Source organism: Paenibacillus sp. JJ-223, from assembly GCF_927798175.1.
GTDB classification, from domain to species: domain Bacteria; phylum Bacillota; class Bacilli; order Paenibacillales; family Paenibacillaceae; genus Paenibacillus; species Paenibacillus hubeiensis.
This window is the reverse complement of the sequence record NZ_CAKMMP010000008.1, coordinates 1-57,671: the sequence shown is the minus strand read 5'-3', so window position 1 is coordinate 57,671 and position 57,671 is coordinate 1. Positions and strand designations below refer to the sequence as shown.

The window sequence follows — 57,671 nt, the reverse complement described above, 5'->3', positions numbered from 1 at the left end:
TCCTTCGTCTTGCCGAGTTGTTCATGAATGACCGCCAGGCTGTTTTTGTATTTGTTGTAACGCTTGAAGTAACGCTGGGCATTGTCCGACGGCGTCAGCAGCGGGTCCAGCGGAATGGTGACGGTCGCCTGGTCCTCGTCATAGAAGTTCACGAGCTCGGCCTGGGTGTCGCCTTTGTTGATCTGGTGCAAGGAGGCAAACAGCAGCTCGCCCCATATCCTGTATTTGTCCGCGTCGTCGGCTTCAAGCAAATCCTTGTGCAGGTTGTCGAGTTTTTTGACGTTTTTGCTCCGCTCGTTCTGAATAAAACGCAACAGGTCGCTGACCTTTTGCTTGACGCTGTCCCGTTCGGCTTTGTCGCCGTAAAAATCTTCCATGCATTGGCTGATGGTGTCATAGGTTTTGACGGAATCTTGAATCCCTTGCAGCGAGATGGCGGAGAAGACAAATTTTCCTTTGGCATTGGCCCCCGTCATCGGCGTGTATCGGTTTTCCTGCACATCGTCCATGACGGAACGAAATGCATTCCATAATTGCTCCGTATCTTTCGTTCCATTCGACGTCTCCCCGTCTGTCCCGAATGCGCGATATGTGATTTCTCCGGCGACGAGGGGACTAAGTCCACTGAACGAACCGACGAACCAGCGGGCGGCTTCCTCTTCGGAAGACTGCAAGCTGAACGCAAATTGTTCCCGTGTGGCTTCAAGCGGGTTCAGTTTGTGCTGCTCCGGCGGCGCAGTGTAGGAAAATCCGGGCATGATGACCCGGTAGCTGCTGATGGAAGGGGTAACATGATGAATGCCGTCCAGAATCGTTCCGGTAGCCGGATCGAGCAGCACAATATTGCTATGGCGTCCCATCAGTTCGATGACGATGCGTTTGCTCGAGACATCTCCGAGTTCGTCGCGCTGACGCACGTCGATGTGAATGATGCGTTCCATGCCGACTTGACGAATGTCCTCGATAATGCCGCCTTCGCAGTGTTTCCGCAGCAACATGCAGAACATCGGTGCTTCGGCGGGGTTGATAAACGTTTTTTCGGTAAAATGCACGCGCGGGTACGTCGGGCTTGCCGAGACAAGCAGCCTGCTGTTTCCTCGCTGCGCGCGCAAGGTCAGGACCACGTCATGATCGTTCGGCTGATGGATTTTGCTGATGCGGCCGCCTTTGCAGCCCTGGAGTTCATGTACGATGGCGCGTGTAACGATGCCGTCCAATGCCATGTTTTTCAACTTCCTCTCTATGCAAGCATTTCGTGAAATGCTCTGTCGGTAATCTGTGGATCGTTCCTTGAACACGTTGCATTTGCGGATATGTAAAAAGTGTTCAATCTGCTTTGCCCGGACGGCCTGGTGGCAAAACGGAATCACGGCAACCGTCACGGGTTTTTCCTCAGACTTTTATTTTAGCTTATTCCGAGCATCAGGGAAAGGATTCGCCTTCCGGGTGATAATTGGAGTCCTGTCCGAATAGATATAGAGCAGGCAGTTTGTCCGGCAGGGCGTACAACCTGTACGTCATGTGTCGGCGGAGCATGACCGAACGTCTCGCACGGGAAAACAGATTGGGAGGGAATCTGGAAGCATGGAACAGACCAATTGGCATCAACTGAGGGTTGAGGAGCTCCAGCAAATGCTTGGCGTCAGTCCGGAGGTTGGTTTAACGGATGAAGCCGCGGCGGAGAAAAGGAAAACAGCAGGTTCTAACGAGCTGAGCGAAGGAAGACGCATATCACCGATCACGCTGCTGCTGAACCAGTTCAAGGATTTCATGGTACTGGTGCTGATGGGGGCAACGCTGGTATCCGGGTTGCTGGGAGAGTATTTGGATGCGATCACGATCGTGGCCATCATTGTGCTTAACGCCATTCTGGGCTTCGTACAGGAATTTCGGGCCGAACGTTCGCTGCGGGCCTTGAAACAGCTGTCCGCTCCTGCGGCCAAGGTATGGCGATCGGGAAAAGAGGTTCATCTGGCAGCCAAGCTGTTGGTGCCGGGCGATATCGTGCTTGTGGAAAGCGGTGATCGCGTCCCGGCCGACGTGCGTTGGTTCGAAACGAACAGCCTGGACGTCGAGGAATCCGCCCTTACGGGTGAATCGGTGCCCGTCAGCAAACACTGCAACCCGATCCCGGATGCGGCAGTGCCGCTCGGGGACCAGAAAAACATCGGCTTTATGGGTACCATGGTAACCCGGGGTACGGGAAAAGGGATTGTCATTCGGACCGGCATGGATACCGAAATGGGCAAAATTGCCGACCTGATCCAAAATACCGAAGAACAGGAAACGCCGCTGCAGCACCGTCTGGAGCAATTGGGCAAAATTTTGATCATGGTTGCCCTGGCGTTAACCGTGATGGTTGTCGTAGCAGGCATCCTGCATGGACAGCCTGCGGTGGGCATGTTCCTGGCCGGGGTCAGCCTCGCCGTGGCCGCAATTCCCGAAGGGCTGCCAGCCATCGTCACAATTGCCCTTGCGCTCGGCGTACAGCGCATGATCAAACGGAAAGCGATCGTCCGCAAGCTGCCTTCCGTTGAAACGCTGGGCTGTGCTTCGGTCATTTGCTCGGACAAGACCGGCACGCTGACCCAGAACAAAATGACGGTAACGGACGTGTGGGTGGAAGGCCGCAGCATCAAGGTAACCGGGGACGGATACGCTCCAGAGGGGCAGATGCTGGAGAATGGACGGACGTTGGAATTGAAGAGCGATCAGACGCTGCGCCGATTGCTGCAAATCAGCGCGCTGTGCAACAATGCCAGCATTTCACCGGTCAGCGATGCAGATCAGCGAAACAAAAAGAAAGGCAAAGACGCCAAGAAGGATGCCAAAAAGGGAAGCAGCGACGTCGAGCACGGCGAGAATAACATCATTTGGGAATTGAAAGGTGATCCAACTGAGGGCGCGCTAGTGACGCTGGCCACGAAAATGGGACTTTCTCCCGCCAGCCTGAAAGATCTGTACGCTCGTCAAGTGGAATTCCCGTTCGATTCCGAGCGAAAACGCATGTCCGTTCTCGTTCATCATCAGGGCGGCCGGATGGTATATACCAAAGGAGCCCCCGATTTGCTCATTGGACAGTGCAACTACATTTTATGGGAAGGTCAAGTGGTGCCTTTCACGGGCACATTGCGCCAAAAGGTAATGGCAGCCAACGAAAATATGGCCGCTTCCGCCTTGCGCGTACTGGGCATGGCCTTCAGGGAGGTCCGACCTGACGAGAGAGTCGAAGATGAGCAAGCCGCCGAGAACCAGCTTGTCTTCGTTGGCCTGGCAGGCATGATCGACCCTCCGCGCCGGGAAGTGCGGGATGCGATCGCCACGTGCCGCCGTGCCGGCATCCGCACCGTCATGATTACAGGGGATCATGGCACGACAGCCGAGGCGATTGCACATCAGCTCGGCATCCTCCCGCGCGGAGGCAGTTCCTTGAGCGGGCAGCAGCTGGACGGCATGACGGACGAACAGCTGGATAAACAAGTGGAGAACGCTTATGTCTTCTCGCGGGTATCCCCGGAACATAAGCTGCGCATCGTCAAGGCGTTCCAACGCAAGGGACACGTCGTTGCCATGACGGGGGACGGAGTCAACGATGCTCCGGCCATCAAAGCGGCGGATATCGGCATTTCGATGGGCATCACGGGTACCGACGTTACCAAAGAAGCCTCCGCGCTGATTTTGAGCGATGACAATTTCTCGACGATCGTCGCTGCCATCGAAGAAGGACGTAATATTTACGAGAACATCCGCAAGTTCATTCGATATTTACTCGCTTCAAACGTGGGAGAAATCCTGACGATGTTCTTCGCCATGATGATGGGATTGCCGCTGCCGCTCGTGCCTATTCAAATTTTGTGGGTGAATCTGGTTACGGACGGATTGCCGGCAATGGCGCTTGGAGTCGACCAACCGGAAAAGGATTTGATGGAACACAAGCCGCGCGGGGCCAAAGAAAATATTTTTGCCCGCAGGCTCGGGTGGAAAATCATCAGCCGAGGGGTATTGATCGGCATATGTACGTTGGGCGCGTTCTGGCTGACGCTGCAGGCAGCGCCGAATGATCCCGGCCAGCTGATCAAAGCCCAATCCGTGGCGTTTGCCACATTGGTTCTGGCTCAGCTCATTCACGTATTCGATTGCCGCAGCTCCCGTTCTATTTTCCACCGGAACCCGCTGCAGAACAAATACCTCGTGCTGGCGGTTATTTCATCGGTCGTTCTGATGCTGGTCGTCATGTACGCTCCGCCATTGCAGCCGATCTTCAAGACGGTTCCGCTCGGCCTGCGCGAATGGGCGATCTCGATCGTAGCCGCAGGGATTCCCACGTTTCTCATGGGTGCGGGAAGCGTATGGGGCGGTCGCCGCAACCGCCGCCGTATGGGCCCTCCGGGCCGCATCGTACCGAAAAGTACAAAAATTTCGGCATAAAATCAATACCGTATAAAGCCCGTTTTCGGGTATGCTATCCTCAAAATGATGCGGGGCGAGAGCTTCGGCATTTTGGCGGATAGCTTTTTTTACGCCGATAAACGCTTTGGCAGCAGATGCCAAAAGGAGTGTACAGCCAATGGAATTTACGAAAATGCACGGGCTTGGCAACGATTTTATCGTGATTTATGGAGAACAGCAGCTTCCCGCCGATGCGCCTGAACGGGCTATTCAATGGTGCAACCGGTTTTTCGGCATCGGTGCGGACGGGCTCGTCTATATATTGCCTTCCGAAAAGGCGGACTTTCAGATGCGGATCATCAATTCGGACGGCTCGGAAGCGGAGCAGTGCGGAAATGCCATCCGCTGCGTAGCCAAATACGTATACGACCACGGCCATGTGAGCAAGGAGCAGATCACGATCGAAACGATTGGCGCCGGCGTGCAGCCGGTCTCCCTCAACGTTAACAACGGGAAAGTCGCATCCGTGCGCGTCGACATGGGCGAGCCGATTTTGGACGGGCTTCAGGTGCCGACGACGGTGGATGCCAATCCGGTACTGGATCACTCGATTGAAGCGAACGGCCGCGAGTTCAAATTTACCGCCGTTTCCATGGGCAACCCTCATGCGGTTATTTATGTGGACGACGCGGTCCATTTCGATCTGGCGACATGGGGCCCGCTGCTTGAGGTTCACCCGATGTTTCCGAAAAAGATCAACGTTGAATTCGCGACCGTGCGCGACCGCGGACATGTGGATATGAGAGTATGGGAGCGGGGAGCCGGCCCAACGCTGGCTTGTGGAACAGGCGCATGCGCAACGCTCGTGTCCTCTGTGCTGAACGGGCACACGGATCGCACTGCGGTCATCAGCCTCAAAGGCGGCGATTTGCATATCGAATGGAACGAGTCGGACAACCATGTGTACATGACAGGTCCGGCGGAAGTTGTTTTCAAAGGAGTCATCGCATAAGCGATGCGCTATTCAAGCAAGAGAGGCCTGCGGGCCTCTTTTTTCGTTGCAATCCTGCATTTCTGCTCTTGGTCATGGCGAGACAAACGATGGTTGGTCCCGGTCCGCTCCTTGGGAGTTGCGCCGTCCATTTGTTTATATCGAACAAGATGATGCGTGAATTTTGCAGCCTATTCAGCCATTCGCGCTCATGCGGGAAGTACACATTAAAACGCAAATAGATGAAGTGACGGGTTTAATCCCGAAAATTCTTTGTTTTTCTTCGTTTTTGGGCTTTTTTTGTGTTACATTAGTATGAAAATGATTGCAGTTAGGCGGGAGGAAGAGGATGAAGGCGGATTTGCGCAGCGCATTGCAGGAACGGGTTCTCATTGGGGATGGGGCGATGGGGACGTTCCTGTACCAGATGGGGTTTCCTGTGGGGATATCTTATGAGGAATTGAATTTGATTTCACCCGAGGTGGTGGCGGAAGTGCATCGCCGTTATCGCGACGCGGGGACTGAAATTTTCGAGACGAACACCTACTCGGCCAACTATGACAAACTGTCCAAGTTCGGGCTTGAATCGAAGGTGGGGGAAGTCAACCGAGAGGGAGTGCGGATTGCAAAGGAGGTAGCCGGGGCCAACGGTTACGTACTTGGCGCGGTCGGCTCCATCCGCGGAGGCAAGCGGACCAACGTGTCCACGAGCGAACTGAAGCGATTCTATGAACAACAGATTTTCGCCTTGCTTGACGAAGGCGTTGACGGCATTTTGCTTGAAACGTTCTATGACATCGAGGAGATGGATATCGCATTGCGGCAAGCGCGGAAGCTGAGCGATCTGCCGGTCATCGGACAGTTTGCCGTTGAAAACATCGGACACACGCTTGACGGTTACACCATGCCTGAAGCGTTTCGAATCATGCGCGAACAGGGAGCCGACGTGATCGGTTTTAATTGCCGCACGGGTCCGAACGGAATCATGCGTGCCATGGAAACCGTGTCCGGCAAAATCGGACTGCCGATGTCGGTTTACCCGAACGCGGGTGCCGCGGATTACGTGGACGGTCAGTTCCGCTACGGCGCGTCTCCGGAATACTTCGGCCAGACCGCGCTTCAATTCGCCGAACTGGGCGCGCGCATTATCGGCGGCTGCTGCGGCACGACGCCGGACCACATTTCGGCCATGGCCCGCGCATTGGCCGAGTATACGCCGCTGCCGATTGCCGAGCCGGATCCGGCCGAGCCGAAACCGCGCATTGTATTGCACGAACATCTCGATGAGCGTTCCGGCCGAGGCGGACAGCCGACCATCGTTGACCTGGTCAAACAGCGCCATACGATCATTGTGGAACTTGATCCACCGCGCGACCTCGATATCGCAAAATTCATGAAAGGTGCGGAAGAACTCAAGGCGGCGGGTGCCGACGCGCTGACGCTTGCCGACAATTCCCTTGCGGTGACCCGTATGAGCAATATGGCCCTCGGCCACCTCGTTCAGGATCGGACAGGTTTGCGGCCGCTCGTGCATATCGCCTGCCGCGACCGAAACCTGATCGGAACGCAGTCGCATATGATGGGCTTCGACGCGCTCGGCATCAACCATGTGCTTGCCGTTACGGGTGACCCGGCCCGCTTTGGTGACCTTCCGGGCTCCAGCTCCGTATACGACTTGACTTCGTTCGAAATCATTCGCATGATCAAGCAGCTGAACGACGGCATCGCTTTCTCGGGGAAACCGCTCAAACAAAAAGCGGGCTTCGTGATCGGGGCCGCCTTCAACCCGAACGTCAAGCATTTGGATAAAGCCGTGCAGCGGCTGGAGAAAAAAATCGCTTCGGGAGCGGACTATATCATGACCCAGCCGGTGTATGATCCTGAATTGATCGTAAGGATGCGCGAAGCGACGAAACATCTGGAAGTGCCTATTTTTGTCGGGATCATGCCGCTCGCAAGCGGACGAAATGCGGAGTATCTTCATAATGAAGTGCCGGGCATCCAGCTGTCGGACGAAGTTCGTTCCCGCATGGCGGGCCTTGAGGGCGAACAAGGCCGAGCCATGGGCGTGACGATTGCCAAAGAGCTGCTCGACGTGGCAACCGAGCAATTTAACGGAATCTATTTGATGACACCTTTCATGTTCTACGGCATGACGGCGGAATTGACGAGATATGTGTGGGAGAAATCCGCCCACCAATGTCCTACTTGTTTCAACCCAAATAATCAATTACAATAGTGTAACGGATGTGATGCCGATGTCATTCAGTATGACCGGATACGGTCAATCCGCCTTTCATTTCGGCGGCTACAAGGTACAGCTCGAGATCAAGTCTGTCAATCATCGCTACTGCGAGGTTATGATGCGCCTGCCGAAGGAGTGGACGTATTATGAGGACGGCTTGAGGAAGAAAGTGCAGAGCCGTTTGAAGCGCGGGCGGATTGATGTTTATGTAATGAAGGAAAAGGATGAGGACGAGGCTCTGCCTGCCGTGCTGAATGAGCAGGCGGTCAGGGCCTATCTACAGGCCGCGGAGCAACTGGAATCACGCTTCGGAATGCAGGGCAAACCCACCATCAAGGACATGCTTGCGTTGCCTGACGTCATGGTTCATTCGGACGGAGTGGGCCTGCTTACGGAAGAAGAAAAGCAGGAGTGGGAGCGCGTACTGCATGCCGGATTGGAAGAAGCGCTGACCGGGCTTGAACAGATGCGTGCCCGAGAGGGTCTTCATCTGGCCAGTGATCTGGATCGGCGAATCGCCCATCTCGAATCGCTGCATACCGAGATGCTTGCTCTTGCGCCCACTGTCGTCAGTGACTACCGCAACAAGCTTAGACAAAGGCTAACGGAAATGCAGGAAGAAGGCTCTTTCCCTTTTGATGAGCATAAATTGGGTATGGAAATTGCTGTATTTGCCGATCGTTCCAACATTGAGGAGGAGCTTACGCGTCTGCTGAGCCACTTTGGACAATGCAGGGAACTGCTGAGAAGTGATGAACCGGTAGGCCGGAAGCTGGACTTTCTTATTCAGGAGATGAATCGGGAGGTCAATACGATTGGCTCAAAAGCCAACCATTTGGCTCTGGTGAACCGTGTTGTCGAAATGAAGGCGGAACTGGAGAAGATTCGCGAGCAGGCGGCGAATATCGAATGAACGGCCATATTTCGGCATAAGAGTCGCAAGTATAGGGGGAAGAACCTGATTATGGCAATCAAACTCATTAACATTGGATTCGGTAACATCGTGTCGGCGAACCGGATTATTTCTATCGTAAGCCCGGAATCCGCGCCGATCAAGAGAATTATACAAGAGGCCAGAGACCGCCATATGCTGATTGATGCTACGTACGGAAGACGCACGCGTGCCGTGATCATTACGGATAGCGACCACGTCATTCTGTCTGCTGTTCAGCCGGAGACGGTTGCCCATCGTCTTTCCTCGAAAGACGATGATAACGACGAATAAAATGGAGTGTAATATGTCTAAGGGATTACTGATTGTGTTGTCCGGACCATCTGGGGTCGGGAAGGGTACTGTATGCAGCGCTTTGCGCAAACGGGTGCCGGAACTGATTTATTCGGTATCGGCGACGACCCGTCAGCCGCGTCTTGGCGAAGAGCATGGCGTGAACTATTTTTTTAGAACCCGTGAAGAATTTATGGCCATGATCGAACAGGATCAATTGTTGGAGCATGCCGAGTATGTCGGGAATTATTACGGCACGCCTCGTGATTTCGTGGAAAATACGATCAATGAAGGCCGCGACATCATCCTGGAGATTGAGGTCCAGGGCGCGCTGAAAGTGAAGGAGAAGTTCCCGGAAGGGATCTTTGTCTTTTTGCTTCCTCCTTCGTTGGACGAGCTTAAAGATCGGATTCAGGGGCGCGGTACGGAGAGTCAGGCGACGATTGATCACCGGATGTCCGTAGCGGTCGACGAAATTAATTTGTTGGAGCAGTACGATTATGCGGTTGTCAATGATGAGATCGATCTGGCGTGCAAACGAATAGAAAGCATCATTATCGCCGAACATTGTAAGATCAGGAAATAATCTAGGCGCTGCCGCATGCATATATTCTGGAAAGAGAGAAAAAGTGCCGCGGCGGCGACCGGGGTTATACTAATGCAAAGAGGTGTTTTGTTAACATGCTGTATCCTTCTATTGATGAAATGATGAACAAAGTCGACAGCAAATATTCGTTGGTTGTTGCCGCATCCCGTCGTGCAAGACAGCTGCGTGAAGGGGAAAAATCGGAGCTGAGAAATCCGAAATCCCATAAGCAGGTTGGCGTGGCACTCGAAGAAATTTATGGTGATCTGCTCGTCGTTGTCAAAGGGCAAGACGAAGAAGAGGAAGAGTAAGCCGCTTGCGGCTTTTCTTCCAATTGCATAACCCGGCATGGCCGGATTCATTCGACAACCGCAAGGTTGTTATTTTTTTCTCTACGTCTTATATATCGGGGGAAGTAACCAATGTTGAACGGTAAAAAAATCGTGCTCGGCGTAACAGGAGGCATTGCCGCTTACAAGGCGGCTACATTATGCAGCAGACTGGTGCAAAAGGGGGCGGATGTTCACGTCATCATGACGGATTCCGCAAAACAGTTTATTACCGAATTGACGCTGCAAACCCTGACCCGGAACGTTGTATATAGCGATACATTCGATGAACGGGAACCTGCGGTCGTGTCGCATATTCATTTGGCGGACCTGGCGGATCTGGTGCTCGTAGCCCCGGCTACGGCTAACACCATTGCCAAGATGGCAAATGGACTGGCGGATGACATGTTGTCGACGACCTTGCTTGCCACAACCGCTCCGGTTATGGTTGCTCCGGCCATGAATGTGCATATGTATGACCATCCGGCCGTGCGTCACAACATGCAGCTGCTCGTGGAGCGGGGTACGATGATGATCGAACCTGGCGAAGGTCTGCTTGCCTGCGGTTATGTTGGCAAAGGAAGGCTGGAGGAGCCGGAAACGATCGTGGAAGTGATCGAGCAGTACTTCGAGCAACAACAGTCGGGTACGCTTACGCTGGAATCACGGGGACTGACAGATGATCAAGCAGAACCGGCTTCGCTGCACACCGCCTTGCTTTCGGGGAAAAAAGTGGTGGTTACAGCTGGCGGTACCATTGAACGCATTGACCCTGTACGTTATATCACGAATGATTCTTCCGGCAAAATGGGGTTTGCGATCGCTGCGGCTGCGCGTGATTTGGGAGCCGAGGTAAAGCTGGTTATGGGCAATACCCAGGCAACGCCTCCCGAAGGGGTGCGGATTGTTGCCGTACAGTCGGCCCAGGATATGTATGAAGCGGTGCTGGCCGAATGGGCGGATGCCGACATCGTCGTCAAGGCCGCGGCCGTCGCCGATTACCGCCCTCAAACGGTCGCATCCCAGAAAATCAAAAAAAAGGGCGATACGCTGTCCTTGGAGCTCGTGAAAAACATAGACATTCTGGAGACGCTCGGGAAACGGAAGGACCATCAATTTTTGATCGGTTTTGCGGCAGAGACCCATGATGTCGAAAGATACGCCCGCGAGAAGCTGGAGCGAAAACATTGCGATCTGATCGTCGCCAACGACGTGAGCCGGACGGATGCCGGCTTCGGCACAGATACGAACAAGGTGAATATCTATGACCGGGAAGGCCTGGTGGAAGAGCTTGAGTTGATGAGCAAGCAAGCGGTGGCACACCGGCTGTTGGCCATTGCGGCGGAGCGCATGACCGGGAGGGATTAAGATGGAGATTGCCAAGGTCATCGTCGACGTGCCCGTGAAACAGACGGACCGGCCGTTCGATTATTTGGTGCCGGAATCCATGCGTGAATGGATCGAGATCGGCAGCAGGGTCGGGGTGCCTTTCGGGCACCGGACTGTGCAGGGCTTTGTGGTCGATTTGGTGCCGCGAACGGGGGAGGAGAACTTTAAGCTCAAACCCATTGCGGAGCTGCTTGACTTGGTTCCGCCTTTGTCCCCGGACCTGGTGGAGCTTGCGGAATGGATGAGCGAGCGATATGCCAGCAACCGGATTCTGTCGCTGCAGGTTATGGTGCCCACAGCACTGAAAGGAAAGGCCGAGCGGTACATCTCCATGGGGGAAGGGATCGACGGTCAAGCGAATGAACCAACCTCCGGGGAAGAGGTATTGTGGGCATGGGGCGAAGAATCCTCTTCCGAAAAGGTTCGGACGGACATCATCCGCTTCGTGCAGAACCGGGGCCAAGTGCCTTTACAGCAGCTGAGCCGAAAGTATCCCCATCACGCAGAGCTGATCAAAAATCTGCTGCGCACCGGCGTGCTGCTCGAAAGCCAGCTCATCAAGGATAAAATGGGTAAAAAAACATTGAAATCCGTTGCTCTCGCTGTGGATGCCGCAGCTGCGAAGGAAGCGATGGATTCGTTTCCGGCCAAGGCGCAGCGCCAGAAAGAAGTGCTGGGCTTTTTGCTGGAGATGCACGAGCTGCTGCCCATGCCGATGAAGGAATTGCTGTCCACCCTGCAGGTATCCGCTGCTACCGTCAAAGGGCTTGAGGAAAAAGGGCTGGTCGTGACCGAGGACGTCGAAGTATTCCGGGACCCTTACCAAGGGCGCAGATTCCGCGCTACCGAACCTCTTGCGCTGACTTCGGAGCAGCAAACGGTATACGAGAGTATCAGCGGCCGTTTGCGGGAACGACGCCATGGCGTTTTTTTGCTGCATGGCGTAACCGGCAGCGGCAAAACCGAAGTATATCTCCAGACGATTCAGCGCTGCATCGAACAGGATCGCCAGGCTATCGTGCTTGTTCCCGAAATTGCGCTTACCCCTCAAATGGTGGAACGTTTCAAAGGGCGCTTCGGCGACCAGGTTGCGGTGATGCATAGCCGCCTGTCCGGCGGCGAACGTTATGACGAGTGGCGGAAGATCCGTGAAGGCCGCGTCAAAGTGGCGATCGGCGCACGATCTGCCGTATTTGCCCCTTTTCGCAACCTGGGTCTCATCATTATGGACGAGGAACACGAAACCTCCTACAAGCAGGAGGAAACGCCGAAATACCACGCCCGCGACGTGGCTGTCAAACGAGGACAGCAGCATCAGGCCGTGGTCGTTCTCGGCTCGGCAACGCCGTCGCTGGAAAGCTATTACGCGGCCCGTTCGCAAAGCAATGACGATTTCGCCCCTCTGTTGCTTGAAATGCACACCCGTGCGCTGGGCAACAATTTGCCTGACGTGCGGATCGTGGACATGCGTGAAGAATTAAAAGAAGGCAATCGCTCAATGTTCAGCCGTTCATTGCATAAGGCCATTGAGGAGCGATTGGAACGAGGCGAGCAGTCGGTGCTCCTGCTGAACCGCAGGGGGTACTCGACCTTTGTCATGTGCCGGAGCTGCGGTTATGTGGCCGGATGCCCCGAGTGCGATATTTCCTTGACCTACCACCAGCGCTCCAACAACCTGCGCTGCCATTACTGCGGTTATGCGGAAGCGGCGCCGGAAGTGTGCCCCGAATGCGGGAGCGAGCATATTCGCTATTTCGGAACCGGAACCCAACGGGTCGAAGAAGAACTGGCGAAGCTTTTCCCCGGCATTCGGGTCATTCGGATGGACGTGGATACAACGACGGAAAAAGGCGCTCACGAAAAGCTGCTGAAGCAGTTCCGGGAAAAAAAGGCGGACGTGCTGCTGGGCACGCAGATGGTTGCCAAAGGGCTCGATTTCCCCGACGTTACCCTGGTCGGCGTCATTACTGCCGATTCGGCGCTCAACCTGCCTGACTTCCGGGCAGCGGAGAAAACGTTCCAGCTGCTTACGCAGGTGGCCGGACGCGCAGGTCGGCATCAGCTGCCTGGCGAGGTGTTCGTGCAATCGTACACCCCTGAGCATTATTCCATCGGACATGCAAGCAGACATGACTATCTGTCCTTTGTACGCGAAGAGCTGCTGCACCGACGCAATTTGCAGTACCCTCCTTACTGCCGTTTGATTCTGGTCACATTCTCGCACGAGCAGCTGCCTGTGCTCATTCGTTTGGCGGAGAATTATGTGCGGATGCTCAAGGAACGTGCCCACGGCGCCGGTTGGCTGGGCAGCCTGGACCGATTCAGCAGCGAAGCGCTTGACGTGCTTGGTCCGGTCGCCTCCCCGATCCCGCGCATCAAGAATAGATACAGATTCCAATGTATGATAAAATGGCGGGGGGATGTCGACGCCATCGGACTTGCACTGGCGACAGCGCGTCGCATGGACGATGATGTCCAGTCACAGAAGCTGCAGATCAGTCTGGATGTAGACCCGCAAATGTTGATGTAAGCTTTGCGCCATAAGGGCGGGAAGAAATTCGCTTGCGGGAATGGCCCGCAATGACAAAAAAAGCGGACGGAGACAAGCGGTCCAAACATAAATTAGATAACAACAGTTTGATATCCTGAAATTATGATAACCATTGGGAAGGTGCTTACAACATGTCGATTCGTATTATCGTGAAAGAACCGGATGAGGTGCTCCGCAAAAGAGCCAAAGAAGTCACAAAAATTACGCCAAATGTGCAAAAATTGCTGGACGATATGGCTGATACGATGTATGACGCCGAAGGCGTCGGACTTGCGGCGCCGCAGGTAGGAATTTTGAAACGCCTCATCGTCATCGATGCCGGGGACGAGCACGGATTGATCAAGATGATCAACCCGGAAATCGTCGCAAAAGAAGGCGAGCAGTTCGGACCGGAAGGATGTTTGAGCATTCCTGGCATTAATGGTGACGTTCGCCGCAGCGAAACGGTGACAGTTAAAGGCCTGGACCGCGAAGGCAACGAGTTGATCATTACGGGCAGCGGCTTGCTGGCCCGCGCATTCCAGCACGAGATTGATCACTTGGATGGCGTGCTCTTCACCGATATTGCCGAAAAGGTGTACGAAATTTCGGCGGATCAGAACGGACCTCGACGCAACTAAGGAGTGATCGATTTGAACATTGTATTTATGGGTACGCCCGAGTTCGCCGTTCCTTCGTTGGAAATGCTGCTGAACGAGGGATATAACGTCGTGGGTGTGGTGACGCAGCCCGACAAACCGCAGGGGCGGAAAAAGGTATTGACGCCCACTCCGGTGAAGGTGGCAGCCGAGCGTCACGGGCTGCCCGTATTCCAGCCGGTAAAATTGCGCGATCCGGAGTCCGTGGCCCGCTTGGCCGAATGGAAGCCGGATTTGATCGTGACGGCAGCGTTTGGGCAGATTTTGCCCAAAGCGGTATTGGACATGCCTGTTCGCGGCTGCGTGAACGTACACGGCTCCCTTTTGCCGAAATACCGCGGCGGTGCGCCGATCCAACGCTCCATTATCAATGGCGAGTCCGTAACCGGAGTTACGTTGATGTACATGGCCGAAGGTTTGGATACCGGTGACATGATTTCCCGCGTGGAAGTGCCGATTACGGATGAAGACACGTCCGGAACGATGTTTGCCAAGCTGAGCAAGGCCGGATCGGAACTGCTGCGCGAAGAAATGCCGCGTCTGATCGCAGGCGAAACGAAGGCTGTGCCGCAGGACGAGGCACAGTCGACATACGCGCGCAATCTGACGCGCGAGGACGAAAAAATCGACTGGTCGCGCACGTCGCGCGAACTGTTCAATCAGGTGCGCGGTTTGGTGCCTTTTTCGGGCGCATTTTCCCTCTGGGACGAGCAGGTGTTCAAAGTGTGGGCGGTGGCCAAACCGGGCGAGCCGGGCAAAGTTTCGGTTTCCGGCAGCGAACAAGCCGAGCCTGGAACGGTGCTGCAAGCGAATGCAAACGGCATCGAGGTCCGCACCGGCGACGGTTCGATCTGGCTGACCGAAGTCCAGCCGGCAGGCAAAAAGGCGATGAAGGCGGCTGACTTTGCCCGCGGAGGCACGCTGAAGCCGGGAACGGTGCTGCGATGAGCGGCAATACATCGGGGCGGCAGCCGGGCGGTTCGCGCGACCCGCGGCGTCCTGCTCCGGCTGGCCGGGGAGCCCAGGCCGATCGGCGGTCGGGGAAAGCCAAGGTTACCGCGCGTTCTCTTGCCGTCAGTGTGCTTAGCGCAGTGGAGCAGGAGGGAGCGTACAGCAACCTTGAGCTTAACCGCCGGCTGAACGAAGCCGGGCTTGGCGCGGCCGATGCGGGACTTGCGACCGAGTTGGTCTACGGAACGATTGCGCGGCGGAATACGCTTGATTATTTCTTGGAAAAATTCGTTGCCAAAGGACTGGCCAAGCTGCAGCCTTGGGTGCGCAGCCTGCTTCGGATCAGCGTATATCAGATCATGTATCTGGATCGCATTCCGGAGCATGCCGTTGTGAGCGAAGCGGTCAATTTGGCGAAAAAAATGGGGCACCAAGGCATCTCGGGCATGGTAAACGGCGTGCTGCGCAGCATGCTGCGCCAGCGCGACGAACTGCGCATTCCCGACCATTTGCCGGCCGCCGAACGGATCGCGCTGCAGCATTCCCACCCGCAATGGATGGTCGAACGCTGGATCAGCCAGTATGGCGAGGAAACGGCAGAAGCGATCTGCAAGGCCAACAATGAACCTCCGGCCGTCAGCGTGCGCGTGAATACAACGATGACGACGCGGGACAAGCTGATGCAGGAAATGGAAAGCGCGGGAGTCGAAGTGGAAGCTTCCAAGCTTAGCCCGGATGGCATCCTGGTTCGCAGCGGCGGAAATATGGCGCTAACGTCCTGGTATCGGGACGGCCTGTTGTCCGTGCAGGACGAAAGTTCCATGCTGGTGGCCGAAGCCGTCTCGCCGGAAGAAGGCCATGTCGTGCTGGACTGCTGCGCGGCACCGGGCGGCAAAACCGCTCATATGGCCGAAAAGATGAAAGATCGCGGCCGGATCGTAGCCAATGATCTGCATGCGCATAAACGCCGTTTGATCATGGAACAGGCGGAACGTTTGGGACTGGGATGCATCGATGCGATCACCGGCAATGCACTTGACTTGGACGAAAGGTATCCGGCCGGGTCCTTTGACCGAATTTTGCTGGATGCACCTTGCTCTGGCCTGGGCGTGATCCGTCGCAAGCCGGATGTCAAATGGACCAAATCTCCCGCCGATATCGCCGATATCGCGGCCTTGCAGAGCGAGCTGCTTGACCGGATTGCCCCGCTGCTTAAACCGGGCGGCATTCTGGTTTACAGCACGTGCACCATTGAGCCGGACGAGAACGAGCGCATGGTAGCAAACTTCCTGAACCGGCATCCCGAGTACCGTGCCGAGAACGCCGATTGGTCCGGAGCCGAGGCGACGAAGTGGAATACCCTTCGCGGCGGTGTTCAGATATTGCCGCAAGATGCGCACAGCGACGGCTTTTTCATCGCCAGGTTGAGACGTATCGCGGACTGAACCTCCGATCGTGCCAGCAATGATGTCCGCCTTAGGAGACTATGGCGGATTTTTTGCGTCAACACCGTCCATATGTCGCGGTTCAACGGCTTTTGCTCTATTTTTCTAACCAACGGACTTGCCCTGAACCTCCCTTAATGATAGGATGCGATAGTACAAGTCGGATGTGATCATGCATGAATCGCGGGTTGCCAGGGTATACATGGATGTATGGCGGTCTTTGTGATAGAATAGAAAGAATGAAAAGATAAAGAAGGAATAGGTGTTGACAACAAAATGAAACCTTTTATATACGATTACACCCTTGAAGAACTGCAGCAATGGGCTGTGGACAACGGGGAGCCAGCCTTCCGCGGCGGTCAGATTTTCGACTGGATCTACGTGAAGCGGGTGAACGACTTCAGCGAAATGACGAATCTGTCCAAGGCGCTGCGCGCCAAACTGGCCGATCAATTCGAGTTCGTTACGCTGAACGAAATTACCAAATTCGAGTCCAAGGACGGCACGGTAAAATTCCTCTTCGGCCTTCATGACAACCATGCCATCGAGACGGTGATCATGAAACATAACTACGGCAACAGCATCTGCGTCACAACGCAGGTGGGCTGCCGAATCGGTTGCACGTTCTGCGCATCCACGCTGGGGGGATTGAAACGGAACCTGACTGCAGGCGAAATCGTCGCTCAGGTTGTGCAGGCCCAGAAAATTTTGGACGAACGCGGTGAACGGGTCAGCAGCATCGTCATCATGGGTTCGGGCGAGCCGTTCGAAAACTATGATGCAACGATGACGTTCCTGCGCATTATGATCCACGAAAAAGGGCTGAATATCGGTCAGCGGCATATCACCGTATCCACGAGCGGCATCGTGCCGAATATTTATCGTTTTGCGGACGAGGATACCCAGATCAACCTGGCGATCTCCATCCATGCGCCGAACGATGCGCTCCGTTCCAAACTGATGCCGGTAAACCGTCGTTTTCCATTTGATGACGTGATGGAATCGCTTCGTTATTACCTGGCCAAAACCGGCCGCAGAATCACGTTTGAATATGCGCTGATCGGCGGCATGAACGATCAACCGGAGCATGCAATGGAACTGGCGAGCGTGCTGAAAACGATGCTGTGCCACGTCAATTTGATTCCGGTCAACCATGTGCCTGAGCGTAAATACGTGAGAACGTCCCGCAAGGACATTTTCAATTTTCAACGCATTCTTTCGGAGCAGGGCATTAACGTAACCATTCGCCGCGAACAGGGACATGATATTGCTGCCGCTTGCGGTCAGCTTCGTGCAAAGCATATGGAGTTGGGGTGAGAGCGTTTTGATCAAAACAGTTCATGCAAGCCATATCGGACGCGTGCGTTCCGTCAATGAAGACTCTGCCTGGATTCGCGACCTGGAAACGGGCTATATATTGGGCATTGTTGCCGATGGCATGGGCGGGCATCTTGCTGGCGACACGGCAAGCCGCCTTGCGGTGGAAACACTGGTGGGCGACCTGAGATCGCTGGAACCGGGGCTGTCCCATGCGTCCTTGTCCGCTGCGCTTAGCGATGCGATCCTCCATGCCAATGAGGTTATTTACAGTACGGCCTCCGCTAATGACAAATACCATAATATGGGCACAACGGTCGTTGCTGCCTTGTTGAACGATGCCGAAGGCGTCATTGGACATATCGGCGACAGCCGGGCTTACAAAATTTCCGGCCAACAAATGATCCAGCTGACCGAGGACCATACCCTCGTCAACGAGCTGTTCAAAAACGGTCAGATCAGCAAAGAGGACGTTACGCATCATCCCAGACGCAACGTGTTGACCCGGGCCCTCGGCACGGATGCCGAAGTGAAGGTCGACATGGATAACGTCAAGCTGGAAGAAGGGGAGGTCTTGCTGCTGTGCAGCGACGGACTCAGCAACTTGGTCAGCAATGAGCAGATCATTCGGGTTGCGGGCAATCTGGAGCTGCCGCTGGAAGAGCGTGCCGATCGTTTGCTGCAGCTGGCCCTTCTTGCCGGGGGAGACGACAATATCACCGTGGCCTTGTTTGAAATGCAGAAGGATTCCGCAGCAACGGAAACGGGGTGCGAATCATGATCGGGCACCAGCTAGGCGGACGCTATGAAATCATCGAACGTGTCGGCGGCGGCGGCATGGCTCTCGTATATAAAGCTCAGGATCTTCTGCTGAATCGGTTCGTGGCGATCAAGGTGCTTCGCCAGCAGTTTGTTCATGACGAAGAATTCATCCGCCGTTTCCGCAGGGAGGCGCAATCGGCGGCATCGCTTTCGCACCCGAACGTGGTCAGCATTTACGATGTCGGCCAAGAGGATGACGTCCACTACATCGTCATGGAGTATGTGGAAGGCAAAAACCTGAACGAAATCATCAAAGAACGGGCGCCCCTGCAGGTCGACGAGGCGGTGCGCATCGCTTCCCAGATTGCGGACGCTTTGGACCATGCGCATCATAACCAAATCATTCATCGAGACATTAAGCCGCACAACATTTTGATCGGCAGAAACGGCCGGGTAAAGGTCACCGATTTCGGCATCGCACGGGCTGTGACGTCCACAACGATCACACAGACCGGTTCGGTGGTCGGTTCGGTCCATTATTTTTCGCCGGAGCATGCCAAAGGCATCGTTACCGGAGAGAAGTCGGACTTGTATTCGCTTGGCATCGTGCTGTATCAAATGCTGACTGGCCAGCTTCCGTTCCTGGGCGAAAGTCCGATCAGCGTTGCCCTGAAGCATCTTCAGGAAGAGTTTGATGAACCGCGCAAATTCAATCCGTTGATCCCGCAAAGCGTGGAAAACATCATTCTGAAATCGATGCGCAAAAATCCGCATGAGCGTTATCAGTCCGCCAGGGAAATGCAAGAGGACCTGGAAACCTGTCTTCTTCCCGAGCGGCGGAACGAAACCAAAATCGATTTTGCCGATGAGGACGATGCGGACCAGACCCGCGTTATGCCTGCCATTAAGCCTGAACCGAGAGGCGTGACCACGACGGGCGCAATGCCTACGATGGAACCAAAGGAAGAGGCCGGACAACATAAAAGCAAGTCCAAAGGCTGGAAAAAGCCGACATTGCTCATCTCGCTTACTGTTCTTATTCTGGCCGCAATGGTCGGTGTTGTCATTTATGTCAAAGGCATGCTGGTGGTTCCGGAAGTGACCGTTCCGAATGTCGTTAACCAGACGGAGGAAGCTGCGCGCCAAACGCTGCAGGATAAAGGGTTAGTCGTAAGCGATGAAGTGATCCGGATGTATCAAGAAGGCGTTGACCCGGGGATGGTTTATGCCCAGAGCCGTAATGAGGGGGAAATCGTCAAGGAAGGCACCGAGATTCAGCTGAGCGTCGGGGCGGAGAAGGAATCCGTCAAAATGATCGACGTGAAGAACATTCCGTACGACGAGGCCGTCAAAAGATTGACCAGCGAGCTGGGCATCAAGGAAAGCCAGATCAAGCGGGATAACGCATATTCAACCGAGGTGTCGTCAGGCAACGTCATTTCGCAGACGCCTGGCGTAAACGAGGATTTCGACCTCGAGGCCGGTGAAATTGTTCTAACCGTAAGCCAAGGTGTAGAAACGGTCAAAATGCCGGATCTGAAAAACAAAACCCGCAGCGAAGCGGAGGAGATGTTGAAAAACGCCGGACTAACGCTCGCCCAGGTGAAGGAAGAGCCGAGTTATACGGTTGACTCCGGCAAGGTAACCCAGCAGTGGCCTGTGGAAGCTGGCGGGGAAGTAAGTCCCGGCGACAAAATTACGATCTATGTCAGCACGGGATACCCGCCTGAAGCCTTAAGATACAATTTCAACATTATGGTCGCACCAAAAGAAGAAGGCAAAACCAGCAAAATCCGGATTACGTTTGAGGATGCCCGCGGCAAGAGCCAAGAGTGGGGAACGCAATCCATTAACTCCACCCAGACGCTCAGCGTACCGCTAGTGCTGGCTCCGAATGAAAATGGGGCTGTCTCCGTTTACCGCGACGGCAAGTTCCTGGATACGTATCTCGTATCTTACGGGGAAGCCAAAAACGGAACGGTAAACGTGCCTTCGATCGAACCGGAGACCGTTACACCGCCGCCTGAAAAGCAGGAACCTGAAACGGGTGGCGAAAGTGGAGGCGGAGGCGGTGCCGAAGACGGAAGCGGAGGCATAGACGACGGCAGCGGAGCGGCGAATGAAGGAACCGAAGAGCCGTCCACGCCGGTAGATGGTGAAGAAGAAGGAGACGTAGAAGGAGAAGCCTCCGACACGTCGGCGATCAATAGCCATGGTAACAAGGAGAAAGGCAAGAAAAAGGAAGTTATTAACGCATCAGGCCGTCCGTAAGGACGGCTTATGCTGGCGTTTGGGGTCTATGCCATATCGCGCAGAACGAAAAGGAGGGCGACGGAGCTAATGCCGGAGGGTATCATTGTCAAAGCGCTAAGCGGTTATTACTATGTCATGCCACTGGAAGACGGAGGGGTGCCTTCGGTTGAAGGCTCCGCCGTTCAATGCAGAGCCAGGGGCGTGTTCAAGAAAAAGGGAATCTCCCCGCTCGTGGGCGATCGCGTGGATTACGTGCTGACCGAAAACGGCGAAGGAACCGTGGATCGGATCCATGCCCGTGAGACGGAGCTGATTCGTCCGCCTGTAGCCAACGTCAATTTGGCGGTACTGCTGTTTTCCGTCAAGGAGCCGGATATGAATCTGAACTTGCTGGACAAGTTTCTCGTTCATATCGAACAAGCGGGGCTGGATGCCCTGATTGTGCTGACCAAGCAGGATTTGGCCGATCCCGAGGCCGATGGCCGGGACACGGTTGCCGATGTGAAGGCCATGTATGGACAGATCGGTTATGAGGTCATTTCGACCAGTTCCCGAACAGGAGAGGGCAGCGAACTGCTCAAAGAGCGGCTGGCAGGTCGAATCAGCGTGTTTTCGGGTCAGTCGGGCGTGGGCAAATCATCCATGCTGAATGCGCTGGTCCCGGGCCTTTCGTTGGAAACGAGTGAAATCAGCATGCGGCTTGGCCGGGGAAGGCATACGACGAGGCATGTGGAATTGATTCCGCTCCATAATGGCGGTTTTGTCGCCGATACGCCGGGGTTCAGCCAGCTGGATTTTCTCGAAATCGGGGTGGAGGAATTGTCCACCTGCTTCCGGGAATTCGCCCAGTATGCGGACGAATGTAAATTCCGCGGCTGTACCCATACCCATGAACCGGGCTGCCGGGTCATTGCAGCCAAAGAGGACGGGTTGATTGCAGAGAGCCGATATCGGCACTATGAACAGTTTTTAAACGAAATGAAAGAAAAGAAGCGGAGGTACTAACATGATTAAAATAGCTCCATCCATATTGTCAGCCGATTTTGCCAGTCTTGGCGCAGAAGTTGCCGCAGCCGAAGCAGCGGGAGGGGATTGGATTCATGTCGACGTCATGGACGGTCACTTCGTTCCCAACATTACGCTGGGACCAGCGATTGTCAAGGCGATTGCTCCGCATACCAGCCTGCCGCTGGACGTGCATCTGATGATTGAAAATCCCGAGCGTTACGTCGAGGAGTTTGCGAAAGCGGGAGCTGCAGTCATTACCGTGCATGCCGAAGCTTGCGTACATCTACACCGGGTCATTCACTTGATCAAGGAATTCGGCATCAAAGCCGGCGTGGCCCTTAATCCGGGGACACCAGCCACGGCTATCCAGGAAGTGCTTGACGATGTGGATTTGGTTCTCGTAATGACCGTGAATCCCGGTTTTGGCGGACAAGCCTTTATTTCGGGCACCCTGAACAAAATCAAACAGATTCGTACCTGGCTGAATGAACGAGGCCGTCAAGACGTACATATCGAAGTGGACGGCGGCATTGCGGCCGATACGGCACCGCTTGTTGTGAAGGCAGGAGCGGACGTGCTGGTTGCCGGCAGCGCGGTATTCGGCCGTGAGGATCGCGCGGCTGCGATTGCGGATATCCGCCGTAGTTACGAGGGGTAAGGCATGAACCTCAGGGAAACGCTATGGACGATGGGGGCAAGCCTTGCAACCGGTTTGGTACTCGCGCTTTTTGCGGTCGTGCAATCCCCGTTCAATGCCATCATGTCCTTGGTCGGGGTCGGCGTGGTCATCATGTATTTTCGCAAATTCGACCGGACCGGGCTGCGGGTTACCTTCGTCATTTTCAGCATTCTGTATTATTTGTTAAGTGTATTCATGATCGCCGTTTATCAATATGTTCCTCCCCAAGCATGACCGGTCCGTTATTCGGGCTTGTCACGGTGGAATAGGGACAACGCTTTTCGCATAAGTATGGTTACGTGAGCAGGTTTCTCATGTAGCCTTTTTTGTCGTAGAGGTTAATGGGCGGCAAGCAAGGCATGAAGCATAGGATAGGGCGGATGCATGAGCATGATAGGGAGGGTGAAGCATGAAATTTTACACATTCAAACTGCCGAAGTTTCTGGGAGGGTTTGTCAAGGCGATTCTTAATACGTTTCAGAAAAATTGAAGCATGTTTCAGACGAATACCGCCGCGGGCAGCAGTGAAAGGATTCGGGCTTGGACAGAGTCCCGGCAGCGCTGTGCGGCGGCTGTTTTCATGTTTTGGAACGATTTCGGCATACGAAAAAAGCACCTGCATGAGAACAAGGTGCTTTTTGCTATCCGATGTAAGGGTGCTATGCGTGAAATTATACGCGAGTCACTTTACCGGCTTTCAGTGCGCGGGTGCTTACGTATACACGTTTCGGTTTACCGTTCACGAGAATGCGTACTTTTTGAACGTTTACGCCCCAAGAACGACGGTTACGGTTGTTAGCGTGGGATACGTGGTTACCGGTGCCCGGTTTCTTACCTGTCACATAACATTTGCGAGACATAGATTACACCTCCTATCCATAATAACCAGTTGTCCAAGGGGAAGACTCGTGTCATTCCGAATGGACTAATTGTTCTTCCTGATCGAAAAGACCAGGCTCCAGTAGCTAATGGCGTTGTTCAAGCCGGCATGGCCGGATCATTTCCATTACTAAACCTGCATAAAACAATACTCGAATATAATATCATATTGAAAAAAGCTTCGTCAACTGATCCAAAAACTTTATTTATTTCTCATGTCTAATATAGTACAATGTTGAATAGTCCATAATATAGCGGTGAGGAGTCATTGCCGCGTAAAGCAGAGCAATATCGGCCTGGGGCCGACGTTCTTCCTGTTTGGCAATGCTGTGCACCGTGAACCCATCACTGGCACCAGTCTCCATGCGGCATTCATGCCGGCTCTCGATACCGGTGCATATCCGTATGCCCCGAGATGGGGGATGCGAGTTCACGGGCTTTCGGTGGCCTGGCCGCCCAGACCGTGATTCGGGACGACATCATGAAATTGTATGCCTGTGCCGGACAAGGTATGGACGAAGAATGGCGTGACGAGCGTCACGCATGAACAGACCAGAACACTTCTTGGTGCAAGATGTTCGTGTATCAAGCTAGGAAGGGGAATTCTCACTTGAGTATACGTTCTTTAAATGGAACAGATTTTACCGCAATGGTCCTTGCCGGAGCGGAACAACTTGGACAGCATGCAGAGCACGTCAATTCCCTGAATGTGTTCCCTGTGCCTGATGGCGACACGGGAACGAACATGAATTTGACAATGACCGCCGGCGTTGCCGAAATCAAACGCAAAAGTTCGGCTTCCATCGGCGAAGCAGCCGGGATTCTTTCGAAAGGGCTGCTGATGGGTGCAAGGGGCAATTCGGGCGTTATTCTGTCGCAGCTGTTTCGCGGCTTCAGCCGTGCAGCGGCTTCCCAGGATGAACTGAACACGCTTCAGTTTGCCGCAGCTCTCCAAAGCGGCGTGGATACGGCATACAAAGCCGTGGTCAAACCCGTCGAAGGAACCATTCTTACCGTAGCCAAAGAGGCAGCCAAGCATGCCACGTACTACGCTAGACGGACGAATGACGTAACGGAATTGATGAACGAAGTCTTATTAAAAGCAAAAGAGGCGTTGGCCAAAACTCCCGAATTGCTGCCTGTGCTTAAACAGGTCGGCGTCGTGGATTCTGGTGGCCAGGGGCTTGTATATATTTATGAGGGATTTATGGAAGCGCTGCGGCAAACCGATGGCAGCGGCTTTGTTTCCAAACCCGAGGCACCACAGACTGCCCCGGCGGCTCCGGTCAAATCCGTGCCAGCCGTTGAACCGGTTCACATGCCGGCGGCACAGCAGGTCATCGCTCCGGAAATGCCGTTGTCGGCTCAGGCTCGCCTGGATACGGAAGATATCGAATTCCTGTACGATATGGAATTTTTCATTAATCGCCAGCTGGGAGATCACGCCGGAACCACTTTCGATGACGAGGCATTCCGGAAAGCGTTGTCAGTCAATGGGGATTCCATTATCGTAATTGCCGATGACGAAGTCATTAAGGTCCATGTGCATTCCAAAACGCCAGGGGATGTGCTTAACCTAGCGCTTCGCTATGGCGAAATTACGCAAATTCACATCCTCAACATGCGGGAACAGCATCGTGAGCTGCTGACGGCAGGCATGGATATCGCTCCTTCGCCCGAGTTGTTTGCGGAGATCCCGCCGGAAGAGGTACGCAGCCCGGAAACGGCTGAACCTCCGGCAGTCGAAATGGCCCCATACGGATTTATTGCTGTCTCCTCCGGAGAGGGCATTGCCGATATCTTTCAAAGTCTTGGCGTGGACATCGTGCTGTCTGGCGGACAGACGATGAATCCGAGCACGGAGGACTTCGTCAATGCAGTGCGTTCCATCGCGGCTGAACAGGTATTCATTTTGCCAAACAACTCGAACATCGTGCTTGCGGCTGAGCAGGCCCGTGAATTGTTGGAAGGCGAACGCCGCATTACGGTCATTCCGAGCAAAACGATTCCGCAGGGAATGGCAGCAGCCTTTGCGTTCCAGGAGGACGAATCTCCGGAGACGAACCGCGAGCAGATGCTTGAAGCGATCGGCCGTGTTCAATCAGGACAGGTAACTCATGCTGTCCGGGATACCCAATATGATGAGCTGGACATCAAGGCAGGGCACTATATCGCGATCCACAATTCCAAAATCGTGGCTGCGGACGAAAGCCTGCTTCAGGCTTGCGAAGGTCTGATGCAGCAGATGATGGATCACGGGGATGAAGTGGTTACCATCCTGGAAGGGGAGGAAGCCAATCCGGAAACTACCGCCGATCTGGTCGCGTGGATGGAAGAACGATACCCTGATGCAGAGATTGAGGTTCATCCCGGCGGACAGCCCGTGTACTATTATCTGTTCTCGGTAGAGGCATAACACTCGGCCCTACTGCGACGAGGAGGGAATCACATGAGCCACAAGGTAGCCATCGTCACCGACAGCACCGCCGACATCCCGGAGGAACTGGTTCGCAAATACGGAATTCATGTCGTTTCATTGCGCGTGCTTTTTGGGGAAGAGACTTATGCGGACGGGGTGGATCTGACCCCGAAGCAGTTTTACACCAAGCTGGGGCAAGCCGCAGCCCTGCCTACGACGTCCCAGCCTTCTCCGACGGAATTCATGAATGTCTACCAGTCATTGCTGGATGAAGATCCGGAAAGGCCCATCGTCTCCATCCATTTGTCATCCGGTATGAGCGGTACGTATCAGTCGGCTTTGCTCGGCAAATCGCTGCTCGAACATGAGTCGGACATGATTACGGTGCTGGATTCCAAGTCCGCGTCGTACGGATACGGTTTGCTTGTCGTGCAGGCGGCTGAGCTGGCAGAGCAGGGCAAGTCTGCCGCGGATATCAAGACCGTCGTTCAAGCGCTGCAGCGGGACCGCAAGCTGTTTTTCCTGGTGGACTCGCTGGAGTATTTGCAAAAAGGTGGGCGGATCGGCAAGGCTGCGGCCATATTCGGCGCATTGCTGAATATTAAACCGATCCTTTCCATTGATGACGAAGGCATCATTTATGCCGTCGAGAAAGTCAGAGGCCATAAAAAAGCGATGGCACGCATCATTGAGCTGTTTCAGCAGGATTTTGCGGGAGCGCGCGTGAACGTGGCAGTCGGTCATACGGCCGATCCTGACGCTGCGCTAGCCTGCGCCGAGCAATTGCGGGAACATTTTACGCTGAATGAAGTGGTCTATACCAATATCGGGGCCGTCATTGGCAGCCATGTTGGTCCGGGTGTCATTGCCATCTTTATGTGGCCTGTTCCGGAATGAGGGATGAATGATGAATTTGGATCAAATATCGGTAAAACAAATTAACGGCGTGAGTGCTCTCAAAGAGGGAGAGCTTCACGCCTTTGGCATCTCTACTGTCAAAGACCTGCTTGAATATTATCCGTTTCGATACGAGGATTATCGCCTTCGCTCGCTCAGTGAAGTGAAAGACGGTGATAAAATAACGGTACAAGGCAAAGTGATGGGTGTGCCGGTACTGCAGCGGTATGGCAAAAAGTCTCGTCTTACCTGTAAAGTGATGACAGAGGAATGGATGATAACGGCAACATGGTTTAATCGTCATTTCCTGAAAGACCAGCTGACGCCGAACCGCGAAATCGTTTTGACGGGAAAATGGGAACAGAAACGAATGCAGCTGACCGTGGCGGACTCGGAATTTCCGGACAAGGGAACGGGCCGTTCCGGCACGCTGCAGCCGGTGTATTCGGTGACCGGCAAAATTACGCAATCTTGGATGCGCAAAACGATTCATCAAGGGCTCGTTCAATTCGGCGACATGATTCCCGAAATTTTGCCACCTTCGTTGATGAGCAAATACGGATTCATGCCGCGCAAACAAGCGATAGCCGGCATCCATCATCCACAGGATAACAGGGATGGACTACAAGCCAGGCAGCGCATGGTTTATGAGGAGCTGTTCCTGTTCCAGCTCAAGATGCAGGCCTATCGCGCTTTGAACCGCGATCGTATGGATGGGGTTGTACACACGACCGACAATGCAACGATCCGGGAGTTCGTGCGCAGTCTGCCGTTTGAATTGACGGATGCGCAAAAAAAAGTCGAGCTGGAGATTTTGCACGACATGCGTTCCCCGTATTCCATGAATCGGCTGCTTCAAGGGGATGTAGGATCAGGCAAAACCATTATTGCGGCCATCGCGCTTTATACGACGGTTCGCTCCGGCTTTCAGGGGGCGCTGATGGTGCCGACGGAAATTTTGGCGGAGCAGCATATGAAGTCTTTGCAGAAAATGTTCGAACCATTCGGCGTGACGGTCGGGCTGCTGACAGGCAGCGTAAATGGACGCAAACGCAAGGACCTGATCGCGTCCCTGCAAATGGGCTTGATCGATATCGTTGTGGGGACGCACGCATTGATCCAGGAGGACGTTTTTTTCCGCGCGCTTGGACTGGTTGTGACGGATGAGCAGCATCGTTTCGGGGTGAACCAGCGCAGCGTTCTGCGGCGTAAAGGGTATAATCCGGACGTGCTGACGATGACTGCGACGCCGATCCCGCGCACGCTGGCGATTACGGCGTTCGGAGATATCGACGTATCGACCATTTCCGAGCGCCCGAAAGGCCGTATCCCAATCTCCACGTATTGGGTCAAGCATGACAAGATGGATCGGGTGCTCGGATTTATTTCCCGCGAGGTGGATCAGGGTCGGCAGGCGTATCTCATTTGCCCGCTCATCGAGGAGTCGGACAAGCTGGACGTGCAAAACGCGATCGATTTGCATGTGCAGATGCAGCAGCATTTTCCGAACTACAAGGTGGGTTTGCTCCATGGACGAATGACGGCTTCGGAAAAAGAAGAAGTCATGCGCTCATTCTATGACAATGAAACGCACTTGCTGGTTTCCACTACGGTCATCGAGGTTGGCGTCGACGTGCCGAACGCCACGCTGATGGTCATCATGGATGCCGACCGCTTTGGCTTGTCCCAGCTGCATCAGCTGCGGGGTCGGGTAGGACGTGGCGTCCATGCTTCCTTTTGCGTGTTGATTGCCGATCCCAAATCCGAGGTAGGGCAGGAACGCATGAAGGTGATGACCGAAACCGATGACGGTTTCGAGGTGTCGCGGCGGGATCTCGATTTGCGCGGGCCGGGTGATTTTTTCGGAACCAAGCAAAGCGGCATGCCGGAGTTTCGGCTGGCGGACATGGTTGCCGATTTCGCCGTATTGGAGCAAACCCGGGACGATGTTTCCAATCTGATTGCCGATCCCGGCTTTTGGACCTCTGCCCAGTATGCCCCGCTCCGCGACTATTTACAGCAACAGCAAGTATTTCAGGGGGATCTGATCGACTAAGCATGACCGTACCAAACGTTTTACACATGTTCTTCTGAAAAGGGTCAACTGTACAAGCCCTCCCGTCATAAGTATAGACAGTGATTCAAACTTCGGGAGGTGCTATGGACGTTGGGTTATCAACAATATGGAATCAGTCCGCAGCTGGTGGAGCGGGTCAAATTGAAAATGAAAAATCCTGCCATCAAAGAGCGGGTCAAAAAGCTGATTGAAGGTGTGACCAAGACGGATCTCCAGGACCGGGCGAAGGTCCGCAGGCTGATCAAGTCGTCGGCGCTTATCATGAACGAGCATTTTTCGCCGGCGCAAGAGGAGCAGTTCGTCAATTTCGTCATTGCCCAGAAGATCGATCCGAACAATACGTTTCATTTGATTAAGCTGTGGGGCATGTTTAGGTGAGGGGATCGAATTAAAGCATGGGTTAAAAATGAGGCTAGGTTGACGTGTGGCCACTCCGACTGCAGTACCATCTTTCGATCGCTGTTATCCCCGGATTTCTTCTGATTTAAAATTTGATTATGGTAGAAATTCGTTGCTAAAGGCGAACGCTGCGCTTCTCCAGATTGGTTCTGCATTCTCCGTTACGCGTAAACGTGGACTATTTTTAAAATGGCTTATATCGAACTGGAGTATGATTAAAGGTTAGGATTTGTTGCTAAGCATGCTTCCGATGCAGCTTTCTTTTAGAAAGCTTTTAGGCGAGCGCTGCGCTTCTCCAGGTTTTTTCTGTCCTCTCCGTTGTAACAAAAGAAACTTCTTTTAAAAATGCATTTCATCGATAAGATAGGATGTAATAGGGGGCGGCCATTTTTGAGATGGCCGTCTTTGTTTTTTTGTAGGTCCTGCTTCGATGAAACATACGTGATTGGCGTTAGGTTGACGTGTGGCCACTCCGACTGCAGTACCATCTTCCGATCGCTGTTATCCCCGGATTTCTTCTGATTTAAAATTTGATTATGGTAGAAATTCGTTGCTAAAGGCGAACGCTGCTCTTCTCCAGATTGGTTCTGCATTCTCCGTTACGCGTAAACGTGGACTATTTTTAAAATGGCTTATATCGAACTGGAGTATGATTAAAGGTTAGGATTTGTTGCTAAGCCTATGCTTCCGATGCAGCTTTCTTTTAGAAAGCTTTTAGGCGAGCGCTTCGCTTCTCCAGGTTTTTTCTGTCCTCTCCGTTTGGTGTAACAAAAAACTTCTTTTAAAAATGCATTTCATCGATAAGATAGGATGTAATAGGTGGGCGGCCATTTTTGAGATGGCCGTCTTTGTTTTTTGTAGGTCCTGCTTCCATGAAACGTACGTCGATTGACGTTTGGGTTATAATATCAATGTTATGATTTTTGTTTCGGACTTGAAGGAGGTGCGCCGTTGGGCGAAATATTTACGATGCTGCTTGGGTTGTTCGAGCGGGCGGCGCTGCTGATCATCTTTTTGTTCTTTCTGTCGCGGGTGCCGCGGTTCAGGCAAATTTTGCAGAAGGACAAGCTGCGGTGGCAGGAAGTGACGGTGGTTACTCTTCTGTTTTGCGCATTTGCCATCTTTGGTACGTATACGGGCATCAATGTGGAAGGTTCGCTTGTGAATGTTCGCATTATCGCGATCATGTCTGGAGGGATATTGTTCGGCGCGCCAGTAGGGATTATTACAGGACTTGTATCTGGAGTGCATCGTTATCTGATCGACATGAATGGCGTGACAGCCATTCCATGCTTGATTACGAGCATCCTCGCTGGATGGGTGTCGGGCTATATTCATAAATACACACCCAAGTCCAAACGCTGGCTGGTCGGCATTGCGGCCGGCATGATTTGTGAAGCGCTGACGATGCTGCTTATTTTGTTATATTCCTATCCGGATCCTGTGGGGGCTGATATCGTATCGAAGATTGCGCTGCCGATGATTCTGGGTGAAATCAACATCGGATTGATCGTGCTGCTGGTGCAGAGCGTGGAAGGGGAAAAAGAAATGATCGCAGCCCGCCAGGCCAAGCTGGCACTGGAGATCGCCAACAAAACGCTGCCCTATTTCCGCTCCATCGACGAAGATTCGCTGCGCACGATCTGCCGCATCATTCGGGACGACATTCAGGCAGATGCCGTAGCCATTACGGATACGAGGAATGTGCTTGCTTATGTCGGATTTGGCGAGGAACGGTACCATATCGGCAACGAAATCATCAGCGAAATGACGAAACGCACGATTGCGAGCGGCGAGATTACGATCAGCAATGATGTCACCGACGAGAAAACGCCGGACATCCATTCGCTGCTCATCATACCGCTGAAGGAGCGCGGGGAAGTGACGGGGGCGCTCAAGCTCTATTACCGCAAAGCGTACAAAATCACATACCCGCTGCAAACGATGGCGGTAGGTTTGTCCCAGATCATCTCCACCCAGATGGAGGTATCCCGGGTCGAAGAGATGAAGGCTGCCGCGAACAAAGCGGAGCTGCGCGCGCTCCAGACGACGATCCATCCGCATTTCCTGTTCAATGCGCTCAATGCGATCGGTTCCTCGATTCGCACGAACCCGGATCGGGCGCGCGAGTTGATCGTTAATCTTTCCGGTTACATGCGATACAATTTGGAGTTATCGGATGAACTGATCGACATTCACAAGGAGCTGGAACAGGTCCGGAACTATGTGGAGATCGAAAAGGCACGTTTTGGCAGCAGGCTGCGGGTGATCTACGATATTGACGAGGTGGCCGTGCACATTCCAAGCTTGGTCATCCAGCCATTGGTCGAAAACGCGATCATTCACGGCATACTCAAAACGAAAGGTCCTGGGACGGTATGCATTCAGGTGCGGGAACAGCCGGACGCGGTGCGGATCAGCGTTAGCGATACGGGCGCAGGCATCAGCGAGGATATTATCGACAAGGTGTACCATGACCGTATGCCTGGCAATCAGATCGGGTTATACAACGTGCACCGGCGCGTGAAACTGATGTATGGACAAGGGCTGACGATCCGGCGGCTTGAGCAAGGGACGGAAATTCGTTTTGATGTACCGAAAAGATAATGGCTGAAGAGGTGAAACGGAACATGAGAGCACTCATTGTAGAAGATGAAATTCCGGCTAGCGAGGAACTGAATTACCTGATTCGCGCGCATAGCGCTATTGAAGTGGTAGACTGCTTGGAGGATGGGCTGGATGTGCTGAAATTTTTGCAGGAGCAGGAAGTGGATGTCATTTTCCTCGATATCAACATTCCGTCCCTGGATGGCATGATGTTGGCCCACCACATCGGCATGTTTGCCCGAAAGCCCTACATCGTATTTACCACGGCATATAAGGAGCATGCGGCAGAAGCCTTTGAGCTGGAGGCCTTTGATTATATTCTGAAACCGTATGATGAGAAGCGGATTGCTGCCATGTTGAAGAAATTAGAGGCTGCTTTTCGACGGGACCATGCAGAACTAGGCGCGGGTACAAAAACCTCGGAAACCGTGGAATCCGGATATGCACAAATCGCGAGTCAAACGGCCTCGAATGTACATGCTGTCCCAATGAAGGCTGTTAAAGGACAGCCAAACATGGAGCACCCTAGCATCGGCGGACATGTGGGGGAAGGGGGAACGAGTTCCGGAGAAAAGCATGCTGGAACTGGAACGCATTCCGCTGCTGTACAAGGCACGAGCGTAACAAGCGGCAAAATCAATTTGCTGCGCAATGACAACATCATCGTCACGGATCCGGCGGACATTTATTATGCGGAAGCGCAAGAGAAGGTCACGAAGGTGTATGCCAAAAGCGGGGAGTACACGATGCCTGTCAGCATTTCGGATTTTCACGCACGTTTGCCTCAGGAAATGTTCTTCCGGTGCCATCGCTCGTATTTGGTCAATCTGTCCCAGATTCGCGAAATCGTGCCCTGGTTCAACAATACGTACCTGCTTCGCTTGCGGGATCTGGAGGCCGAAGTTCCGGTCAGCCGCGGAAAGGTCAAAGAATTCAGGCAGCTCATGCGTATTTGACGGCAATTCATTCCGCATTTGATGCAACTCATGCCGAAATGGACGTTATGAATCCCCTTTCATGTATGATGGGTTTGTAAAGGAAAGGTATTCAGCGAAGCAGACGTCCATAAAGGGGAGATCATCATGAATGCGGCAATTTCATCCGGAGCTAAATCCGACACTACAACAATCAACGTGAACCGGTGGCTCATCGTGCTTGGCACCATCATTGTACAGATGGGACTGGGAACCATATACACTTGGAGTTTATTCAACCAACCGCTGGCCGATCGCTTCGGCTGGGATGTCAGCTCGGTTGCGATTACGTTTTCGATCACCAGTTTTGCGTTGGCATTCGCAACCTTGTTTGCCGGCAGACTGCAGGAACGAATGGGATTGAGACGACTTATCCGCATCGCCGGGGTAGTGCTTGGGCTGGGACTTATGCTTAGCTCGCAAGCGAGCTCGTTGACCCTGCTTTATATTTTGGCCGGTTTCGTGGTCGGTTTCGCCGACGGTACGGCCTACATTACGTCGCTGTCCAATCTGATCAAATGGTTTCCCGAGCACAAAGGACTCATTTCGGGAATCTCGGTGGGTGCTTTCGGCACGGGAAGTTTGCTCTTCAAATACGTGAACTCGGCGCTGATCGGTTCGGTTGGTCCCGCGCAGGCATTCATGTATTGGGGAATCATCGTTTTGGTGCTGATCGTGGCAGGTTCGTTCCTGATTCGGGAAGCCGTTATGCGTGAGCAGGGTTCTGCCGACACGGCCCAAGGAACGGCACAGGTGAATGCGCGCCATCAATATACGGTGAAAGAAATGCTGCGTACGAAAGAAGCGTACATGTTGTTCGTCATCTTTTTCACGGCTTGCATGAGCGGCCTGTACCTGATCGGCATCGTCAAAGACATTGGCGTACAATTGGCCGGGCTGGACGTGGCTACTGCGGCGAATGCGGTCGCGATGGTCGCGATTTTTAATACCGCTGGACGCATTATTTTGGGGGCGCTTTCGGACAAAGTGGGGCGCATGAAAGTCATTGCCGGTGCTTTGCTCGTGACGGCCATCGCCGTTATGACGTTAAGCCTGGTTCCATTGAACTTTGGCATCTTCTTTGCCTGCGTGGCAGCGGTGGCCTTCTGTTTCGGCGGAAACATCACCGTCTTCCCAGCCATTGTGGCTGATTACTTCGGGCTGAAGAATCAAAGCAAAAACTACGGCGTCATCTACCAGGGGTTTGGTTTTGGCGCACTGGCCGGGTCGTTCATTAGCGCCATGCTGGGCGGATTTCATCTGACGTTTATCGTCATTGCCGTACTTTGCGCCATCTCGCTGCTGCTTGCGCTGATCGTTACGCCTCCGGGCCAAAGCCGCCGTATGAGACAACGCGAACGGAAAATGAGCTTTAATCCTTCTTCCCGGGCGAGTTGAAGATACTATCCAAATCATCGATCCGGCAAAATAGAGTCAAACAGATATAGATCGTATGAAAGAAAACAGGCGGCTTCGCATGAGGCCGCCTGTTTTGCATGCCGTATCCAATTTCTTTTCTCCGGGCGTGCACGGATGATATGGCATCTGATATACTCTATCTACATCATCGCAGTACGGGTTTGTGTCTGTACAAAAGGAGGACATAAATGAAGTTCGTCAAATATGCCGCATCCCATTTCGATGACTATTACGCGCTTGTCTCCAATATGGAAGTCATGAAACAGATCACGGAGTGCACGACGCCCGAACCCGAAGCCCGAACGCAGTTCGCGCAGATGCTTGATTATAATGCCGGGCATATTGGCGGATATTATCGGGTAATGGATACTGCCGGAGTCGCTGTTGGTTATGCGAAACTGATTCCGGATGCAACCGATCCGGCACGGGCCGAGTTGGGTTACATGATTTTGCCGGAGCACTGGGGAAAAGGGTATGGCACCAAAATTGCTGCACGCCTGATTGAGCAGGCTGCCTTAGAATATAGGCAAATTGGCGTATTATACGCCATTATTGATCCTTCGAATGCAGCTTCGCGCCGTATTTTGACGAAACAGCAGTTTGCTTCAGTGTGGGTGGGCGATTACGAGGGTCTCCCGGGTGAAATATTGGAATTGGATTTGACACGCCAAAGATAGAGATTACACCAGATCTAGGGCGTGATACATAGACATCAGAAGGAGTTGGAGGAGATGGAAGTGAGCAACACAACGATGGAACGCTTGAATCTGCTCTTGCCGGAATGGTTGGAGACCAGCCGCTTGCATACAGGACAAGGGAAAGTCGCCTCGTATATCCCCGAGTTGGCCAAGGCTTCGCCTGACGGTCTGGGCATTCATATCATGGACGCCGAGGGCCGGAGCGTGTCGGCAGGAGATTGCGGCGTGACGTTTACGATGCAGAGCATTTCCAAAGTGTTTACCTTGATTCTGGCCTTGATGGACCATGGAGAAGAGGCCGTCTTTTTCAATGTGGGCATGGAACCTACCGGAGATGACTACAATTCGATGATCAAGCTGGAGCTGGTCGAACCCGGCATTCCGTTTAATCCGCTGATTAACGCCGGTGCCATTACCGTGTCTTCTCTCGTCGCCGGGGATTGCAAAACGGAAAAATCGCAGCGCATTTTGGATTTTTTTCGGAAATTGGCGCATAACGACCGGCTGGGCTACGACGAAGCCGTATTTCAATCCGAGTCGGAAACCGGACATCTGAACCGGTCGCTCGCCTACTTCCTGAAGCATAACGGCGTGCTTAAGGACGATGTGGAAGATGTGCTGGCCGTGTATTTCCGCCACTGCTCGATTGAGGTAACCTGTACGGATTTGGCCCGCATGGCGCTGGTGCTTGCTTATGACGGAACCGATCCCATTAGCGGGGAAGAACTGATTCCGCGCCGTTATGTGCAAATTGCCAAAACGTTCATGACCACCTGCGGCATGTACAACGCGTCCGGCGAATTTGCGATTCAGGTCGGATTGCCGGCCAAAAGCGGGGTGTCCGGAGGCATTCTGACCCTGGTTCCGGGGCAATTCGGCATCGGCCTGGTAGGTCCTGCACTGAACCGGAAGGGCAACAGCATCGCGGGCGTACATTTGTTGGAACGTTTGTCGAAGGAATTTCAGTGGAGCATGTTCTGATTGAAGCCGAGCTGAAGCCGTAACTTTATCATTACCCTTGGTGGCAGCCTGCAAAACCGTCACGGACCAAATTGCTTCTTTCGAACGAGCGATGGATGCCGGTGCAGGGAGCAGGCTGCGACACATCAAAGGTTTGGCATGCTAGGCACACGGTCCTGCAAGCCGGGCATCAGGCTTCTTATATATTGCAGTTACTGCCATCATTACATCGCGACCCGTAACCCGGCCTGTTTCATTCCTCGTTTGACCGCACCTTCTCGATGACCGCATCCGGTTTCCGGATCAAGGGTCGAGCCAAGCCCATGTACCTACGGGCCCATCTTCTCCAAGGCAAGAACACGTTTCATGATTCTGGAGAGAGTGATGCGTCTAGTCCGCCAGAGCAACATCCGTAATGAGATTCATCTGCACATCACGCATCCCGTCTTCCGTCTGCATGCGGAGCGTACGTGCGGGACGGTCCAAACGAACGACCTGACCGGTCACGCGCACATCGTCGTATTCGTGGAACAAGGTGATCGTGATTCGGTCCCCCAGCACCATGGAACTGCTAAGCAAACGCGACATTTCCTCGGCCGCCTGCATATCGAGGGAAGGACGGCTGCGGGGAGCAAGGCGCTCCTGATGCAAAATATAGGCCTCCCGATGTTCGGGAAGCATCATGCGCGAAGATTCGAATAACCCGTTATGCTGTAATTTTTTGCTCATTTGTAATGACCTCCGATTTTGTGGGCACGATCCTGAGCCTGCCCGGATGCATTCAGCGAGGAAGCACGCATGATGGCGGTGTCCCCGAATTTGCGTTTGATGCCGTCCGTGGCCCGTTCCAGTTCCCGCTTGCGATCCCGTCCATCGAACCAGGAGAGCTGTACTTCGGCATCCGACATAAGACCTGTCAAGGATACGCCGATGCGGCGGATGGGCAGACCGTCCCAGTGGCGCAAGAAGAGTGCGGCCGCAGCATCATAGACTTCGTCCGTGATGTTGGTGGGCTCCCCCACCTTCATTTGGCGGGAGAAACCGGTGGGCCGATCGAAATCATGCCCCCGGCAGCCGACCGACACAACCTGCCCCATGAGCGCTTTGTCCCGGGCACGCCTGCATACCAGTTCGGCTAATTCCAGCAGCACGACCTTAATATCCGCCCAAGTATCGTAGTCCCGGGGCAGCGTCATTTGGTGGCCGATCCCTTGCTGCTGATGGGCATAGGTTCCTGGCCTTACGGGCGAATCGTCGATGCCGCGGGCAATGCGCCAGAGCACCTCGCCGTTCACTCCCCAGCGTTCCCTCAGCCGGGGCAAAGGGGTCTGCGCGAGGTCGCCAATCGTATGAATGCCCATGTTGTACAGATGCTTTGCCATTCGGGAGCCAACCATGAACATGTCCCGGACGGGTTTAGGCCATAACAGTGCCGGCATATCCTTCCGGGGCAGGGTGCAGATGCCGCCAGGCATTTTTTTGGCGAAAAGGTCGCAGGCCATCTTGCTCACGACCTTGGTATCGCTGATGCCGATGCGAATCCGTACGCCCGTCTCATCCATGACCCGTGCCTGAATGCTGCGGGCAATCGTTTCCGGGTCGCCGAACAAGTCCAGACTTCCGGTGACATCCAGAAACTGTTCATCAATGCTGTAGGGCTCGACCAGGTCGGTATAGGACTGCAGAATGTTCGTAATGTGCAGCGACACCCGAATGTATTCGGCCATCCGCGGGCGGATGACGACGACGTCCGGACACTTGGCCAAGGCTTCGCCCAGCCGTTCGGCCGTCGTAATGCCGTATGACTTGGCGAGAGGGCAAGCTGCCAGAATGATGCCCGAACGGCGGGCGGGGTCACCCGCTACCACCAGGGGACGGTCCTTATATTCGGGATGTGCCGATTTCTCCACGCTGGCATAAAATGACTGGCAGTCGGCCAGCATAATGACAGGCCCCTTTTGGCGTTCCATGCGATTCTCTCCTTTGTCCATTGGTGGGCAGGATATTCCGAATGAACATCGGGCCTGCAGGATCGCGGCGTCTTTAGACGTGCGAACAGTGTAGTATATGATCATTTATCCATAGTATAGAACAAGTGTTCTCTTTTTATAAGCATATCCGAGAATGCTTCTTGCGACAACCGGAATTATTTGCAAATGGGAAAGGGGATGGGCAGAAGAGCGAAAACGGAGAAATATAGGGAATAAGAAGTGTGTTTTTACATTATATGTTATCTATCTGTGACCTCTGGGCGATGTCTGGGCGGTCGTTTTGATGTTTGTAAAGAAATATGATCAAGGACACGGTCCCATAGGGGGACTGATGTCCTTTTTTTCATTTTCTGCTCTTTTCAGAAAACCTTGATGCCATGCGGTTTTCCGCTGCTGCGTTATCGGACTATAGTATCAATTTTGTAATCTTTATGGTTAATACTGTAAAAATAAAGCGCAACTTTACAACATGACAGGCGTTTAATGGGGTAAGCGTCCAAGATTGACGTCAGCTTCAACCCGCCATACACATAACATCCTCGGGGGGGGACACGGCTGAAAGAAAAGATGTGGACGGGTGCTCAATCGCGGCGATGCATGCTTTGTTTTCATGGATGGTGCAGGCTTCTCAAAACGCTCAATTACTTGATTTTTTGAGAATAATAGGCAAAATGTTTCATTTTCAGGTTTGCTTCCATCAGCCTAGTTACAAAAGCAGAGTCTTGGCGCTATAGTGAGACTACACCGCAGACATCCCGAACGATGTCAACGAGCATGAATGCGAGAAATTCCGCGTTCCTCCTGGTTTCTGCAAAAAAAGAGGCGTGAGGATAAATTGCATAATAGTGAGGTGGGCAATCGAAGGCCATGAGCAGACGAAGACGAAAGCGCTGGATGCTGACGTTGCTGGCTGGGACGGCAGTGCTGGCCGGCGGAGTGCTGGCAGGCTGGCAGTTTATGCAGCCCCGGCTCGCGACGTACACGGCGGAGAATGGTGCGGAAATGAAGTTCAAGACCGAGGGAGCCAAGTTCATGGAGTATGGCCAGGATGGCATATGGCGGGAAATGTTCGTCAAAGGCGTGAATTTGGGCGCAACGTCGCCGGGCCATTATCCGGGAGAGTTTCCGCTGACCAAGGAGGATTATCAGAGGTGGTTCGGGCAAATTCAGGAGCTGGGCGCCAATGTGATCCGGATTTATACGGTCCATGAACCGATTTTTTACTCGGCTTTGGTCGATTACAATCGCGGCCGCGAGCAACCGTTATATTTTATACAGGGCATATGGTCGCCGGAGGAGCAGTTGATCGAGGGCAAGGACGCCTATGCCGACCACATCGTGCAGACGTTCAAACAGGAAATCGAAAAGGCGGTTTCCGCCGTTTACGGGGATGCGGACGTTCCCGAGAAGCAAGGGGCTTCGAGCGGGGAATATACGGCCGATGCGGGGAAATATTTGATGGCCTGGCATGTGGGCACGGAATGGGACCCGACCATGGTGGAGAATACCAATGCCAAGCATGCGGATGTTCCGCAGTACAAGGGAGCCCAGTTTGCGGGCACGGCGGATGCTTCGCCGTTCGAGAACTGGTTGGCTGAACTGCTGGATTACACCGCCGGATTGGAGAAAACATACGGCTGGGAACATCCGGTCACCTTCACCAACTGGGTGACGACCGATGTGCTCGAACATCCGGGAGAACCGTTGTACGAGGAGGATCTTGTCAGCGTGGATGCCCGCCACATTAAGCCGGTGGATTGGCAAGGGGGATATTTCGCGGCGTACCACGTGTATCCGTATTATCCCGATTTGTTCCATACGGATCAGACGCTGCAGACCATCAAGGATGAAAACGGGGAGTACAATACGTACAAAAGTTATTTGCGCAAACTGAAAGCCGAGTTTTCGGATATGCCTGTAATGATTACAGAATACGGCGTTCCTTCCTCGCTTGGCATTTCCCATCTGGGCATGGGCGGAAGGGACCAAGGGGGACACAATGAGACCGAGCAAGGCGAGATCGACGCTTCGCTGACCCAGGATATTTACGACGAAGGGTACGCGGGAGCCATCTTGTTCATGTGGCAGGACGAATGGTTCAAAAAAACGTGGAACACGGTGCCGTTTGAAATTCCGGCGGATCGGCGCGCGTATTGGCTTAATGTACTGACCAACGAGAAGATGTTCGGCTTGCTCGCCATGGATCCCGGCAAACAGGATCGATTGACCATCGACGGCAAGCTGGATGATTGGGACGCGCTGCAAGAAGGCGAGGTCAACGTTTGGCAGGGCAAGGTGGAAGGCATTCAGCAAATCCGAATGACCCATGACGAAGCCTACCTGTACATTGGCGTGACGCTGGACAAGCCATTCGATCCGAAGCAAACGCTGCTCCGTCTTGGCACGAACACGCTGACCGGCGGCAATCAGCCGGGCAAGCGCCTTCCGGGCCGGACGATGAGCGACGGTCTGGAAACGGTGATCACGCTGGGCAAGGATGACGAATCCGAAGTGGAAATCGCGCGGGACTATGATTTCAACAGGCGCTTGTACGGGAAAGACGGCTACAATATGCTTCCCAAGGAAGAGGAGTTATCCGATGATCCGTTTCAGCCTTGGAAACTGGCGGTCAGCCTGACCATGACTCCGCCCGATACACGATCTGCACATCCGTTCCTCGATGCCGAGGTGGGCATATTGAAACGTGGCACCAACGCTCCAGGCCAAGCGGACGAAGATTCGCTAACCGCTTGGCAGTACAGCGGGAACCAGGTGGAAATGCGAATTCCGTGGATGCTGCTCGGTTTCGGCGATCCAAGCTCCCTGCAAGTCATCCAATACGGACCTCTGCCGGGAGGAAGAACATTTGAGACGGAAACGACCCAAGGCATCACCATCGTTCCATGGTTGACGGATCGTGCCACCGGAAAAGTTGCATGGCCAGGCGGTGAGAAAAATACGCTGGATTTACGGACGCTGCCGGTCTACAGCTGGAAACCGTGGGAACAAGTAAACTACAGCGAACGCCTGAAGCTGAGCTATGATGCCATGCGGGAACGCTTCGAACAAATACCTAGTTTTCAAGGAGAATAACTAAGAAAAAAGAATGAGGAGGGCTTTGTCACATGTTTTCGAATTTGGCTTTGGCCTACCTGTTTCTATACATTTGTGCGGCGCTTGTCGTGATCGGGGTCATTCTGCTGTTTGCGATGAAAATATCCCATAACGGCAAAGAGCGCAAGGCGCAGTACTATGAGCAAAAGCAGCGCGACTACTTCGCGTATTTGCAGGCAGCGCTGGCGGAACAACGTCCGCTGCGTTTGCCGCCAGGCAAACTGGCCCCGCTCGAAAGGCGGGTGATTCAAAACAGGCTCATCGAATGGATCGACCAGTTTAAAGGCGAGTACCGCGACAAGCTGATTGCATTGTGCCGGGAAGCCGGCATGGTGGAACAGGATTTGAAGGAGCTCGGCAGGCTGCGTTACGGACGCCAGATCGATGCGGCATACCGCCTGGGCGGCATGCGCTGTCCCGAGGCGGTGCCGGGTCTGATGGAACTGCTCCGGGACGAGAAGCCGGGACCGATGGCGATTATGATCGCCCGCTCGATCGCAAGATGTTCCGCACGCCAGGGTGAACTGAAGGAGATGCTGGAGCTGCTGCTGACCAAGGGCAAATCGATTCACCACCTGGCGGCGGATATCTTGCTGGAAACCCGTCTGGACCCCAGCAAACTGTTGATCGAGCTGCTTGAATCGGACAAGCCGGATTTTGTGAAGGTAGGCCTTGTCGCCATGTGGGGACAGGCAGTACCGGAAGTGATGCCTGCGCTAGGCAAGCTGGTCGGTGCGGAGCATCAGGACGTGCGTGCCGAAGCGGTGAAGCTGTATCTCAGCGCAAGTCCGACGTTAAGCGATGAAACCATTCTCCGGCTGATGCAGGACGAGAGCCCGGAAGTGCGCGCCGAAGTGGCGCAGGCGCTTGGTTCCAAGCATGCCGCGGGCAGCATTCCATTGCTGCGCAAGGCGCTGCGCGACGAAGACTGGGGTGTGCGTCATAACAGCGCGGAGAGCCTCGGCAAGTTGGGCGAACCGGGATTCGAGGCGCTGTGCCAGGCGGCCATGCATGGAACGGGAGCCGAACGCGAGATTGCCAAACAGCACGTCGAGAGTATCATGCAGCATCCCGGACCCGGCGATCGCGGCGTGGAGCAGATGATTGCACATAACCAAAAACGACTGTTGTACGAGCGGTATTTTGGTCCCATGAAAGCCGGCAGGACAAACAAGAAACGCGCAGGCGTAGCCGCGTTAGGAGGGGATTACACTGCTTAGGGATCTGCTGTTCATTTACGGCATGGTGGCGATTTATTACGTCGTCTTTGTCAATACGCTTTATTTTTCGATTATGGCCCTGTCATTCCGCAACATCTGGACCATCTTCAGACGATCGAATTATTCGAAGTACAACACATTGTCCGGTTCGCAGCTGGTGCCTTCCGTTTCTCTCCTGGTACCGGCATACAATGAGGAACTGACGATTATCGAAAATGTAAACTGCCTGATGACGCTTAATTATCCGACGTATGAGGTCATCGTAGTCAATGACGGTTCCAGCGACAATACGCTGAAGCTGCTGCTGAAAGAATACAAGCTGAAGCCGATATCCAATGCCCAGGTTCGGGGCAAGATTTCTTGCCAGCCGATTCGCGGCATCTATCACAACCCCGAGTTCCCGGGCCTGTACGTCATCGACAAAGAAAACGGAGGCAAGGCCGATTCGCTAAATGCGGGCATCAACTTGTCGCACTATCCGCTCATTTCTTCCATCGATGCCGACTCCTTGCTCGAAAAGGACGCCCTGATTCGCATGGCGCGCATGTACATGGAGAATCCGGAAGAAACGGTGGCCATCGGAGGCGATGTGCGCATCGCCAACGGCTGCAAAATCGAGAACGGGGCCGTGCAGGACGTTTCGCTGCCGCGCAAAATGTGGCCGATGTTCCAGTCCATCGAGTATCTCAAAGCGTTTTTGGGAGGCCGGATCGGCTGGAGCCATATCAATGGCCTGATCATCGTCTCGGGAGCCTTCGGCCTGTTCCGCAAGGATTACGTCATTGCCGTCGGCGGATATCGCGACGGGTACCCGGGCGAGGACATGAACATCATTATCAAGCTGCATCGCTACATGCTGGAAAATAAACTGAAATACCGCGTGGCGTTCTGTCCCGAGGCCGTTTGCTGGACCCAGGCGCCGGATTCTTACCGGATCCTGTCCAGCCAGCGCAAGCGTTGGGGACGCGGAAATCTCAAAAACATGCTGGAAAACCGCGACATGCTGTTCAATCCGAAGTACAAGGTGATGGGACTCATCACGATGCCGTATAACGTCATTTTTGAAGCGCTGAACCCCTACTTCCGGATTACCGGTTTGCTGGCACTGGTCGGATACGTGCTGCTGGACATGACACAGTGGCCGATCCTCGTATTGTTCGGTGCCCTTAACCTGGTGAGCGGTTATCTGCTGAGCATCGGGGCGCTCATTCTGGAGGAGATTGCATTCAGACGTTACAACAAGCTGTCCGATCTGGGCAAGATGCTTGTATTCTCGGCCTTGAAGTTCGTCGGTTACCATCAGCTCGGCGTGTTGTGGAGATTGCAGGGACACATCCAGTTTTTGCAAAACAACAACTCCTGGGGCACGATGACGCGTCAGAGCTGGTCCGAAGAAAGCAAGGACACAACTGAAGCGGCTTGAGCTCGCGCCGTGATCCAAGCATGAGCCGGCTTCAGGCAAGCCGGCGTTAACGGAAGCAATACGGCAAGACCATGATAGATAATCCAAAGGAGAAGGGTGGAGAAAACATGTCGAATGCGGCGACATTGCAGCGTGAAGCTGCCGCGAACGTGTACCGAAGCATGGAGCAGGAAGTAAAGGGAATCGGGGCCGGAGCATGCGGCCTCATGTTTATCCATTGTGCAGGGCAATCCCCGCCGGAGCAGCAGGTTCGAACGTATCTGGAGCGAACGAACGAGTATGGCTTCCAGCTATGGCAGGATGGGACAACCCAAACGGTTGGCGTGCTGCTGCCAGGTCTGCTGTTGGATGAGGTCCACTATGAGGGTCTATGCATCAAACATCATTTGCTGGAAACCGTTCCGGGAGCACGGCCGCAGATCATGGTAGCCAGCTTCAAGGACAAGGATCGGCCGTCCCAGGTGGTCATCCAGCAAATGGCGGAATTCGCCCGACGGGTCGATTCCGCCGACATCCAGATCTACACGCCGGATCAGATGGCAGAACGGGCGGAGCGTATCCTGATTGTCGATAATGATCCGACGATCCGCGAATTTTTGCAATTGCGACTGAAGATGCAGGGGTACGAAACCTATGAAGCGGTGGATGGACTAGCAGCCCTCGAAATGATCGGAAAGGTGGAGCCTGACCTGGTATTGACCGAACTGAACTTGTACGGCATCGATGGTCTCCCGTTTATTCACCACATTCAGAAACTGGAGGTGGAACACCCGCCCAAAATCGTGGTGTTAACCGAGCAAAGAGTGGAGGAAACGATCAGCCAATGCTTCAGCAGCGGCGTGAATGACTATATGACCAAACCGTTCTCCCCGGTAGAACTGGATGCGAGAATCCGGCGGTGCCTGCACTGAGTAGGTTCAGATGATCGACAATCCATCATGAACAGTGCATAACAGCCGGATACTAGTCTCTGCCGAGACGTACCACGAACCATTATATAAGGCGAAAATAGCGTATGCACTAACGGAGAGACAGAACCAATCTGGAGAAGCGGAGCGTTCTGAAAGCTTTCTGAAGGAAAGCTGCATCGGAAGCATAGATTTATCTCCGGATTTTCCCCTTAGCCAAAGGGGATTCAACAAAATCCGGGGATAACGGCGATCAGAAGATGGTACTGTGCTCGAAGTGTCTGGTGCGAAACATCTTCGGCTTATATAAATACAAAAAACCAAAAATACAGCCTGGAGGGAATACCATGGAGAATCAACATGTTCACACTTTACTGAATGCGATTGAGAATAAAGAAGCGGTGCTCGGCGTTGTCGGGCTCGGTTACGTAGGTCTGCCGCTGGCCGTGGAAATGGTCAATCAGGGCTTCACGGTCATCGGCATCGACCTGGATGCATCGAAGGTGGATCGTATCTATCATGGCGATTCCTACATTCATGACATTTCGTCCGACGAGTTGAAAAAGGTGATGCAAACCGGCCGTTTTCAGCCGACGACGGATTACAGCCTGCTGCGCGTGATCGATGCGCTCAGCATCTGCGTGCCTACGCCGCTGAGCGAGAATCAGGACCCGGATACCTCCTACATCGAAACGGTTGTGGACCAGATCAAACGGCACATGAAGCCAGGCATGCTGATCACGCTCGAAAGCACGACCTACCCGGGAACGACCGAAGAGCTCATCCAGCAGGAGTTGGACAAAATCGGGCATGAAGCAGGCAAAGACTATTTCCTGTGCTTCTCGCCGGAACGGGTGGACCCGTCCAACGGACGTTTCACGACGTTCAATACGCCGAAGGTCATCGGAGGCACGACAGAATCGTGCCTGAAGCTCGGAACGGCACTGTACAGCAAATACGTGCAAACCGTCGTTCCGGTATCCTCCCCGAAAGTGGCTGAAATGTCCAAACTGCTCGAAAACACGTTCCGCAGCGTTAACATCGCGTTTGTGAACGAAATGGCGATGATGTGCGACCGCATGGGCATCGATATTTGGGAAGTCATCGACGCGGCGGCGACGAAGCCGTTCGGATTCATGCCGTTCTACCCGGGCCCGGGCATTGGAGGCCACTGCATCCCGCTCGACCCGATGTACCTGTCCTGGAAAGCGAAGGGCTTCCGTTTCTACAGCAAATTCATTGAACTGGCGCAGTCCACCAATGACAACATGCCGTATTACGTGCTGAACAAAGCCTCCGTCATTCTGAACGAATACGCAAAGTCGGTGCGCAATTCGAACGTGCTGCTGCTCGGCATGGCGTACAAGCCTAACATTGCGGACTTGCGTGAATCCCCGGGACTTGAGGTATACGAGCTGTTCAAAGAGAGCGGAGCCAACGTCAGCTACTATGATCCATATGCCGCTTCCTTCCGCGACAAGCATGGAGAGACCGTGCCAAGCGTGCCGTTCAGCCTGGAGCAGTTCAAGAAATATGACTGCATCGTGCTGATCACGAACCATAAAGACCTGCCGTATGGCGACATTGCCGACCTCGGCGTGCCGATTCTGGACACGCGCAATGCGTTCCGCAGCTACACGCAGCCGCATATTTACAAAATTGGCCATTCCGTTCAACATCCTGTGCTCGAACATAGCGAAGCGCTGCTCGTCTAAAGCCGATGACATTCAAGGGCAAGATGCCGGCCAAGGCAAAATGGGCTGTGCTGGCACTGACGTTCTGCCTGCTGCTCCTGCCCTGGCTCTTCCGGTGGTTCGCCACCGAGGAGCATAAGTCGACCTGGCTGTGGGATGCGTCGATCATTGCCGAGCAAACGCCGGAGATCATTGCGTTCACGAAAGAGCAGGGGATTGAAGTCATTTTCTTGCAGCTGCAGGATGAGGTCACGGAGGATGCATACCGCCATTTCGTTGCTGCCGCGCACAAGGCCGGAATGGAAGTGCATGCGTTGAACGGCCATGCGGATTGGGCTTATACGGAGAAGCGCGAAGAGGGTCTTGCGTTCGTGGACAAAGTAAAGGCCTATAATGAGGCATCAGCACCGGAAGAACGGTTCACGGGCATTCAATTCGACGTGGAGCCGTATCAGCTTCAGCGCTGGGAGCAAGAGCAGAGTGAGGTCATTGCGGAATGGCAGGACAATATGAGCGCTTGGACCGCCGAGGGCAAGGAAGCGGGATTGTACATGAGCGCGGCGATCCCGTTCTGGCTGGATGGGCGCGAAGCGGCAAATGGCGGCGGCACGCTCAGCCGCTGGATCATTAACCGCTTCGACGCAGTGGCCATCATGGCTTACCGGGACAGCGGACAGCAGATGTATGACCTTTCCCGCGAGGAGCTCGACGAAGCGGATGAACTCGGCAAAAAGGTGTGGATCGGCGCCGAACTCGGGGACACGCATGAAGGGGAGCATCTGACCTTCTACAACAAAACGTTGAGCAATATGGATGAAGAGATTGCGAACGTGTTCCGCCTTGGAAAGGAACATTCGTCTTTTGCAGGGGTGGCGATCCATCATTACCAAGCCTGGTATGCCAAGAAAAACGGCATTCCGCTGGCAAAAGGCAACACCAAGGAAGAACATCGCTGATATACGCAAGCGGAAGTGGCATTCGAAGACAAGCTTTCCTTAGGATAAGGAAGCTTGTCTTTTTGTCATGGTGTATGCAAAAAACACGGTGGGTCAGCGTTGGCTGCGCTCCATCATGCGGTAGCGGTTGGGCGGCTGCCCGACCTGCTTTTTGAACGCTTTGGAGAACGAAAACAAGTCCGGATAACCGACCGAGTGCGCGACTTCGGTTAACGTCAGCGGTGTCTGAACAAGCAAACGCTTGGCCTGGTTCATTTTGAGCTGTTGGATATACTGCACGGGAGAAAGACCGTAAGCTTTGCGGAACTGTTTCGCGAAATGGGTGCGATCCACCCCGGCATGCGCCGATACGCCTTCCACCGTAATGCCTCCCGCAAAATGAATGTCCATGTACTCCTTGCCTTTTTGAAGCCAGGGGATGGAGACGTCGGGCTGAAGCTCACGGGCTGCCGGTGAACGGCTGATCCGGTCGAATAGCCCCAGAAAACGGGTAAGCCGGCCCAGGTCGCTTGAACCTCCTTTGGGCTCGCGAACCTCCTCCATGAAAGCACGCATGCCATTCGCTGTTTCCGGCGTGAGTACGCCTGAGCGGTGTGGAGAGTCTGGCGTAAGGCCGATGCGTGCCAATAACTCGGTCGCCAGTTTTCCGTCGAAAGCGATGAAAATTTTTTGCAAAGGTTCTTCCGGATGGGTCCAATATTCGTGCGTGATGTGGGGAAAAAGACAGAAGGCATCTCGCGCACGCAGTGCATGACGCTGCCCGTTCTGAATGAATGTACCCTCGCCCTCCAGCACGAACAACAAATAATGGAACGGCGTGGTCCGCGGTCCAATGTGATAGTTGGTTTTGGCCATGTTGCGGCCGATACGGATCGGCCAGGCTCCGCCGGATTTTTCGAATTCGGATGGAGTGAAAAAAATGATATCCAAAAATTCGTGGTGATCCTCCTTCATGCGCTCGATCATGGGAACACCTCTTTTATCCCTAGAAGTATATAACCTATTATACAGGTGGGTTTTGTATATATTCAAGATGGAATCCGTCTCGTTTTTCATATTGACCACAAAATGACAAATTTAAGTTGTCGTAAAATGACATTGATCACAGACAAATCAATTGTTATGATGTGCATACCTTATTAAACCAAGTTAACTAATAGGCATTTGAGAATATGATGATCAGAAGCGATGAGTAGCTATATAAGTTGAACGAAACAATGACACAAATACGAAGGGGATCAAAAAAATCTGAGATAATGGCGACCGGATAATGCCAATCGGAAGATGGTTCGGACCGCGTGGTGACTTCGTGTAAGAATCATTGGTTCAACTTATATCATTTCAGATGGATTATCGGATGAAAGGAATGACCATGTTGAGTAAACACGAAGAGAGCAAACGCGAGGAATTGTCGTTCGGCTGGTTTTTGCCGACGGCGGGAGACGGAAAATATGTAGGCGTTGCGCCGGAAAGAGAGCCAAGCCTGGATTACCTGGTGCAGGTCGCTCAGACGGCGGAGACGGCCGGTTTTGAATTTGTGTTGATTCCGACGGGCGGAGCGTGTCTGGACGCATGGGTCGTCGGCTCGGCCGTCATGAGCCATACGCAGACATTGCGCCCGCTCGTCGCCGTGCGGCCCGGGTTGGTGGCTCCTGTACTCGCGGCCCGAATGGGGGCGGCTCTGGATCAGCTGTCCGGCGGACGGGCCATGATCAACGTGGTCACCGGAAGTTCGGTCAAAGATTTGGAAGAGCTCGGCGACCCGCTCGCTCATGCCCATGATGAACGTTATGAACGGGCGAGCGAATACATGGAAGTGATGAAACGCTCATGGACCCAGGCATCCGGCCTGAACCTGACGGAATTTGCAGGCAGCGGAGCAGGCGAAGAAGAGCAGGGATCGCAGACGGAGTTTAAGGGGAAATATTACCACTTCAAAGCGCCGGTAGGCATGCCGGAAACGGTGCAAAACCCGCACCCGCCCTTTTATTTGGGAGGCAGCTCGCCCATTGCCAAACGCATTGCGGTGGAACATGCGGACACGTTCCTGATGTGGGGAGAACCGCACGACTGGATTCAGGAACAGATCGAAGAAATCGAAACGATCCGCGAGCAGATCCGTCAGGAGACGGGGCAGAAGCGCGACATGCGTTACGGCATGCGGGCACAAGTGCTCGTGCGTGAAACCGAAGAAGAAGCATGGGCAGCCGCGTGGGAGATTATCAGCAAGGTGCCGCCTGAAGCGATCGAAAAAGCGAAGGCGGCATTTGCCGAGACAGATGCTACCAATCAGCGCAGGCAGAACGAGCTGCGGGAGTTGTCCGAGAAACAGCAGTTTGTCGTTGGACCCAATCTCTGGACCGGATTGTCCGTCGTTCGTTCCGGGGGTGCCATTCTGATCGTAGGTACGGCGAACCAGGTCGCGGAACGGTTGCTGGAATATGCCGACCTTGGCGTGAAAACGTTCATCCTGTCGGGATATCCGCACCTGGAAGAGGCTGAGAACTTCGGCCGCACAACGCTTCCGCTCATTCACAGCAAATGGAACGAACGGCGCAAGCAGCATCAGCCGCAGTCATAAGGTTTGGCGAATTCATTTCACTATTCATCTGGAGGTCAATGTTTATGAAAAAACATAAAAAAATGCTGCTTCCCTTGGTCAGCCTGCTCATCTTGTCCATCGTGCTGTCCGCTTGCGGCAGCGGGGCGGCTGAAGGAGGAAACGGCTCCTCGGATTCTTCGGGCAAGGTGACGATCAGCTTCATTCACTGGCGCGGGGAAGACTCCGAGGCGCTGAACAAAACGATTGCCGCCTTCGAGCAGGAGAACCCGAACATCAAGGTGGAAATGCAGACCCTTCCTTCCGATCAGTATCAGTCCACGGTACAATCCAAGCTGGGTGACGGGTCGGTAGGCGACGTGTTTACTTCGTTTCCGGGCGCGCAGTTCGAGGCCTTTGCCAAAGCAGGACTGTTCACCGATCTGACGGGATCTTCCTTCCTGTCGTCTTACAACCCGAAACTGATCGAAGCCGGACAGAAGGATGGGAAGCAATATGCCATTCCATACCAGCTCGTGTACAACATGCCGATCTATAACGTCAAACTGTTCGAAAAATACGGCCTCACGCCGCCGAAAGACTGGGATGGTTTCCTAAAGGCAGCCCAAACGCTCAAGGATAACGGCATTATTCCGATTGCTTTTGCCGGAGCAGATATCGGACCAGGGCAATTCATGAACACCATGGTCATGAACAATGCGCCGAGTGACGACATTTTTACAAAAGTAGAAGCCGGCGAAGCCAAGCTGACCGACGAATTCTGGGTCAAAACGCTGACCCAAATCAAGGAATTGAACGACAAGGGATATTTCCAGCCGAACGCGCTCGGAACCAAAGACGCTGCGGCCGGAGCGCTCTTCATTCAAGAGAAAGCGGCCATGCTGGCCAGCGGTTCGTACCAGCTCGCGCAGAACAAGCAGCAGAATCCGAATCTGGAACAAGGGCTGCTTGCTCCGATTACGGTCAGCGCCGACCAGGCCAAATATGAGGGCGTGCATACCACCACATTTATGTTGGCAGTGAACAGCAAATCCAAACATCCGGAGGAAGCGAAGAAGTTCATCGAGTTCCTGAGCAAGCCCGACGTGGCTGCCGAGTATGCCAATGCGACCGGACAGAACGTAACGGTGGACAACGTAAAATACGATTCGCCGGAGCTGCAGGTGGCAGGCGGCTGGTCCGGCAAAAAAACGGTATTCCAGCCGCGCTTTACGATTCTGAACGGGGACAACCAAAAGGCGGTCACCAACTCGATCCAGGCCGTGCTGAGCGGCACGTCTCCCGAAGAGGCGGCGCAGCAAGCCCAGGCGATCATTGATCAGAATATCGGGAAATAAGCCATGAAAAATCGGTTTCAGCTATCCCTGTTCCTGCTGCCCGGGTTGCTGCTGTACGCTGCGCTGTTCGTATTTCCAACGTTGACGGGGCTGTTCTACTCCTTTACGGATTGGGACGGGGTTTCCCCGTCCTATGCATTTGTGGGGTTGGACAACTACAAGGACAGTCTCGGCAGCATCGTTTTCCACAAAGCCTTTGGCAACAACGTCAAGTTCATGCTGACGGTGGTCATCGCGCAAACGTTCATTTCGCTGGTATTGGCATTGCTGCTCGTGCGCAATAGCAAAAGAAGCGTTGTATTACGGGCTTTGTATTTCCTGCCGGCCATTCTGTCCTCGGTATCGGTCGGCCTGATCTGGGCTTTCTTATATGATCCGTCCATCGGTTTGATCAACTACGGCTTGAATGAGATTGGCCTGACAAGCATGGCGCGCAACTGGATCGGCGATCCGTCCATCGCGATTTATTCCATTGCATTTGTACAGGTGTGGGCCCATGCCGGACAAATGATGATCGTTTTCATTGCTGGCCTGCAAAGCATCCCGGCCGAGTTGTACGAAGCGGCACGCATGGACGGAGGCGGCAGATGGCAGGTGTTCCGCAACGTGACCTGGCCGCTGCTCGCTCCATCGGCAACGATTGTGGTGGCGTATACGACGATTCAATCGTTCAAGGCGTTCGACCTGATCTTCACGATGACCGATGGTGGACCCAACTATGCGACCGAAATATTGACGACCTACATTTACCATACCGCCTTTGGCAGTTACTCGTTTGGTCTGGCCTCTGCGGGGTCCATGATCTTCCTGGTATTGCTTGCGCTGCTGACGCTCTTGCAATTCAAGGCACTGCGCGCCGATCGCGTCAGCTACTGATATCGGAACATCCGTCACTGAGCCGAGGCAGAAGGGAGTTTTCAAGTTGTTTAAATGGTTTAGCCGCCTGATTCTGCTCATTTATGCACTGCTCGTTCTGGTGCCGCTGTACTTTGTATTCATCTCGTCGTTCAAAACAAGCAGCCATTTCTTCACGAGCCCCTTCGGCTGGCCGGACCCGTTCACATGGGATAACATCACGGGCATGTTTCGCAACCAGCCGATGTGGCAGTACTTTGGCAACAGCCTGATCGTCACGCTCTCGACCGTTGCGATCGAACTGCTGCTCAGCAGCATGATCGCCTACGCCATCGTCCGTTGGGGAGGCAGTGTGGGCAAGGTGGTGTTTGCCCTGTTCGTGGCAGGGCTCATCGTACCTTCGCAGGTCAGCATGCTGCCGATCTATTCCTTGACGCGAACGCTGGGGTGGTCGGATAGCCTGACCGGGCTGATCGTGGTATCCGCCGCGATGCTGATGCCGGTTTCCGTCTTTATGCTGACCGGGTTCATGCGCATGCTGAATGCCGAAATTTTGGAGGCAGGCAGCATGGACGGCGCGAGCGAGTGGAAGCTGTATTCCCGCATCGCGCTGCCGCTGGCTGCACCGTCCCTGGCCGCGACGACCACCTTTTTGCTCGTGATGGTCTGGAACGACCTGCTGATTCCGATGCTGATGCTGAGCAGCAAGTCCAAGCTGACGCTGCCGCTCGCGCTGATGCAGTTCCGGGGCGAGTATGTCACCAATTATCCGATGCTGCTCGCCGGCGTGTTGATCACGGCCGTTCCGATGATCGCGCTGTTCATCATGCTGCAGCGGTATTTCGTGGCAGGCATGACGGCGGGATCGCTGAAAGGATAGAAAGATGCATGAAACCGGATCGAACTTAACGTTCGATCCGTTTTTTTGTGAGCGTTGCATTCTGGCTGAATTGCCAATGAAGTGCTTGCAAGGTATATGGGTAGGTAAAAAACTAAAAGGATGTTTATGGTTTGTAATATGGGAAATGGAGGGACGAGGACCTATTTTCGTTTATATCGGTAACCTTTTTAATCGTCGTCGCGTTTGGGTATGTAAGTGTAACAAAGGTAAGTGAGCTTACCGAATCGAAAGGGAGATCTGCCATGATTTCGTTATCTAACGTATGGAAGAGCGTACCAATGTTGGCCTTGGTGTTTATGCTTGCGGCTTGTTCCGGAACGAACGCACCGTCTTCTTCGCCTGAATCATCTGCTCCATCGCAAAATACGGAGGCGCCCGAGTCTTCCCCTTCTGCTGGGGAAGGAGAACCGAATCCGGGCAACGAACCGGGTGAGGATCATGAGGGAACGTCGCCGTCGGCTACAGAAACAGAACGTCCGCAGAGCGAAAGCTTTGGCCTGTTGACGCCGGAAGGAAATAAGACGTTGACCGCCCAGCTTCATCAGGGCGAAGGATTTTCCCTGTACGTGTTTGACGGATTTGCTTTTGATGCGGAGAAAGGCCGTCTGTCGCTGGAGAAAAACGCTGATTATTATGCAGATATCGAACCGCTGCCTGAAGGATACAATCTGGAAGAGCTTCGGGCCGCGGGCGAGAAAGAGCTGGGTGCCCACGGCGAGGTGGCCGATTACAGCGGCGAACTGGTGGAACATCCGCTGGGCTTTGCGGCGCTGTATCTTCAAACCTCGGGCGAGGGCGGAGTGTGGGACTACATGGTTTGGGAATCGGAAACGGGAGATGCGTTCCTGTTCCGTCTTCATAACCCAAAAGAGGAGGAAGCATCCGATTTTGCCAGCCCGGTTCTCGTTTCTTTATCCACGGTTCGCAGCGATTAGATCAGTTGAACCAATGATTTTTACACGGAGCCACTACGTAGTTAGAAACATCTTCCGATCGCTGGGATCCCCAGATTTATTCAAATTCCATCTTTCAAAGGGGAAATCCGGAGAACAGTCTATGCTTCCGACCAGCTTTCTTTCAGAAGGCTTTCAAGCGACGGCTCTGCTTCTCCAGATTGGTTCTGCCTCTCCGTTAACATGCGGATATTTTTTTTGCGGTTTATATCAGAATATAAATTTTAAAGGGCAAATTTGAAGGTAAGGGCGCAGGGTGCAAGGAGTTGTTGCATCCTGTTTTTTTATTTTCTCCCATTAACAGGATGAATGCCGCAACCAGGCTGTAAACGGTTGGTCATTCCTACGTATTTTTCATTGCTTTCTGGATCATTCTGCATAATAATGGGTTAGTGTCATTATGACGATTACGAGATCGAGGGAGCAATGATCGAATGAGCAATCTGGAAGTGTTGCGTAATCCCAAGCAGCGCAAGCTGCTATTCAGTGCCGGCATGAGCTGGTTGTTCGATGCGATGGAGGTAGGCATGATCTCCTTCATCGTGGCTGCGCTGGCCAAGGAATGGAACCTGAGCGCAGGTCAGGTGGGCGTGCTCACCAGCATTAATTCCATCGGCATGGCGCTTGGCGCGCTTCTTGCGGGAGCGCTTGCCGATCGGTATGGCCGCAGGGCGATCCTGATCTGGACGCTGTTAATCTTTACGATCGCGAGCGGGTTGTCCGCGCTCGCCACCGGATTCGCCGTGCTGTGCGTGCTGCGCCTCGTGGCCGGCATCGGTCTGGGCGGTGAACTGCCGGTAGCTTCGACGCTGGTATCCGAGTCGATTCCGACCAAGGAACGCGGCCGGGCCGTCGTGCTGCTGGAGAGCTTCTGGGCGGGCGGCTGGATCGTATCCGCGCTGGTGGCGAACTTTGTCATTCCGGAATACGGCTGGCGCATCGCCTTTGCGATCGGCGCGGTGCCCGCAATCTATGCGCTTTATTTGCGCAGAGTCATCCAGGATCCGCCACGGTTCAAGGAGAACACGACGATCCGCAAAACGACGTTCCGCGAAAAAGTGGCTACTGTCTGGTCCGTTCCGCATCGCCGTACCACGCTGATGCTGTGGATTCTGTGGTTTACCGTCATTTTTTCGTATTACGGCATGTTCTTGTGGCTGCCTTCGGTCGTGATGGCCAAAGGGTTCACGCTGGTGAAGAGCTTCCAGTACGTGTTGATCATGACGCTGGCGCAGCTGCCGGGATATTTCACCGCTGCGTATTTCATTGAACGGTTTGGCCGCAAGTTTGTGTTGGTCGTTTATCTGACCCTGACCGCAGTGAGCGCGATCGCCTTTGGATTGGCAACGACGGAAGCGGCGATTTTGACGGCAGGGATTTTCCTTTCCTTCTTCAACCTCGGTGCATGGGGCGGATTGTACGCATACAGTCCGGAGCTCTATCCGACATCGGTGCGTTCCACGGGCGTGGGCTTGGCGACATCGGTCGGCCGAATCGGCGGCGTCATCGCACCATTCATGGTCGGTATGCTAGTGCAGCGAGAGGTGCAGATCAGCACGATTTTCACCATTTTCTTCGTCACCATCCTGGTCGGAGCCGCGGCGGTATTGTTCCTGGGCCGGGAAACCAAGGGACAGGAGCTGGAAGATTAGACGGCATAAGAAAACCAATCATTCCCTGTGCAGGTCTGTCAGCCTAAGTTGTACGTGATTGGGCAAGTTTTAATGCAATGTTAGAAGAAAGGCGTGAGCTTGGCGTGACCCAGGACTCATGCCTTTTTGCGTTGTGTTTTCAGAGCGTGTGCCTCTGCTCCATCGGTCCGATAGACTTCGTTTCCGGCATTGCCTAAGATTATAGAACGTGGAACGATCACCGGCATGAACGATCCATGAAGCCAATCCGGATGCATTGAAGTGGAGGTAATCCGAAATGATGAACAAGCTGACATCGATGAAAGATCTGAAAAAACTCATTCAACTCAAAAACTTGAAAAACGCGCGAAATACGATAGACACAAACGACATGCATAACATCACTGCGAATGTGCTGGAGCATCCATCGGTGACGCTTCAGACAGCAAGCTTGGGAGAGTCCATGCGGCCGGAGCTCGGCCAAGCACGCAACAAACGCCCGGGGAGGGGGGCTGTACTGCTTGGCACATGCTTGTTGGCAGCAGGCCTGGCCTTTTCGGTGGGCGCACCTTCGGCGGGAGCCCAGAAACTGGCGCAGGGCGTGCAGAATGATCAGGTGCTGCAGCTGCAGGAACAACTCAGCGACCTGGGTTATTTTAATGCAGGCTTGACCGGGTATTACGGCACGGTGACCCAGAGTGCGGTACGCAATTTCCAGCGCCATGTCGGTCTGAGCGCGGACGGCATCGCTGGCCCGAAGACGTTAACCAAGTTGAATGCCAAAATAAAGGCTGAGGGTCGTACGTTGCGCCAGCTTGCCAAGTTGATTCACGGTGAGGCTCGGGGAGAATCGTTTGAAGGACAGGTGGCTGTCGGCGCCGTTGTGCTCAACCGTGTGCAGTCGGACAAGTTCCCGTCGTCCATTTCGAAGGTCATTTTCCAGAAAGGGCAGTTTACCGCGATTGATGACGGCCAGTTCAACCAGAAGCCGAGCCAAACGTCGTATCGTGCCGCCCGCGCTGCACTGAATGGTTCAGACCCGACGAACGGTGCGCTGTATTATTACAACCCGAAGATCGCAACGTCCGTGTGGAGCAAGAGCAGACCAACACTGCTGACGATCGGGCAGCATGATTTTACGCGGTGAAGGAAAGTATGTTTAAAACAAGGCGGATTGTCAAAATTGTTTTGACAATCCGCCTTGAAAAAATTCTTCCCTTTGGTTTAACGTTCGAATATGGCTTCGATTTCGGAGAAATTTAACCTTTCTGAACGGTTAGAGTGATATTCATCGTCTACTTCCTTAAAAAAAGAATCAATAATACTTTCTAAATTATTTGTGCTAACATCATATGAAGCTGGGAGGGTAATATAATTAGTTATATTTCTGTCTAACAAAGAAAGTTTCTCTTGTATTTCTTTTTCAATATCATCAGTTATTTTTTTTTCTAAAGTCGCGACTATAGCATCTTTATCAAAATCTACTTCTTCGTGATCTCTAAAATAGTAGACTTTAGTATTCTCCTCAAGTAACTTTTCAATTTCAGAATTATCGCAGTAGTTGGAAGCATCTATATCTTCTACATAAGATAATATTGAATCATTAATTGTATCCTCAAATAATGGGTTGGTCCAAGAAAATTCCAAATTATTTTTTGAATAACAATCATTGAGTAGATTTATTGTTAAAATCGACTCATCTAAATCTAAATAGTGTAGTAAATTCTGAATATTATCTTCCTCTTCAATGAATTCATTGATAGAGTAATAAAAATACAATTCTTGATCAAGCAGATACTCTAATACTTTGCCATGAGTTAACCACTCTTTCTGCGAATAACTATAACAGTAGGAGTTACTTAAATAATTAAATATGATTTGCTTGTAGTTTTTATTTTTTATCTTATATTTACAGATAAAGGATGTAATGAAATAGTATTTTTCTTTATCATTACTAAAATCAATTTCATTTATTTTTTCATTTATGATTAGTTGAGAATATACATTAGATAATTCTTCTTTTGAATAACATCGTTCAAAC

At 53.4% G+C, this 57,671-nt stretch carries 47 protein-coding genes (1 of these 47 running past the window's edge); 41 read left to right on the top strand and 6 right to left on the bottom strand.

Annotated elements, in window-relative coordinates:
* Positions 1–1,223 carry the 5' portion of an NFACT RNA binding domain-containing protein gene (locus L6H98_RS15415; protein ID WP_236416434.1) on the bottom strand. It extends 529 nt beyond the left edge of the window, so 1,223 of the gene's 1,752 nt are visible here — the first part of the coding sequence; the start codon lies at positions 1,221–1,223; its stop codon lies beyond the left edge, outside the window.
* A gap of 361 nt (positions 1,224–1,584) precedes the next feature.
* Between L6H98_RS15415 and L6H98_RS15410 the strand changes: the two genes are divergently transcribed.
* The 19 genes from L6H98_RS15410 (at position 1,585) to spoVM (ending at position 23,248) form a co-directional block, all read left to right on the top strand.
* On the top strand, positions 1,585–4,428 hold the full coding sequence (locus tag L6H98_RS15410) for a calcium-translocating P-type ATPase, SERCA-type (RefSeq protein ID WP_236416432.1): 2,844 nt from the start codon (positions 1,585–1,587) through the stop codon (positions 4,426–4,428).
* A 139-nt stretch (positions 4,429–4,567) separates the two neighbouring features.
* Complete coding sequence (gene dapF, locus L6H98_RS15405) at positions 4,568–5,401, top strand: diaminopimelate epimerase (protein ID WP_236416430.1); 834 nt, start codon at positions 4,568–4,570, stop codon at positions 5,399–5,401.
* A 328-nt stretch (positions 5,402–5,729) separates the two neighbouring features.
* Positions 5,730–7,619 carry a bifunctional homocysteine S-methyltransferase/methylenetetrahydrofolate reductase gene (locus L6H98_RS15400; protein ID WP_236416429.1) on the top strand — a complete coding sequence of 630 codons (1,890 nt, stop codon included), beginning with the start codon at positions 5,730–5,732 and terminating at the stop codon, positions 7,617–7,619.
* A 19-nt stretch (positions 7,620–7,638) separates the two neighbouring features.
* Positions 7,639–8,538, top strand: coding sequence for a YicC/YloC family endoribonuclease (locus L6H98_RS15395; protein ID WP_236416428.1), 900 nt, complete (start codon positions 7,639–7,641; stop codon positions 8,536–8,538).
* A gap of 51 nt (positions 8,539–8,589) precedes the next feature.
* Positions 8,590–8,850 (top strand): extracellular matrix/biofilm regulator RemA, encoded by a 261-nt coding sequence (gene remA / locus L6H98_RS15390; protein ID WP_006209218.1) that lies wholly within the window; start codon positions 8,590–8,592, stop codon positions 8,848–8,850.
* Between the two features lie 13 nt (positions 8,851–8,863).
* Complete coding sequence (gene gmk, locus L6H98_RS15385) at positions 8,864–9,436, top strand: guanylate kinase (RefSeq protein ID WP_236416427.1); 573 nt, start codon at positions 8,864–8,866, stop codon at positions 9,434–9,436.
* 95 nt (positions 9,437–9,531) lie between these two features.
* A complete protein-coding gene (gene rpoZ / locus L6H98_RS15380) occupies positions 9,532–9,747 on the top strand; it encodes a DNA-directed RNA polymerase subunit omega (protein WP_236416426.1) in 216 nt (71 codons plus the stop codon).
* 111 nt (positions 9,748–9,858) lie between these two features.
* Entirely contained in the window at positions 9,859–11,133 is a 1,275-nt protein-coding gene (coaBC, locus tag L6H98_RS15375) for a bifunctional phosphopantothenoylcysteine decarboxylase/phosphopantothenate--cysteine ligase CoaBC (protein WP_236416425.1), read from the top strand.
* 1 nt (position 11,134) lies between these two features.
* Positions 11,135–13,684 (top strand): primosomal protein N', encoded by a 2,550-nt coding sequence (gene priA / locus L6H98_RS15370; RefSeq protein ID WP_236416424.1) that lies wholly within the window; start codon positions 11,135–11,137, stop codon positions 13,682–13,684.
* Positions 13,685–13,836: 152 nt separating this feature from the next.
* Positions 13,837–14,325 carry a peptide deformylase gene (gene def, locus L6H98_RS15365; protein WP_236416423.1) on the top strand — a complete coding sequence of 163 codons (489 nt, stop codon included), beginning with the start codon at positions 13,837–13,839 and terminating at the stop codon, positions 14,323–14,325.
* Between the two features lie 12 nt (positions 14,326–14,337).
* A complete protein-coding gene (gene fmt, locus L6H98_RS15360; protein WP_236416421.1) occupies positions 14,338–15,291 on the top strand; it encodes a methionyl-tRNA formyltransferase in 954 nt (317 codons plus the stop codon).
* A complete protein-coding gene (gene rsmB / locus L6H98_RS15355) occupies positions 15,288–16,739 on the top strand; it encodes a 16S rRNA (cytosine(967)-C(5))-methyltransferase RsmB (protein WP_236416418.1) in 1,452 nt (483 codons plus the stop codon). The genes fmt and rsmB overlap by 4 nt, the downstream gene beginning before the upstream one ends.
* Before the next feature lie 276 nt (positions 16,740–17,015).
* On the top strand, positions 17,016–18,056 hold the full coding sequence (rlmN, locus tag L6H98_RS15350; RefSeq protein ID WP_236416416.1) for a 23S rRNA (adenine(2503)-C(2))-methyltransferase RlmN: 1,041 nt from the start codon (positions 17,016–17,018) through the stop codon (positions 18,054–18,056).
* A 7-nt stretch (positions 18,057–18,063) separates the two neighbouring features.
* Complete coding sequence (locus tag L6H98_RS15345; protein WP_236416415.1) at positions 18,064–18,837, top strand: Stp1/IreP family PP2C-type Ser/Thr phosphatase; 774 nt, start codon at positions 18,064–18,066, stop codon at positions 18,835–18,837.
* Entirely contained in the window at positions 18,834–21,089 is a 2,256-nt protein-coding gene (gene pknB, locus L6H98_RS15340; protein ID WP_236416414.1) for a Stk1 family PASTA domain-containing Ser/Thr kinase, read from the top strand. Before L6H98_RS15345 ends, pknB begins: the two co-directional genes overlap by 4 nt.
* Before the next feature lie 69 nt (positions 21,090–21,158).
* On the top strand, positions 21,159–22,076 hold the full coding sequence (rsgA, locus tag L6H98_RS15335; RefSeq protein WP_236416413.1) for a ribosome small subunit-dependent GTPase A: 918 nt from the start codon (positions 21,159–21,161) through the stop codon (positions 22,074–22,076).
* 1 nt (position 22,077) lies between these two features.
* Positions 22,078–22,737, top strand: a complete 660-nt coding sequence (gene rpe, locus L6H98_RS15330; protein WP_236416412.1) for a ribulose-phosphate 3-epimerase — start codon at positions 22,078–22,080, stop codon at positions 22,735–22,737.
* Between the two features lie 3 nt (positions 22,738–22,740).
* Positions 22,741–22,992: a hypothetical protein gene (locus L6H98_RS15325; protein WP_236416411.1), complete on the top strand. Its 252-nt coding sequence runs from the start codon at positions 22,741–22,743 to the stop codon at positions 22,990–22,992.
* 175 nt (positions 22,993–23,167) lie between these two features.
* Positions 23,168–23,248: a stage V sporulation protein SpoVM gene (spoVM, locus tag L6H98_RS15320; protein ID WP_019424875.1), complete on the top strand. Its 81-nt coding sequence runs from the start codon at positions 23,168–23,170 to the stop codon at positions 23,246–23,248.
* A 181-nt stretch (positions 23,249–23,429) separates the two neighbouring features.
* On the opposite strand, the gene rpmB is transcribed toward spoVM, so the two are convergent.
* Positions 23,430–23,618, bottom strand: coding sequence for a 50S ribosomal protein L28 (rpmB, locus tag L6H98_RS15315; RefSeq protein ID WP_024631107.1), 189 nt, complete (start codon positions 23,616–23,618; stop codon positions 23,430–23,432).
* A 629-nt stretch (positions 23,619–24,247) separates the two neighbouring features.
* On the opposite strand from rpmB, the gene L6H98_RS15310 reads away from it, so the two are divergent.
* The 9 genes from L6H98_RS15310 to glsA all read left to right on the top strand — a co-directional run bounded on the left by L6H98_RS15310 (position 24,248) and on the right by glsA (position 36,108).
* The gene (locus tag L6H98_RS15310) at positions 24,248–26,053 is read left to right on the top strand and encodes a DAK2 domain-containing protein (protein WP_236416410.1); all 1,806 of its coding nucleotides are present in this window, start codon (positions 24,248–24,250) and stop codon (positions 26,051–26,053) included.
* A 33-nt stretch (positions 26,054–26,086) separates the two neighbouring features.
* A complete protein-coding gene (locus L6H98_RS15305; RefSeq protein ID WP_236416409.1) occupies positions 26,087–26,953 on the top strand; it encodes a DegV family protein in 867 nt (288 codons plus the stop codon).
* Between the two features lie 7 nt (positions 26,954–26,960).
* Positions 26,961–29,009, top strand: a complete 2,049-nt coding sequence (gene recG, locus L6H98_RS15300) for an ATP-dependent DNA helicase RecG (protein WP_236416407.1) — start codon at positions 26,961–26,963, stop codon at positions 29,007–29,009.
* A gap of 111 nt (positions 29,010–29,120) precedes the next feature.
* Positions 29,121–29,408 carry a stage VI sporulation protein F gene (locus L6H98_RS15295; protein WP_236416404.1) on the top strand — a complete coding sequence of 96 codons (288 nt, stop codon included), beginning with the start codon at positions 29,121–29,123 and terminating at the stop codon, positions 29,406–29,408.
* Between the two features lie 990 nt (positions 29,409–30,398).
* Positions 30,399–32,036, top strand: coding sequence for a sensor histidine kinase (locus tag L6H98_RS15290; RefSeq protein ID WP_290371455.1), 1,638 nt, complete (start codon positions 30,399–30,401; stop codon positions 32,034–32,036).
* A 23-nt stretch (positions 32,037–32,059) separates the two neighbouring features.
* Entirely contained in the window at positions 32,060–32,992 is a 933-nt protein-coding gene (locus tag L6H98_RS15285) for a LytTR family DNA-binding domain-containing protein (RefSeq protein ID WP_236416398.1), read from the top strand.
* Positions 32,993–33,118: 126 nt separating this feature from the next.
* Positions 33,119–34,408, top strand: coding sequence for an OFA family MFS transporter (locus L6H98_RS15280; RefSeq protein WP_236416395.1), 1,290 nt, complete (start codon positions 33,119–33,121; stop codon positions 34,406–34,408).
* A 209-nt stretch (positions 34,409–34,617) separates the two neighbouring features.
* Positions 34,618–35,106, top strand: coding sequence for a GNAT family N-acetyltransferase (locus tag L6H98_RS15275; protein WP_236416392.1), 489 nt, complete (start codon positions 34,618–34,620; stop codon positions 35,104–35,106).
* Positions 35,107–35,160: 54 nt separating this feature from the next.
* Entirely contained in the window at positions 35,161–36,108 is a 948-nt protein-coding gene (gene glsA, locus L6H98_RS15270; RefSeq protein WP_236416389.1) for a glutaminase A, read from the top strand.
* A gap of 369 nt (positions 36,109–36,477) precedes the next feature.
* Here glsA and L6H98_RS15265 read toward each other — a convergent pair whose 3' ends face one another.
* A complete protein-coding gene (locus tag L6H98_RS15265; protein ID WP_236416387.1) occupies positions 36,478–36,816 on the bottom strand; it encodes a YolD-like family protein in 339 nt (112 codons plus the stop codon).
* Complete coding sequence (locus tag L6H98_RS15260) at positions 36,813–38,057, bottom strand: DNA polymerase IV (protein WP_236416385.1); 1,245 nt, start codon at positions 38,055–38,057, stop codon at positions 36,813–36,815. Before L6H98_RS15260 ends, L6H98_RS15265 begins: the two co-directional genes overlap by 4 nt.
* A gap of 888 nt (positions 38,058–38,945) precedes the next feature.
* On the opposite strand from L6H98_RS15260, the gene L6H98_RS15255 reads away from it, so the two are divergent.
* The 6 genes from L6H98_RS15255 to L6H98_RS15230 all read left to right on the top strand — a co-directional run bounded on the left by L6H98_RS15255 (position 38,946) and on the right by L6H98_RS15230 (position 47,393).
* The gene (locus L6H98_RS15255) at positions 38,946–41,171 is read left to right on the top strand and encodes a hypothetical protein (protein ID WP_236416383.1); all 2,226 of its coding nucleotides are present in this window, start codon (positions 38,946–38,948) and stop codon (positions 41,169–41,171) included.
* Between the two features lie 32 nt (positions 41,172–41,203).
* Positions 41,204–42,412, top strand: a complete 1,209-nt coding sequence (locus tag L6H98_RS15250; protein WP_236416381.1) for a HEAT repeat domain-containing protein — start codon at positions 41,204–41,206, stop codon at positions 42,410–42,412.
* 22 nt (positions 42,413–42,434) lie between these two features.
* Positions 42,435–43,835 (top strand): glycosyltransferase, encoded by a 1,401-nt coding sequence (locus L6H98_RS15245; protein ID WP_236416379.1) that lies wholly within the window; start codon positions 42,435–42,437, stop codon positions 43,833–43,835.
* Between the two features lie 107 nt (positions 43,836–43,942).
* Positions 43,943–44,746 carry a response regulator transcription factor gene (locus L6H98_RS15240; RefSeq protein WP_236416377.1) on the top strand — a complete coding sequence of 268 codons (804 nt, stop codon included), beginning with the start codon at positions 43,943–43,945 and terminating at the stop codon, positions 44,744–44,746.
* 344 nt (positions 44,747–45,090) lie between these two features.
* Positions 45,091–46,458, top strand: a complete 1,368-nt coding sequence (locus tag L6H98_RS15235; RefSeq protein WP_236416375.1) for a nucleotide sugar dehydrogenase — start codon at positions 45,091–45,093, stop codon at positions 46,456–46,458.
* A gap of 23 nt (positions 46,459–46,481) precedes the next feature.
* On the top strand, positions 46,482–47,393 hold the full coding sequence (locus L6H98_RS15230) for a hypothetical protein (protein WP_236416372.1): 912 nt from the start codon (positions 46,482–46,484) through the stop codon (positions 47,391–47,393).
* A 93-nt stretch (positions 47,394–47,486) separates the two neighbouring features.
* Here L6H98_RS15230 and L6H98_RS15225 read toward each other — a convergent pair whose 3' ends face one another.
* Positions 47,487–48,359, bottom strand: a complete 873-nt coding sequence (locus L6H98_RS15225) for an AraC family transcriptional regulator (protein WP_236416369.1) — start codon at positions 48,357–48,359, stop codon at positions 47,487–47,489.
* A gap of 400 nt (positions 48,360–48,759) precedes the next feature.
* Between L6H98_RS15225 and L6H98_RS15220 the strand changes: the two genes are divergently transcribed.
* The 7 genes from L6H98_RS15220 to L6H98_RS15190 all read left to right on the top strand — a co-directional run bounded on the left by L6H98_RS15220 (position 48,760) and on the right by L6H98_RS15190 (position 56,777).
* Complete coding sequence (locus L6H98_RS15220; RefSeq protein WP_236416366.1) at positions 48,760–49,974, top strand: LLM class flavin-dependent oxidoreductase; 1,215 nt, start codon at positions 48,760–48,762, stop codon at positions 49,972–49,974.
* Positions 49,975–50,018: 44 nt separating this feature from the next.
* Positions 50,019–51,290 carry an extracellular solute-binding protein gene (locus tag L6H98_RS15215; protein WP_236416364.1) on the top strand — a complete coding sequence of 424 codons (1,272 nt, stop codon included), beginning with the start codon at positions 50,019–50,021 and terminating at the stop codon, positions 51,288–51,290.
* 3 nt (positions 51,291–51,293) lie between these two features.
* Positions 51,294–52,166: a sugar ABC transporter permease gene (locus tag L6H98_RS15210; protein ID WP_236416361.1), complete on the top strand. Its 873-nt coding sequence runs from the start codon at positions 51,294–51,296 to the stop codon at positions 52,164–52,166.
* A gap of 46 nt (positions 52,167–52,212) precedes the next feature.
* The gene (locus L6H98_RS15205) at positions 52,213–53,025 is read left to right on the top strand and encodes a carbohydrate ABC transporter permease (RefSeq protein WP_236416360.1); all 813 of its coding nucleotides are present in this window, start codon (positions 52,213–52,215) and stop codon (positions 53,023–53,025) included.
* Positions 53,026–53,288: 263 nt separating this feature from the next.
* Positions 53,289–53,981, top strand: a complete 693-nt coding sequence (locus L6H98_RS15200) for a hypothetical protein (protein ID WP_236416359.1) — start codon at positions 53,289–53,291, stop codon at positions 53,979–53,981.
* Between the two features lie 452 nt (positions 53,982–54,433).
* On the top strand, positions 54,434–55,651 hold the full coding sequence (locus tag L6H98_RS15195; RefSeq protein ID WP_236416356.1) for an MFS transporter: 1,218 nt from the start codon (positions 54,434–54,436) through the stop codon (positions 55,649–55,651).
* Positions 55,652–55,928: 277 nt separating this feature from the next.
* Positions 55,929–56,777, top strand: coding sequence for a cell wall hydrolase (locus L6H98_RS15190; protein WP_236416354.1), 849 nt, complete (start codon positions 55,929–55,931; stop codon positions 56,775–56,777).
* Positions 56,778–56,854: 77 nt separating this feature from the next.
* On the opposite strand, the gene L6H98_RS15185 is transcribed toward L6H98_RS15190, so the two are convergent.
* Positions 56,855–57,671: hypothetical protein (locus tag L6H98_RS15185; protein WP_236416352.1), on the bottom strand; the 817-nt coding region annotated here is incomplete at its 5' end.

Excerpts from the sequence above, each read along its gene's own strand:
- L6H98_RS15410 (WP_236416432.1), top strand. The coding sequence starts at position 1,585 with ATGGAACAGACCAATTGGCATCAACTGAGGGTTGAGGAGCTCCAGCAA.
- dapF (WP_236416430.1), top strand. The coding sequence starts at position 4,568 with ATGGAATTTACGAAAATGCACGGGCTTGGCAACGATTTTATCGTGATT.
- L6H98_RS15400 (WP_236416429.1), top strand. The coding sequence starts at position 5,730 with ATGAAGGCGGATTTGCGCAGCGCATTGCAGGAACGGGTTCTCATTGGG.
- L6H98_RS15395 (WP_236416428.1), top strand. The coding sequence starts at position 7,639 with ATGTCATTCAGTATGACCGGATACGGTCAATCCGCCTTTCATTTCGGC.
- remA (WP_006209218.1), top strand. The coding sequence starts at position 8,590 with ATGGCAATCAAACTCATTAACATTGGATTCGGTAACATCGTGTCGGCG.
- gmk (WP_236416427.1), top strand. The coding sequence starts at position 8,864 with ATGTCTAAGGGATTACTGATTGTGTTGTCCGGACCATCTGGGGTCGGG.
- rpoZ (WP_236416426.1), top strand. The coding sequence starts at position 9,532 with ATGCTGTATCCTTCTATTGATGAAATGATGAACAAAGTCGACAGCAAA.
- coaBC (WP_236416425.1), top strand. The coding sequence starts at position 9,859 with ATGTTGAACGGTAAAAAAATCGTGCTCGGCGTAACAGGAGGCATTGCC.
- priA (WP_236416424.1), top strand. The coding sequence starts at position 11,135 with ATGGAGATTGCCAAGGTCATCGTCGACGTGCCCGTGAAACAGACGGAC.
- def (WP_236416423.1), top strand. The coding sequence starts at position 13,837 with ATGTCGATTCGTATTATCGTGAAAGAACCGGATGAGGTGCTCCGCAAA.
- rsmB (WP_236416418.1), top strand. The coding sequence starts at position 15,288 with ATGAGCGGCAATACATCGGGGCGGCAGCCGGGCGGTTCGCGCGACCCG.
- rlmN (WP_236416416.1), top strand. The coding sequence starts at position 17,016 with ATGAAACCTTTTATATACGATTACACCCTTGAAGAACTGCAGCAATGG.
- pknB (WP_236416414.1), top strand. The coding sequence starts at position 18,834 with ATGATCGGGCACCAGCTAGGCGGACGCTATGAAATCATCGAACGTGTC.
- rsgA (WP_236416413.1), top strand. The coding sequence starts at position 21,159 with ATGCCGGAGGGTATCATTGTCAAAGCGCTAAGCGGTTATTACTATGTC.
- rpe (WP_236416412.1), top strand. The coding sequence starts at position 22,078 with ATGATTAAAATAGCTCCATCCATATTGTCAGCCGATTTTGCCAGTCTT.
- L6H98_RS15325 (WP_236416411.1), top strand. The coding sequence starts at position 22,741 with ATGAACCTCAGGGAAACGCTATGGACGATGGGGGCAAGCCTTGCAACC.
- spoVM (WP_019424875.1), top strand. The coding sequence starts at position 23,168 with ATGAAATTTTACACATTCAAACTGCCGAAGTTTCTGGGAGGGTTTGTC.
- rpmB (WP_024631107.1), bottom strand. The coding sequence starts at position 23,618 with ATGTCTCGCAAATGTTATGTGACAGGTAAGAAACCGGGCACCGGTAAC.
- L6H98_RS15305 (WP_236416409.1), top strand. The coding sequence starts at position 26,087 with ATGAGCCACAAGGTAGCCATCGTCACCGACAGCACCGCCGACATCCCG.
- recG (WP_236416407.1), top strand. The coding sequence starts at position 26,961 with ATGATGAATTTGGATCAAATATCGGTAAAACAAATTAACGGCGTGAGT.
- L6H98_RS15290 (WP_290371455.1), top strand. The coding sequence starts at position 30,399 with ATGCTGCTTGGGTTGTTCGAGCGGGCGGCGCTGCTGATCATCTTTTTG.
- L6H98_RS15285 (WP_236416398.1), top strand. The coding sequence starts at position 32,060 with ATGAGAGCACTCATTGTAGAAGATGAAATTCCGGCTAGCGAGGAACTG.
- L6H98_RS15280 (WP_236416395.1), top strand. The coding sequence starts at position 33,119 with ATGAATGCGGCAATTTCATCCGGAGCTAAATCCGACACTACAACAATC.
- L6H98_RS15275 (WP_236416392.1), top strand. The coding sequence starts at position 34,618 with ATGAAGTTCGTCAAATATGCCGCATCCCATTTCGATGACTATTACGCG.
- glsA (WP_236416389.1), top strand. The coding sequence starts at position 35,161 with ATGGAAGTGAGCAACACAACGATGGAACGCTTGAATCTGCTCTTGCCG.
- L6H98_RS15265 (WP_236416387.1), bottom strand. The coding sequence starts at position 36,816 with ATGAGCAAAAAATTACAGCATAACGGGTTATTCGAATCTTCGCGCATG.
- L6H98_RS15260 (WP_236416385.1), bottom strand. The coding sequence starts at position 38,057 with ATGGAACGCCAAAAGGGGCCTGTCATTATGCTGGCCGACTGCCAGTCA.
- L6H98_RS15255 (WP_236416383.1), top strand. The coding sequence starts at position 38,946 with ATGAGCAGACGAAGACGAAAGCGCTGGATGCTGACGTTGCTGGCTGGG.
- L6H98_RS15250 (WP_236416381.1), top strand. The coding sequence starts at position 41,204 with ATGTTTTCGAATTTGGCTTTGGCCTACCTGTTTCTATACATTTGTGCG.
- L6H98_RS15245 (WP_236416379.1), top strand. The coding sequence starts at position 42,435 with ATGGTGGCGATTTATTACGTCGTCTTTGTCAATACGCTTTATTTTTCG.
- L6H98_RS15240 (WP_236416377.1), top strand. The coding sequence starts at position 43,943 with ATGTCGAATGCGGCGACATTGCAGCGTGAAGCTGCCGCGAACGTGTAC.
- L6H98_RS15235 (WP_236416375.1), top strand. The coding sequence starts at position 45,091 with ATGGAGAATCAACATGTTCACACTTTACTGAATGCGATTGAGAATAAA.
- L6H98_RS15230 (WP_236416372.1), top strand. The coding sequence starts at position 46,482 with ATGCCGGCCAAGGCAAAATGGGCTGTGCTGGCACTGACGTTCTGCCTG.
- L6H98_RS15225 (WP_236416369.1), bottom strand. The coding sequence starts at position 48,359 with ATGATCGAGCGCATGAAGGAGGATCACCACGAATTTTTGGATATCATT.
- L6H98_RS15220 (WP_236416366.1), top strand. The coding sequence starts at position 48,760 with ATGACCATGTTGAGTAAACACGAAGAGAGCAAACGCGAGGAATTGTCG.
- L6H98_RS15215 (WP_236416364.1), top strand. The coding sequence starts at position 50,019 with ATGAAAAAACATAAAAAAATGCTGCTTCCCTTGGTCAGCCTGCTCATC.
- L6H98_RS15210 (WP_236416361.1), top strand. The coding sequence starts at position 51,294 with ATGAAAAATCGGTTTCAGCTATCCCTGTTCCTGCTGCCCGGGTTGCTG.
- L6H98_RS15200 (WP_236416359.1), top strand. The coding sequence starts at position 53,289 with ATGATTTCGTTATCTAACGTATGGAAGAGCGTACCAATGTTGGCCTTG.
- L6H98_RS15195 (WP_236416356.1), top strand. The coding sequence starts at position 54,434 with ATGAGCAATCTGGAAGTGTTGCGTAATCCCAAGCAGCGCAAGCTGCTA.
- L6H98_RS15190 (WP_236416354.1), top strand. The coding sequence starts at position 55,929 with ATGATGAACAAGCTGACATCGATGAAAGATCTGAAAAAACTCATTCAA.